This is a genomic window from Bacillus sp. SSR7 (assembly GCF_055902415.1).
Genome location: NZ_JBVVXV010000014.1, coordinates 1 through 57,671 on the forward strand (window position 1 = coordinate 1; position 57,671 = coordinate 57,671).

General features: G+C 31.6%; 54 protein-coding genes, 1 tRNA gene, 2 pseudogenes and 1 riboswitch. Of the genes and pseudogenes, 10 read left to right on the top strand and 47 right to left on the bottom strand.

Annotated features, from left to right (window positions below):
- From AC0NJG_RS21155 to AC0NJG_RS21175, 5 genes are all read right to left on the bottom strand, one after another.
- The coding region (locus tag AC0NJG_RS21155; RefSeq protein WP_474063375.1) for an S-layer homology domain-containing protein at nt 1-664 on the bottom strand (664 nt) is incomplete at its 3' end.
- Between the two features lie 743 nt (nt 665-1,407).
- On the bottom strand, nt 1,408-1,935 hold the full coding sequence (locus AC0NJG_RS21160) for a nuclear transport factor 2 family protein (protein ID WP_046955433.1): 528 nt from the start codon (nt 1,933-1,935) through the stop codon (nt 1,408-1,410).
- A gap of 154 nt (nt 1,936-2,089) precedes the next feature.
- On the bottom strand, nt 2,090-2,482 hold the full coding sequence (locus AC0NJG_RS21165) for a nuclear transport factor 2 family protein (protein WP_070806042.1): 393 nt from the start codon (nt 2,480-2,482) through the stop codon (nt 2,090-2,092).
- A 4-nt stretch (nt 2,483-2,486) separates the two neighbouring features.
- Complete coding sequence (locus AC0NJG_RS21170) at nt 2,487-3,308, bottom strand: MBL fold metallo-hydrolase (RefSeq protein WP_173601907.1); 822 nt, start codon at nt 3,306-3,308, stop codon at nt 2,487-2,489.
- A gap of 172 nt (nt 3,309-3,480) precedes the next feature.
- A complete protein-coding gene (locus tag AC0NJG_RS21175; RefSeq protein ID WP_474063376.1) occupies nt 3,481-4,101 on the bottom strand; it encodes a DsbA family protein in 621 nt (206 codons plus the stop codon).
- A 672-nt stretch (nt 4,102-4,773) separates the two neighbouring features.
- Between AC0NJG_RS21175 and bla the strand changes: the two genes are divergently transcribed.
- Nucleotides 4,774-5,709 carry a class A beta-lactamase gene (gene bla, locus AC0NJG_RS21180; protein ID WP_087953765.1) on the top strand — a complete coding sequence of 312 codons (936 nt, stop codon included), beginning with the start codon at nt 4,774-4,776 and terminating at the stop codon, nt 5,707-5,709.
- A 211-nt stretch (nt 5,710-5,920) separates the two neighbouring features.
- Here the strand turns inward: bla and AC0NJG_RS21185 are convergent, their stop codons facing one another.
- The 24 genes from AC0NJG_RS21185 to AC0NJG_RS21300 form a co-directional block, all read right to left on the bottom strand.
- Nucleotides 5,921-6,073, bottom strand: a complete 153-nt coding sequence (locus AC0NJG_RS21185) for a hypothetical protein (RefSeq protein ID WP_179192569.1) — start codon at nt 6,071-6,073, stop codon at nt 5,921-5,923.
- A gap of 71 nt (nt 6,074-6,144) precedes the next feature.
- A tRNA-Ile gene (locus AC0NJG_RS21190) sits at nt 6,145-6,218 on the bottom strand.
- A gap of 233 nt (nt 6,219-6,451) precedes the next feature.
- Entirely contained in the window at nt 6,452-7,447 is a 996-nt protein-coding gene (locus tag AC0NJG_RS21195) for a type II toxin-antitoxin system antitoxin SocA domain-containing protein (protein WP_087953764.1), read from the bottom strand.
- Nucleotides 7,448-7,487: 40 nt separating this feature from the next.
- The gene (locus tag AC0NJG_RS21200) at nt 7,488-7,919 is read right to left on the bottom strand and encodes a hypothetical protein (RefSeq protein ID WP_173601904.1); all 432 of its coding nucleotides are present in this window, start codon (nt 7,917-7,919) and stop codon (nt 7,488-7,490) included.
- A 192-nt stretch (nt 7,920-8,111) separates the two neighbouring features.
- Nucleotides 8,112-9,461: a Sau3AI family type II restriction endonuclease gene (locus AC0NJG_RS21205; protein ID WP_353811545.1), complete on the bottom strand. Its 1,350-nt coding sequence runs from the start codon at nt 9,459-9,461 to the stop codon at nt 8,112-8,114.
- 558 nt (nt 9,462-10,019) lie between these two features.
- Nucleotides 10,020-11,243 carry a clostripain-related cysteine peptidase gene (locus AC0NJG_RS21210; protein WP_474063377.1) on the bottom strand — a complete coding sequence of 408 codons (1,224 nt, stop codon included), beginning with the start codon at nt 11,241-11,243 and terminating at the stop codon, nt 10,020-10,022.
- A gap of 100 nt (nt 11,244-11,343) precedes the next feature.
- Nucleotides 11,344-13,152, bottom strand: coding sequence for an ABC transporter ATP-binding protein (locus AC0NJG_RS21215; protein ID WP_474063378.1), 1,809 nt, complete (start codon nt 13,150-13,152; stop codon nt 11,344-11,346).
- Nucleotides 13,136-14,950 carry an ABC transporter ATP-binding protein gene (locus AC0NJG_RS21220; RefSeq protein WP_474063379.1) on the bottom strand — a complete coding sequence of 605 codons (1,815 nt, stop codon included), beginning with the start codon at nt 14,948-14,950 and terminating at the stop codon, nt 13,136-13,138. The genes AC0NJG_RS21215 and AC0NJG_RS21220 overlap by 17 nt, the downstream gene beginning before the upstream one ends.
- A 39-nt stretch (nt 14,951-14,989) precedes the next feature.
- Nucleotides 14,990-17,002: an asparagine synthase-related protein gene (locus AC0NJG_RS21225; protein ID WP_474063380.1), complete on the bottom strand. Its 2,013-nt coding sequence runs from the start codon at nt 17,000-17,002 to the stop codon at nt 14,990-14,992.
- On the bottom strand, nt 16,974-17,450 hold the full coding sequence (locus tag AC0NJG_RS21230) for a lasso peptide biosynthesis B2 protein (RefSeq protein WP_016135747.1): 477 nt from the start codon (nt 17,448-17,450) through the stop codon (nt 16,974-16,976). The genes AC0NJG_RS21225 and AC0NJG_RS21230 overlap by 29 nt, the downstream gene beginning before the upstream one ends.
- Nucleotides 17,443-17,721 (bottom strand): PqqD family protein, encoded by a 279-nt coding sequence (locus AC0NJG_RS21235; protein WP_016135746.1) that lies wholly within the window; start codon nt 17,719-17,721, stop codon nt 17,443-17,445. Before AC0NJG_RS21235 ends, AC0NJG_RS21230 begins: the two co-directional genes overlap by 8 nt.
- Nucleotides 17,722-17,819: 98 nt before the next feature.
- Nucleotides 17,820-17,936 (bottom strand): lariocidin family lasso peptide, encoded by a 117-nt coding sequence (locus AC0NJG_RS21240; protein ID WP_423778875.1) that lies wholly within the window; start codon nt 17,934-17,936, stop codon nt 17,820-17,822.
- 35 nt (nt 17,937-17,971) lie between these two features.
- Complete coding sequence (locus AC0NJG_RS21245; RefSeq protein WP_016135744.1) at nt 17,972-18,091, bottom strand: lariocidin family lasso peptide; 120 nt, start codon at nt 18,089-18,091, stop codon at nt 17,972-17,974.
- Between the two features lie 36 nt (nt 18,092-18,127).
- Complete coding sequence (locus AC0NJG_RS21250; RefSeq protein ID WP_427321714.1) at nt 18,128-18,247, bottom strand: lariocidin family lasso peptide; 120 nt, start codon at nt 18,245-18,247, stop codon at nt 18,128-18,130.
- A 36-nt stretch (nt 18,248-18,283) separates the two neighbouring features.
- Nucleotides 18,284-18,403 carry a lariocidin family lasso peptide gene (locus AC0NJG_RS21255; RefSeq protein ID WP_427321714.1) on the bottom strand — a complete coding sequence of 40 codons (120 nt, stop codon included), beginning with the start codon at nt 18,401-18,403 and terminating at the stop codon, nt 18,284-18,286.
- A gap of 487 nt (nt 18,404-18,890) precedes the next feature.
- Nucleotides 18,891-19,358, bottom strand: coding sequence for a GNAT family N-acetyltransferase (locus AC0NJG_RS21260; protein WP_173601897.1), 468 nt, complete (start codon nt 19,356-19,358; stop codon nt 18,891-18,893).
- A 121-nt stretch (nt 19,359-19,479) separates the two neighbouring features.
- Nucleotides 19,480-19,809, bottom strand: a complete 330-nt coding sequence (locus AC0NJG_RS21265; protein WP_173601896.1) for a nucleotide pyrophosphohydrolase — start codon at nt 19,807-19,809, stop codon at nt 19,480-19,482.
- Nucleotides 19,810-19,877: 68 nt separating this feature from the next.
- On the bottom strand, nt 19,878-20,255 hold the full coding sequence (locus AC0NJG_RS21270; RefSeq protein WP_474063437.1) for a hypothetical protein: 378 nt from the start codon (nt 20,253-20,255) through the stop codon (nt 19,878-19,880).
- 102 nt (nt 20,256-20,357) lie between these two features.
- Nucleotides 20,358-21,437, bottom strand: coding sequence for an RNA-guided endonuclease InsQ/TnpB family protein (locus tag AC0NJG_RS21275; protein WP_087953753.1), 1,080 nt, complete (start codon nt 21,435-21,437; stop codon nt 20,358-20,360).
- Nucleotides 21,438-21,442: 5 nt separating this feature from the next.
- On the bottom strand, nt 21,443-21,844 hold the full coding sequence (tnpA, locus tag AC0NJG_RS21280) for an IS200/IS605 family transposase (protein WP_033666944.1): 402 nt from the start codon (nt 21,842-21,844) through the stop codon (nt 21,443-21,445).
- A 462-nt stretch (nt 21,845-22,306) separates the two neighbouring features.
- A complete protein-coding gene (locus tag AC0NJG_RS21285) occupies nt 22,307-22,912 on the bottom strand; it encodes a hypothetical protein (RefSeq protein WP_474063381.1) in 606 nt (201 codons plus the stop codon).
- A 34-nt stretch (nt 22,913-22,946) separates the two neighbouring features.
- Entirely contained in the window at nt 22,947-23,390 is a 444-nt protein-coding gene (locus tag AC0NJG_RS21290; protein ID WP_474063382.1) for a hypothetical protein, read from the bottom strand.
- Nucleotides 23,391-23,807: 417 nt separating this feature from the next.
- Complete coding sequence (locus AC0NJG_RS21295; protein WP_087953992.1) at nt 23,808-24,101, bottom strand: ArsR/SmtB family transcription factor; 294 nt, start codon at nt 24,099-24,101, stop codon at nt 23,808-23,810.
- 881 nt (nt 24,102-24,982) lie between these two features.
- A complete protein-coding gene (locus tag AC0NJG_RS21300) occupies nt 24,983-26,080 on the bottom strand; it encodes an S-layer homology domain-containing protein (protein ID WP_173601895.1) in 1,098 nt (365 codons plus the stop codon).
- Between the two features lie 739 nt (nt 26,081-26,819).
- On the opposite strand from AC0NJG_RS21300, the gene AC0NJG_RS21305 reads away from it, so the two are divergent.
- Entirely contained in the window at nt 26,820-27,233 is a 414-nt protein-coding gene (locus AC0NJG_RS21305; RefSeq protein WP_070169553.1) for a hypothetical protein, read from the top strand.
- A 75-nt stretch (nt 27,234-27,308) separates the two neighbouring features.
- Here the strand turns inward: AC0NJG_RS21305 and AC0NJG_RS21310 are convergent, their stop codons facing one another.
- The 7 genes from AC0NJG_RS21310 to AC0NJG_RS21340 form a co-directional block, all read right to left on the bottom strand.
- Complete coding sequence (locus AC0NJG_RS21310; protein ID WP_001167047.1) at nt 27,309-27,524, bottom strand: alpha/beta-type small acid-soluble spore protein; 216 nt, start codon at nt 27,522-27,524, stop codon at nt 27,309-27,311.
- Nucleotides 27,525-27,684: 160 nt separating this feature from the next.
- Nucleotides 27,685-29,442, bottom strand: a complete 1,758-nt coding sequence (locus tag AC0NJG_RS21315; protein ID WP_087953990.1) for a methyl-accepting chemotaxis protein — start codon at nt 29,440-29,442, stop codon at nt 27,685-27,687.
- Nucleotides 29,443-29,772: 330 nt separating this feature from the next.
- Nucleotides 29,773-29,940, bottom strand: coding sequence for a hypothetical protein (locus AC0NJG_RS21320; RefSeq protein ID WP_474063383.1), 168 nt, complete (start codon nt 29,938-29,940; stop codon nt 29,773-29,775).
- 553 nt (nt 29,941-30,493) lie between these two features.
- On the bottom strand, nt 30,494-30,904 hold the full coding sequence (locus AC0NJG_RS21325) for a hypothetical protein (protein ID WP_173601892.1): 411 nt from the start codon (nt 30,902-30,904) through the stop codon (nt 30,494-30,496).
- Between the two features lie 405 nt (nt 30,905-31,309).
- Nucleotides 31,310-31,723, bottom strand: a complete 414-nt coding sequence (gene hepT, locus AC0NJG_RS21330) for a type VII toxin-antitoxin system HepT family RNase toxin (protein ID WP_000787549.1) — start codon at nt 31,721-31,723, stop codon at nt 31,310-31,312.
- Nucleotides 31,713-32,120, bottom strand: a complete 408-nt coding sequence (gene mntA, locus AC0NJG_RS21335) for a type VII toxin-antitoxin system MntA family adenylyltransferase antitoxin (RefSeq protein WP_000577223.1) — start codon at nt 32,118-32,120, stop codon at nt 31,713-31,715. The genes hepT and mntA overlap by 11 nt, the downstream gene beginning before the upstream one ends.
- A gap of 233 nt (nt 32,121-32,353) precedes the next feature.
- A complete protein-coding gene (locus AC0NJG_RS21340) occupies nt 32,354-32,701 on the bottom strand; it encodes a YxeA family protein (protein ID WP_087953988.1) in 348 nt (115 codons plus the stop codon).
- Between the two features lie 383 nt (nt 32,702-33,084).
- Between AC0NJG_RS21340 and AC0NJG_RS21345 the strand changes: the two genes are divergently transcribed.
- A complete protein-coding gene (locus tag AC0NJG_RS21345) occupies nt 33,085-33,675 on the top strand; it encodes a TetR/AcrR family transcriptional regulator (RefSeq protein WP_474063384.1) in 591 nt (196 codons plus the stop codon).
- Between the two features lie 277 nt (nt 33,676-33,952).
- On the opposite strand, the gene mgtA is transcribed toward AC0NJG_RS21345, so the two are convergent.
- The 4 genes and pseudogenes from mgtA to mgtE all read right to left on the bottom strand — a co-directional run bounded on the left by mgtA (nt 33,953) and on the right by mgtE (nt 39,270).
- Nucleotides 33,953-36,643 (bottom strand): magnesium-translocating P-type ATPase, encoded by a 2,691-nt coding sequence (mgtA, locus tag AC0NJG_RS21350; RefSeq protein ID WP_173601890.1) that lies wholly within the window; start codon nt 36,641-36,643, stop codon nt 33,953-33,955.
- A gap of 229 nt (nt 36,644-36,872) precedes the next feature.
- Entirely contained in the window at nt 36,873-37,409 is a 537-nt protein-coding gene (locus AC0NJG_RS21355) for an undecaprenyl-diphosphatase (RefSeq protein ID WP_087953985.1), read from the bottom strand.
- A gap of 154 nt (nt 37,410-37,563) precedes the next feature.
- Nucleotides 37,564-37,852 (bottom strand): annotated as a pseudogene (locus AC0NJG_RS21360) (cell division protein FtsW); the annotation flags it as partial.
- A gap of 89 nt (nt 37,853-37,941) precedes the next feature.
- Nucleotides 37,942-39,270: a magnesium transporter gene (mgtE, locus tag AC0NJG_RS21365; protein ID WP_087953984.1), complete on the bottom strand. Its 1,329-nt coding sequence runs from the start codon at nt 39,268-39,270 to the stop codon at nt 37,942-37,944.
- A gap of 209 nt (nt 39,271-39,479) precedes the next feature.
- Nucleotides 39,480-39,659: riboswitch (M-box (ykoK) riboswitch) on the bottom strand.
- A gap of 297 nt (nt 39,660-39,956) precedes the next feature.
- Here mgtE and AC0NJG_RS21370 point away from each other — a divergent pair.
- The gene (locus AC0NJG_RS21370; protein WP_307842574.1) at nt 39,957-40,163 is read left to right on the top strand and encodes a hypothetical protein; all 207 of its coding nucleotides are present in this window, start codon (nt 39,957-39,959) and stop codon (nt 40,161-40,163) included.
- Nucleotides 40,164-40,551: 388 nt separating this feature from the next.
- Here the strand turns inward: AC0NJG_RS21370 and AC0NJG_RS21375 are convergent, their stop codons facing one another.
- The gene (locus AC0NJG_RS21375) at nt 40,552-42,192 is read right to left on the bottom strand and encodes a S8 family peptidase (protein ID WP_474063385.1); all 1,641 of its coding nucleotides are present in this window, start codon (nt 42,190-42,192) and stop codon (nt 40,552-40,554) included.
- 353 nt (nt 42,193-42,545) lie between these two features.
- On the opposite strand from AC0NJG_RS21375, the gene AC0NJG_RS21380 reads away from it, so the two are divergent.
- The gene (locus AC0NJG_RS21380) at nt 42,546-43,013 is read left to right on the top strand and encodes an RsfA family transcriptional regulator (RefSeq protein WP_087953982.1); all 468 of its coding nucleotides are present in this window, start codon (nt 42,546-42,548) and stop codon (nt 43,011-43,013) included.
- A 161-nt stretch (nt 43,014-43,174) separates the two neighbouring features.
- Here the strand turns inward: AC0NJG_RS21380 and AC0NJG_RS21385 are convergent, their stop codons facing one another.
- Nucleotides 43,175-44,872, bottom strand: coding sequence for a helix-turn-helix domain-containing protein (locus AC0NJG_RS21385; protein ID WP_087953981.1), 1,698 nt, complete (start codon nt 44,870-44,872; stop codon nt 43,175-43,177).
- Between the two features lie 1,646 nt (nt 44,873-46,518).
- Between AC0NJG_RS21385 and AC0NJG_RS21390 the strand changes: the two genes are divergently transcribed.
- The 3 genes and pseudogenes from AC0NJG_RS21390 to AC0NJG_RS21400 all read left to right on the top strand — a co-directional run bounded on the left by AC0NJG_RS21390 (nt 46,519) and on the right by AC0NJG_RS21400 (nt 50,419).
- Nucleotides 46,519-48,228, top strand: coding sequence for a hypothetical protein (locus AC0NJG_RS21390; RefSeq protein ID WP_474063386.1), 1,710 nt, complete (start codon nt 46,519-46,521; stop codon nt 48,226-48,228).
- Between the two features lie 941 nt (nt 48,229-49,169).
- Nucleotides 49,170-49,313, top strand: a complete 144-nt coding sequence (locus AC0NJG_RS21395) for a hypothetical protein (protein ID WP_173601887.1) — start codon at nt 49,170-49,172, stop codon at nt 49,311-49,313.
- 140 nt (nt 49,314-49,453) lie between these two features.
- Nucleotides 49,454-50,419, top strand: a pseudogene (locus tag AC0NJG_RS21400) (tyrosine-type recombinase/integrase).
- A 14-nt stretch (nt 50,420-50,433) separates the two neighbouring features.
- Here the strand turns inward: AC0NJG_RS21400 and AC0NJG_RS21405 are convergent.
- The 4 genes from AC0NJG_RS21405 to AC0NJG_RS21420 form a co-directional block, all read right to left on the bottom strand.
- Nucleotides 50,434-50,898, bottom strand: a complete 465-nt coding sequence (locus AC0NJG_RS21405; RefSeq protein ID WP_087953978.1) for a hypothetical protein — start codon at nt 50,896-50,898, stop codon at nt 50,434-50,436.
- Nucleotides 50,899-51,056: 158 nt separating this feature from the next.
- A complete protein-coding gene (locus AC0NJG_RS21410) occupies nt 51,057-51,968 on the bottom strand; it encodes a DMT family transporter (protein ID WP_000233488.1) in 912 nt (303 codons plus the stop codon).
- A 93-nt stretch (nt 51,969-52,061) separates the two neighbouring features.
- Nucleotides 52,062-52,952, bottom strand: coding sequence for an aspartyl/asparaginyl beta-hydroxylase domain-containing protein (locus AC0NJG_RS21415; RefSeq protein WP_474063387.1), 891 nt, complete (start codon nt 52,950-52,952; stop codon nt 52,062-52,064).
- A gap of 795 nt (nt 52,953-53,747) precedes the next feature.
- The gene (locus tag AC0NJG_RS21420; protein ID WP_087953976.1) at nt 53,748-54,068 is read right to left on the bottom strand and encodes a hypothetical protein; all 321 of its coding nucleotides are present in this window, start codon (nt 54,066-54,068) and stop codon (nt 53,748-53,750) included.
- 346 nt (nt 54,069-54,414) lie between these two features.
- Between AC0NJG_RS21420 and tnpA (AC0NJG_RS21425) the strand changes: the two genes are divergently transcribed.
- Both tnpA (AC0NJG_RS21425) and AC0NJG_RS21430 read left to right on the top strand, forming a co-directional pair.
- Entirely contained in the window at nt 54,415-54,813 is a 399-nt protein-coding gene (gene tnpA / locus AC0NJG_RS21425; RefSeq protein ID WP_000762752.1) for an IS200/IS605-like element ISBth16 family transposase, read from the top strand.
- Between the two features lie 11 nt (nt 54,814-54,824).
- The gene (locus AC0NJG_RS21430) at nt 54,825-55,937 is read left to right on the top strand and encodes an RNA-guided endonuclease TnpB family protein (protein WP_474063388.1); all 1,113 of its coding nucleotides are present in this window, start codon (nt 54,825-54,827) and stop codon (nt 55,935-55,937) included.
- A 220-nt stretch (nt 55,938-56,157) separates the two neighbouring features.
- On the opposite strand, the gene AC0NJG_RS21435 is transcribed toward AC0NJG_RS21430, so the two are convergent.
- A complete protein-coding gene (locus AC0NJG_RS21435) occupies nt 56,158-56,442 on the bottom strand; it encodes a hypothetical protein (protein WP_087953975.1) in 285 nt (94 codons plus the stop codon).
- Between the last annotated feature and the right edge of the window lie 1,229 nt (nt 56,443-57,671).

Sequence of the window (57,671 nt, forward strand, 5' to 3'; positions counted from 1 at the left end):
CTGGTTTTGTTTCTGGCTTTGTCTCTGGTTTTGTTTCTGGTTTTGTTTCTGGCTTGTTCACACTTTGAATTCCATTGTATAGAAACTGTGCATATTGCTCACGTGTTACAACTCTTTTTGGCTCGAATAAGTTACTTCCTGTACCAGCAGCAATTTTACTTTCCTGCACTGCACTGATTGCCTTCGTAGCCCAATAATTCTTGTCAACATCTTTGAAAGTTGTGACAGTTGTTGTTTTTAATTGAAATGCTTGTGTTAGAACAGCTGCCAATTGTTCCCGATTTAAGACCTCATTTGGTCCGAACTTTCCATCACCATATCCACTCATAATCCCTGCTTTTGTGATTGCTAAGATTTCTTTTTCGAACATAGAACCTTTTATATCCGTAAATGGATTTTGAAATTTAGCATCTACATCTACTGGTTTCAAGTATACATAAAGCAATCTAGCAACTTGACCACGTGTAATACTATCGCCGAAACCAAAAATGCCATTTCCATAACCAGCTACGATATTTTTCTCTTTTAGATCCATAATTGCTTTATATGACCAATGATCAGTAGGCACATCTTTAAATGTTGTATCTGCCTGTACATTTGTTAAAGATGTTAAAGTTGTTGCTGCAAGTACTGCACCTGTTAAAATCATTTTTTTCATTTTCATGCTATTTCCCCTTCTTCTCCTAATTATTTTTGCGAATAAAAATATACTTTATTTTCCAACATAAACATAATAACATAAATACATTATATTTATATATAATTATTTATTGTTATTGATTATAAAAATACTAATTCCCCCCCCAGCACGCTATAGACTCACCAAAAAACTCTTCTTGCCTATAGAAGCGTTTTTACTACAATGTGACTCATACATCAAGAGTATTATCATTTTTATTACGTTCAAATTAAACCTCATTAAAACAAATGTTGATTTGAAATAAAATATAATCAAAAATGCTCCACAAACCCATATGAAAAATAAGAAGACTCCATTTTGAAAAATGTTAATCAAAATAGAGTCTTCTGTTAGAAATTTGAATTTAATTTATCGTATTCCCCGAAAGAATTCTCCTTCCTCAAGCGTGTGAAGGGCGTAGCCCAACGATAGGTGGGAGATGAATTTCGGTTTGGCATAGCCAAAAACTTTTGATAAACTAGCTATATGAAGTTCTTTGATAACTTGATATAGAAGGTTGCAGGAAGAAAATAGAGTGCGAAAACCAAGCCATTCGGTTCCTGCGTAAAATATCAACCGTACCAAAAGAGCATCCATGCGTTGGACATCTAGGGGTGGAACACCCCGAAGTAACGCTCAGGGAGACGAAAGGTTACTTTCGTCACGGAACTGAGAAGCTCCCACTTCAAGCTTTGCTAAGTGGTGAGTAGTTCACATATATTTTCTACCTAAAACATCGTATTATTATTAGCTGTCTCATTTGGAATCTCTTGAATTACATCCCAGTGTTCGACAATCTTTCCATCCTTTATACGAAAAATATCCACTATAGCAACTCCCTTATCTTGAGAATTAGTACGTGAATGTACATGAAGAGCAACTGTATCTCCTTCAGCTACTACACGTTTAATCTCTGCAGAAGAGTTTGGATTTTTTACAAAGTCTTCCTTAAAGAAATCCATGAAGGCTTTTCGTCCATCAGCAACAAAAGGATTATGTTGCTTATAATCTTCACTTACATATTTAGGGATAATATCGATATTATGTTTGTTAAAAACTTCATTATAGAAATCGACTACCATCTTTTTATTCTTTTCTTTTTCTGTCACATTATCTTTAGATACTGTTGCAACATTCTCGCTCTTTGTTGAATGACCTTTGGTATTACCAGTTGAAGCTTGAAATATCAAAGTCGACACAATTCCTAAAATAAACACAGAAATAATTATTACTATTAAATTTTTCTCTAATTTCATATATACCTACCTCTTCTAATTTTATCATTCATATTCGATAACACACCCGATAAAGGATAAACCTTACCCAGAATGTGATGTAAGAGATATTGTTAGGAAAATCCATCTTTCCTAACAATACTCCCTATACGAGGAATGTTAGAAACGAGTAACTCTAACTTAATACCTCATTAACAGTTGCACTATCCACAATTTGAATAAACTTTTTAACCTTATCGTTCTCATCAAACTCATAAAGATGACAAAAATCTGCTATGAATGATTTCCCTGTTACTTTATATGTTCCACTATATTTTCCATACACAATAACAGTATTATTATTAAAAGCATAAATTTCATCTTTAGCGCTATAGTTATCCCATTCAGTTCCAAGACGTTCATGTACATTTTTCACTACTTCATCAGGACCTACATAAGTGCCCGCATATGGAAACCCAGCAGCTTCTGTCCAAGATACCTTTTCACTTAAATACGTTTTGAAAGCATCCATTTTTCCCTCGCCAGTTAACACATACGTTTCATGTAATAATTTTTGATATTTATTCATTGCATTAACCCCAAGGCATTTCTTTCGTTACAACTTTTGCACTTAACTCTAATACACCCTTATTAGCATAGCCTGGATATGCTGTTTCAAGTTTTGCTACAAAATCTTTTGAAGTTTTACTTTCCTCAGAAGCTTGAATTGCAGTTTTTAAATAATCCATAGTTGCAGTAATCGCTTGACTATCTAATGATTTTTCAATTGATCCATGGCTCGGTATAATTACGTCAGCATTTAAAGCCTGTAACACTTTCAAGTTCTCAATCCATGCCTCCATTGCTGCTTTTGAACTAGTATCTGCTAAGAATAGATGGATTTCGTTAAATACATCTATTCCCCCAATTAATAATCTCAGTTCTCTGTTAAATAAGCTAGTTCTGTATTCGTCTAAGCCTACTAGTTCAAATGTTAGCCCCTGAAAATCAATAGATTTTCCCTTAAACACTTGAGGTAATACCACATTACTTGGTGCATTCTCTCCAAGCGCATCTTTCCAAACTTTCAATTTCCCTAATACAGAATGAACAATATGTTCAACCGTAGACTCCGTAGCATACGCTATAGCTTCTGGGTATGCAGCTTTAATACTTTCTAACCCGAAATAGTAATCAGGATCCCCATGGATAATAAAGATTTTATCTAGAGATAAGTTATTGTTTTTCAAATAATCTACAATTTCTTTCGAATCAGATTGAGTAAATTTTGAGTTTATTAAAAATGCATGTCCTGCTTTTTCAACTAAGGTTGCAGTGACCATAAAACTTTTTTCATCCGAACTAAAAACTGTTAATTTCACATCTTTTTGATTTGTATCGATTGTTTTAAACATAGATGTTATTCTCCTTTTGTTATAGTTATTGAATAGATAACACACTTTTATTTTGTTTCGACAGAAGACTCCTCTTCAATTCTCTTGAAAGGTTCATCGCACCAGCAAATGGATGAGAGATGAATGTCGGATGGCGTAAGCTAACATATTTGCTACTATAGCCTAAGTTTTCTTAATATAAATTTTTAAAACGTGCTTCAATTTTATCTGGCGTCATTACCCCACCACCAATAGGAATAATTTGATCATCCTTTTGTAAAAGTAAAGAAGGATAACTATTAACCCCAAGCTGTCGAACCTTATTGAAATCATTTTGGACATCTACAATTGTTTCTTGCGCATTTAAACGCTCTAATACTTGTTCAGGGTCCAAACCATGCTCAATTGCAATCTTACGATATGTCTCAGGATCACTTAGGCTTTGTCCCTCATAATAAAACGCTTTTTGCATAGCAGACGTGAATTCTAACAAACGGTCTGGCGCTAATGAGCGTAAAGCTGAAAAGCCAATTGCAGCATCTTTCGAATTCATTTTAAAAGTCCCTTCTTCCACCAATTTTTGATAGGAAGGACCAAATTCTGCACCTGTAAGTTGATTAATTCTTTTATTTCCCTCTTCTATATATGAGAAATTTTTTATTGGTAGATTATCTAAAAATAATCCTCCACATAAAACTGTTAACGGCATTTCAGTGTGTTCTTTGTAAAATCCTTTAATACTTTCTGAAAAACCATAACACCATCCACAATATGCGTCCCATACGTATATAAGGTTATCTTGTTTTTTCTCCATTTAAATCTCCTACCTTTATTTTTATTAGCTAGTCCAGCTATCACTTAAAAATTCCTAGCTAGCTTTTGGGTTTGTAAAAGTGCATCTTTTTTAGCAACCTTATTATTTTCCCCAAAAACTAATCCTTCAAAAAAAAATCAACTAAAATTATTCATAAAAGATAACGCTGCACGTTATGGCTCTAAAACAGAAAATACTATCGTTCAGAATATGCATAGTTGTTAATATAGTAGTAATTTTCTGCACTGAACAACAACGTATAGATCGCTATCCTTAATTAAATATAGAAATCTTTTTTCTTAAAACAGGACATTGTTGTAACCAAATAAGTTACACCTTATGTAACTATATTAGTTACAACGGAATCGAAAGTCAATTCTTTTTTATAAAAAACATTAAATTTCTACTTTAACGTTTCCACAATTATGGAATTAAAATAAATTCCCTTTACCCTAAATGTCTATTGTTTAAGGTAATGAATTCTAATAACATCTTCTTATTTCTTTAAATGGAACAAACTTGCTACTTAGATTGTCTATTCATTATACGTATAAAACAGGTGTTTATGATAAGAGTGATGTAAAAAGAGTGTTACCCTATACACTCTTTAATTGTATTGATTTTTAGAACACCTAGACAAAAACCATATATTTTTGAAAGAGGTTGAAATTTATGATAATCTTAAACAAATTTTTTAACATGTTACCTTACAAAAAGATTGTACCTGTATTATTTCTTTCATGCGCAACGCTTATAGGCTGTTCCAATAGTAATACTCAATCTGAACCGCCTAAACAAACCAAACAAGAAAATACAGTTAATCACTCTTTTGCTAAGCTTGAAAAAGAATTTGAAGCTAAACTCGGTATTTATGCCTTGGACACTGATACGAATCAAACCGTTAAGTATCAATCAGATGAGCGGTTTGCGTACGCTTCTACCCACAAAGCTTTAGCCGTAGGAGTACTTTTACAAAAGAAATCAATAGAAGATCTAAATCAAAGAATTTTGTATACTCGTGAAGATCTTGTTAATTACAATCCAATTACAGAAAAGTATGTTGATACAGGTATGACTCTGAAAGAGCTTGCAGATGCTTCCCTTCGATATAGTGATAATACGGCACAAAATCTTATTCTTAAACAATTAGGTGGACCTAGTGAATTCAAAAAATCACTGAGAGAAATAGGAGATACCGTTACAAACCCTGAACGTTTTGAACCAGAATTAAACGAAGTGCATCCAGGAGACACTCATGATACTAGTACCCCAAAGGCATTAGCTACTAGTCTGCAGGCTTTCGCGCTAGGAGATATACTTTCAACTGAGAAACGGAATTTATTAATAGATTGGATGAAAAGGAACACTACAGGAGACAAATTAATTCGTGCTGGAGTTCCGGGAGATTGGGAAGTAGCTGATAAGACGGGATCGGGATCTTATGGAACCAGAAATGATATCGCAATTATTTGGCCACCAAATAAAAAGCCAATTGTTCTTGCAATACTTTCTAATCATGATAAAGAGGATGCTAAATACGATGATAAGCTTATTGCAGAAGCAACCAAAATAGTGTTACAGGCTTTAAAAACTCCAAATAAACAATAATAGTAGTAAGTCATCAGAATTTTTCTATTTTCCGTCACAATACTGTGACGGTCTTTTTATGTATTTTACAAGGAATATACCATTATCACTACAAATTCACCTCCATTTCCAACATAACTTTTAGTTTTTCCTTTTATTAGTATCCACGAGGTTTCCATATTTAGAAATCTCTCATTTAACAATCCTACAGCCTATAAGAAGTAAAAGTAGTTTAATTCTCAAACATGGATTGTGGAACAACTTTTTTTCCTACTACTTTAAATTCAATTTCCCCTTTTTCTCCATACATTAGTTTTATAATTGGAATAGTTACCATTAATTTTTCCTTCTTTTTTCTTTCTGTCTCTAAATCAATTATTTTCATGTCACAATCCCCTTTATTTATTATAAACAAGGAGAAAGCACTCAAATGAGTGCTTTCTCCTTGTTTATAAGTGGACCTTGTAGGACTCGAACCTACGACCGAACGGTTATGAGCCGTTTGCTCTAACCAGCTGAGCTAAAGGTCCAAAGCATAAAATTTACTTCATAAAGCGTATTCACATATATCATTTTACCATATAATGTATCAATTCATTTTACTTTTTATTTAATATGCATATTTGCATCGTGTTAAGAGTGTTTATATTCTGCACTCCTAATTTTTGTAATTAGTACTATCTTTTAGTACCTTTACAGAGGTTTGGTTAACAGTAAAAAAATCGATATGTCAATCATATTAAAAATAATATAACTACAACTATTAATTGTTTATATAATCAAATACTCTTATGCTATATTGTTTAATATCAGAAATAGTAACTAAATTATATGCCTGTTTCATTGTATTAAAACAATTAGCTATCTCCTCTTTTTCCATGATGGGTTTACCAGAATTATTATCTTCTAATTCTAGATTGGTTACTGCCCATGGTAAGTCAAATAGAATCATTTTCTTTAAACTCTTCCCACTATAACAGCCTAAAGTATTAACTACACAATCTAATAGTTCCTTTTCTATTTGAGTTAACTGATTTGTACTATCATAATTAACTTCAAGATTGTCGTACTGGTATCCTTTGTATTTATCAAAAATAACTCGATATACCGGGCCGTGACTTCCTACTTCACAATCATCTTCAAATAAATATGTTCCAGTAAACACCCTACAAAATCCCTGCGCATAGTATAAAAGCTTTTGAAGAGCTAAAGGAGTAATATCATCATTTTTATATAGCAAATAATTAGCAACTGCCTCAATTTTTGTAGTCTGTTTAGAAGTAACATTCTCATTTTCCTGCAGCTTTACAATCGCTTCTTTAGAAACCCTATATGCTTTTTGAGTAATTAAACCTTTATTTCTTTCCAGAATATCTAGCATAAAAGATCGATCCCTACTTAATCTTTGCAATATATCTGAGTACTGCTTTGTCGGAATATCCCCATTTACATATCTTGTTAAGGTAACTTCACCCCAACCTAGAAGTAAAGATAGTGGACGTTTTCCAATCTTATATTTTTCTAAAACCTCTTTTATTTCAGAAATAGTAACTAACTGCTCCTGTTTCCTATATGCATGATCTAATTGTTCTAAATTATAATCATGAATGTCAGGAACAAATATTTCAGATTTACACTCTTCGCATTTTGCTTCTTTACCCACGTAATGATATTGCTTCCCTCTAATGACTGTCATTTTGGAAACATCTTTAGTAGAATACTTTACCATATCTCGACAACACTCACATAAAACCAACATAAAAATCCTCCCTCATTATAAAACCATAAGTCACTTATCTTTATCTAAAAAGATAAGTGACTGGTTTATTCCTTTTATGAAAAGAAACAACAATCATGTATTTGTTCCTGTCCTTATTTTCAATTAAATTTGTTTTAACATATATGTCTACCGACTTCTTTTGTCCCCAATTATCTAGCTCATATTGTAGACAAAAGATATACAATTTTTCATAAGAAAAACTTAGATTTTTATTATCAACTGCATAACAAAAGTCATGTACTCCTATATTAAGAAGAATCTCTTTCACTTTACTAGCATTAATCTTATAAGCCTCTAGAAATTCAATATTCTCTTTCCTTTTTTCATTTCGAGAAATCGTAAATCGATTAGTTTTAATTAATTTTTTAAATTCAATTATGTACTGCTCAATCTCACCAATTGTAAAATTAGTGTGCTTTTTTGTCTCCTTATTTTGTAAGCTAATGCGCATTCAAGTTCTTTCCCCTTTCAAATCATACCTCATATTTACTAGAATAACAACAAAAAAACGTATCAATTGATACGTTTTTATTGATTTACAGTAGACTTCCATTCTCTCCGCTTATAATTAGAACGTTTATGTCGTCTACGAAACTTCTATATGATTGTTTTGCTGTATTTTATTCGTAAATCGATTACGTATCTACTTTAAAATCACAGCTTCATTAAACTTCTGATGAATAAAATCTTTATTTAACATAAAGCATGTTTCTCTTGTATCATCAAAAAATCTCTCATAGCCCCCTGTACCACTTCCTTTTGTTGAAACAACCAATTTAAGCTCCTTTCCTAAATCATGTGAAGCTTTTGGAAGTTTACGAATGTCCCCTGTTTCAATTGTCTCCTTTATCATGTTATAAGTTTTCTCAAACTCATCCACTTCTTCAGGAGTAAATGTAACCTTAAAAATTTTATCCAGAATCCTTTGGCCATTACCTAGCTTCTTACCATCTTTTTCACCTAGATAACCTACATATATGAAAGTTACTTCTTCAAAGAATGTTTTCCAGGAAGACTCTTCCCAAGAAGTTTCAAAATCTGCAAGTTGCAAGGTTCTGAACGTTGCTTTTTCTATAGGACTGTTATCTTCTCGAATTGGTATATTTTTAATTAGAAAATTAGATTTACTGAATACCTCATGCTTCTCTGGTAATTCCTTATCTGTACCTACTATCCTATTAGCTACCATTTTACTAATACTGTTAGGTATTTTTTTAGCTGAATCACGCTTCTCAAAAAGATTTAATATATCTAATTGATTCATCCCCTTATACGGTTTTAGTTGATTCCAAATGTATCCTTCAGGTGTGACAAATACATTAGATTTTTCACCTCTGTCCATTCTTTCTACATGGCTTCTCAAAACACCACGAAAGAAAGAATTTTTTAAGGAAAATGCTCTTGTAGGTGCAGAGATTTCCGAATTAGGCTGTTCTGCTTTTTGTCCTTTCTGTCCTTTTGTGGCCGCCCCTAGAATAACGGTATCGCCCTCAGACAATTTATGAGCAAGTCCTTCTAGCACTTTTTGCTTTATTGTATAAAAATCATTTCGGATTATTGCTTCATCTTGCGACATATCATAGAGTTGAAAATCTCGAATTATAAAATCTCCATACGGAACACCTTTCATATATTCGTACCAAATAATTAGCAACTTTTTGTTCTTAGAAACAACTTTGCTAAACTCATATTCTTCATGAATAATATTTTTATAGTTAATCATGCTTAAAGAAATTCTTTCCTTTGCCGACCATGATCCATTTCGAAGTTGATTAAAACCAGAAACTTTCAACTCAATTCCTAATTCTCCAAAGTCTGCCTCAGGACAATTATTTAATTCATAATCGTAAAATCCTGTCTCAACAACCTTACCTAGTATTCCTTTATCGTTACTATTTCCTTGTAAGATTCCTTTTGTATCAATTTCTTTAAAACTCTTCCCAATAATTCCTTCCGTAAATGCTAATAATTGTTCCTCTGTTTTAAATTTCATACTCATCCCCACCTATCTTTCATTATTATTTAATAAATAAAACTGTACAATGAACTATTTCATACATTAAAAAAACTATATCCCCCTCCTAATTCCCTCATATACAAATAAATTATTCGTAATGGTTCTCCCCTTATATAAATTTCCTTTTTTAATCTGTTATTGTAACAGAAATACATTTTCATACTTGTTTCACCCAAAACAAAAAGGGCTTCCTCAAGTCGATTAATTGTGCACAGCAAAATAAGCTATTTACACTAATCGGCTCAAAGAAGCCCTTTCAAAATTAAAGTAAGAACAAAACTTACTTTTACAACTCAACCACAACACATCAGGTGTGGGAATAAACGGAATCAAATAAACTAACAATATACCTATATATTACAAAAAAGATATAGGTATATCAAGATATTTTCAAAAACTAAACTACCACTTTTTCCATTTCTGTAATTTTATTACATTATTTATTAACTTTTTATTACTTAACTTCTTGGATCTGTGGCATCAAAATTTTTTTACTGTATTTGTATTTAAAGGTTCATCGCTCACGTTCATGAATTAATTATTTTTTAGATTCCCTATAAATGTTTCAAGGAAATCATAATAATCTTTGGAAAAATTATTGTTTTTATAAAGATTCAATTTCTCATCAAATCTCTCTCTATCACCTAAAGGAAAAAATAGACAAATTCCAGTAGCTTGTTTCCAAGGGCTTTTCACATTATAAACTACAGCCTGATCAACTGCACTCATAATTCTTCTTGAATAAAATGGATACTGAGAATACATTTGTTTTGCCAAATCGCCTAAGTCTACCATTTCTGAATCCTCTGGTCCATCCATTTTTCCGTACTCCTCTACATTACGTCTTGCAGTAAGGATAGATTGAAATTTATCATCATTTAATACATCTACTTTCAATAATCTTGCTACATCATCAAAAGCTTTTTTAATAGGTTTTACCTTAGACAAATCTATCACAGACATAGCTATATCATCTTCTTCTTCATTTTCTACAGCTTGCTTATAAAAACCATCTGCTATGATTCTTCCCAACTCTGCTCCATTCATATTTGGTTTATTTAATAATTTTTCAAATGTATATATATAATTTAAACCATGACCTGGAACCATATCTTCTGAACCAACAATATAATTAGCATACTGATTTATGTAACTAAGAGTTTCTAGATTTGTAACTAAACAAGCATCAAATGCTACAACCTCTAATTTTTTTCTTGTTTTTTTATAAGTATCTTTAAACGTTTTTTCAAGTTCTGGTAATGTAAGTGGATCCAGTCCGAATCGTTCATCATGACCATATCCATATACAGATCCCGATCCATGCCCCCATAAAATCACAGCATATTTTTCTGCTGGATACTTTTCCATACCCCAAATCATAAAATCGCTAAGTGTAGATGATTCTCCCATATTCTTAAGTCCAACATCCTCAATGAATTGTAGGGAATCTTTTTGAATTATCCATCTTTGATTAGTTTCTGGATTAATCGCAGGTGTATGCCATTTTTTTGCTCCACCTGTCTCCATAACTATATTAACTTCTTCTGAAGAGCCTATCTTCAGCATCTCCTTTAAATCTTCAGAAGCTAGCTCAAAATCACTCTCCAAACTAGAACCATCCAAATAAACCATCACAGTATATTTTGCTTTATTTAACTTATTTGTATCCGCTGAAACTTTAACTACATTATCCTCTACTAAACTAGGAAACCCTATTAAAAACATTATGATTAATAGTATCCTATACGTTTTTTTCATCTTTAAAGCCCCCTTTACTTGTAAATTGATTTATAAGTAAATTTCACATAAAACAATGTATAGAGTTTTATGCGACAAAATGAATGGTCACATTAAAATATTAGCTGTATTTCTTAGCTTGAATAGAATACAGCTCTGCATACTTCCCATCTTTAATTATTAATTCTTCATGGGTTCCTTGTTCTGCTACATGTCCTTTATCCAAATAAATGATATGGTTTGCTAATTTTGCAGTACTTAACCTATGCGTTACAATAATAACAGTCTTATTATCTGCCAGATTTGATAAAACTCTTAATATTTCATCTTCAGCATATGGATCAAGTGCTGAAGTTGGTTCATCAAATATTAATATTTCCGCTTCTTTATCACGCATAAATGCTCTTCCAATTGCAATTCTTTGCCATTGTCCACCTGATAATTCTTGTCCACCAAATAATTTCCCCAATTGAGTGTCATATCCATCAGTCAAAGTAGGAAGCAATTCCTTCACATTGCTTTTATCACTTGCTAGTTGAATTTCATGAATATTATTAATATTTCCCACATCACCAAGGCCTATGTTTTCCCTTAGTAACATTTCGTACCTTACAAAATCCTGTAAAACTGCAGTACACTTTTTTTTGTATTCAGTTGAATCATAATCGTTTAAGTTTTTATTATTATAGTAAATCGAACCTTGGCTCGGATTATATAGTCTTAATAATAATTTAATAAGCGTCGTTTTTCCTGCTCCATTTTCGCCAACTAATGCAGTAATTTTCCCTTGAGGTATGTGCAATTTCTTTATACTCAGAGAACTTTCTTCTGAATTTTGATATGAAAAATCCACTTGCGATAAATAGAAACCCGCATCCTTCTCGTGACTCTCTACTAAAGATGAATTTACTGTCTTAGGATTAGGAAGTTGAATAAAATTCAGTAAGTTCCTTAAGTGTCTTCCTTCCCTAGCCCCTATAGCAATTAATGCAAAATACTCATTAACGCCTTCACATAATTGGATGGTCATACCTAAAAATAAAACTACACTTCCAATTGATACTTCATTATTAATCGCACTATAAATAATAAAAATTATGCTGAAGGAAATTACACAAGATTGTATTAGCCCCCAAAGCAGACTATGAACAGCTAATTTTCTTTGATCTTTACTTAAAGTTGCTGACAGCTTTTGTACCGTCTTAACATATTTCTCTTTAAAAAAAGGTGTTAAGTGAAATAATTTTACCTCTTGCGCTAATTGTGGTAGCAAAGGAACTGACGTATAATATTCCGCTCTCCTCCTTAATTCCATTAATTCTGGCCTACCTTCAAATGTTGCTTGATTTAAATTTACCTCCTTAATAAGTTTTGGAATAGAAACTACTAAAAGAAGAAATGGGTACCACGGTAAGAGAGAAAATAGTAATGCAACACTAGCTATAATCTTTACAGTGCCTCCAAATGATTTCATGATTAAATCAATCCACATTGTAATCCAATACTCATTATTTCTAAAAGACCTTATTTTATTGTAAAGTTCCTTATCTTCAAAAGATTCAAGACTCTCCAATGTATTAGCTTTTTTCATAATTAATACATCGATATACATCTGTAGTTTCGCTACTAACAACCTTTTTTTCACTTCAAAAAAAGGATTAAACAAATCTGCAGTGATTGTGAGAATAATAAATGTAATGATTATCCAAAACGTGAAATTCGAATTTAATAATGCTGCAGGGTCTTTTGATAAATCATCAATTACCTTAGTACTTAACCAAATAAGCAATGGCTGAATAATTGATTCCAGTATTTTAATGAACATAATGTAGGTAAATCCCACTTTATCAGCCTTCCATAGCATCTTTAAAGAAGCCAATGTTTCCCTTGTAAATTTATAAGCATAATATACCTTATTGAGACTTTTCATTTTTCACAGTCCCCTCTAAAGAAAAACTAGATGCTTGCATTAAATACATTTTTGCATATTCTCCTTGCTTAGCCATTAATGCTTCATGTGAACCTTGTTCAATAACCTCTCCATCCTTAATTACAATAATGGAATCCACCATTTTTACAGTACTAAAACGATGCGAGATCAATAATACTGTTTTTTGTCTGGTTAATAAATAAAATTGATTGTACAATTGCTCTTCTGATTTAATATCTAAAGCGGCTGTAGGTTCATCCATTATTAGGGTAGAAGCGTTTCTAAAAAACGCCCTAGCTAATGCTATTTTTTGCCATTGTCCACCTGAAAATTCTATGCCATTCCATTCATTTCCTACCATTGTTTTATAGGAATCTGTATAACTATTAATTTTCTCGTGTATACCAACACATTTAGCTATTTCTTGAATTTGTTTCTTATTTTCTATACTTTCATAATCACCAATTCCAATGTTCTCATCTATTGCTAAACCATATTTTCCAAATGATTGAAAGATGGCAGAAATATGTTTACGAAGATGCTGAATATCTATTTCTTTTATGTTTATATTATTAATTAGAATTTCCCCTTCATTGGGATCATAAAATCGACAAAGTAATTTTACAATTGTACTTTTCCCTTCACCATTCATTCCTACAATGGCTGTACTTTGCCTTGCATTCAGTCTAAAACTAAGATTTCTTAGAATTTTATGTTCATTATTAGTTGGATAACTAAAACTTACATTTTTAAATTCAATATTCATTTCATGCAAATCTACAAATTTTGAATTTGGAGAGATTTGTACATCCGGCTTTAATTTAACAAAATCATGAAAATCTCCCCCCATTCTCCAAAGCTCAAGTGTTTCAACAAATTCATTGGAAACATTTCTTAATAATACATTTAATTGAAATAAAGCAGTTAAATATAAGGCGATATCTCCTATTGTCAAAGAAGCATTACTTATTTTATAAGTTATCCACAAATACCCTAATCCAGCTACTCCCCCAGATAATAAACCAGTTAAGGTAATTGGAATTAAAGATTTTGTTTGAATTTTTTTATATGCTGAAAATACTACATCAAATGTTTCTTTATATAGCTTCAAAAAAAATTCACCCAAATTAAACAATCTAACTTCCTGTACCGTATTTTTTATTAATAAATTATCCCTATAATATGACATCTTTCTTCGATTTGATGCAAATTCATTTTCATATACCCATTCCATTGCAGTAAATTTATTTGCATATATGACATACGGAATAGCGCTTACAATTAATATCACTGCTAAAAGAGGAGAAAGCGTACCAACTACTATGATGATACTAATTAAAGAAATTCCTCCTGTTATTACACTGCCCGTTGATTCAACTATTTGCATAGGTAACCAACTAGTACTGTCTCTTAAAGTCTCAAGTTTATCCCTATATTTCGTTTCTTCAAAAAAACGCATACCTGGCATTTTTTCTATAGCTTCTAAAAGTGTCGTATTAATTGTTAACATAGATTTTTCACCTAATAACTTTTGAATCCAACTGGTAATTGATACAGAGAAAATTCCTATAACAAAAGTTGAACAATATACAATTCCCCAAATAAACACGTATGTATCACCAGGATTTGCATTTTTAATTCCATTCAGAATCTCCCTTGTAGCAAATAACTGTATAGCAACAATTAAACCCTCAGCACTAAGTAAAACTAACAAAACTATGACCAAAATCGGACTAGATTTCCATATTATTTTCCCTAAAAAAAAAGCTATGCTCATCGTATTTTTAAAGTTGAGCATACGCTCTTTACAAAAATTAAACATTGCTCTCCTCTACTTTCAATAGAATGTTGCTTGTCTTAATTCTGAAGAAAAAATACACTTTCCTATATTACGAGGATCCACTGGTTTACTTCTTTCTAAAATATAATCTCTTCCCTTTTCAACTTCTTGTAACCAAATTTCTAACTCTAAAACAGAACGTAAATATTGAAAACTCATCCCTAAATCATTATTTGGATCATTAGATCTTATTAACATTGCAATTAAGTGGTCTCTATATTTCTCCTTATCAATAATCCCTAATTCCGCTACAAAATTCTTTTTATCTTTTGAGAACAATTGTAAAATATTATGTTTTTCATTTAATAAACATTTTCTAGCCATGTGTGCATAAGTCGTTTTTATTTTTCTATTCAATAAATAATCTGGTAAAACATCGTTAAACGCTTTTCTCATCAATTGTTTAGACCCTTTATAATATCCATTTTTATGCCCTTCTAGTAAATCATAATGTTCTTCAGGTGGAACACAAAAACTAAGTTCAATCATTTTTTTATCATAAAATGGGTACATATAATCTGTTGCTACCCTAGTCGTATCTAAACATCTTGCCCTTGGATATAAGTAATCATAGTGATATCGGTGTCCCCAAAGTTTAAAATCCTTACTTTTTTTATACTGTTCATACTCTCTTTGATTACCTTTATTTTCACGTTCAATATGTTCTGGGGTAAAAAATGGCATATTTGCTTCCACTTTTTCAGCCCAAACGGTCTTATAGTATAATCTCTCGTTTAAGCCTGGAATAAATGGTGCAATTCCATAAGTAAATGTTTTATCTAAGAATCCTCCTACCTTTTTATCAGACCAATTCCATAATTTTGATACTGCTTCTTTAAACTTTTTCTGTCTAAGTAAAGAATCAATGACTAATTCCTCTCCACTCGCTACATAATCTCCACCATCGCCAGATATGGAACGATTGGCACCAACTTCAATAGAGATTGCTGCTACAACTTCATCATACAAAGGATTTCCTCGTGGATCAGGTCCATCTATATACCACATCGGATCTCTTCCTATTTCTGCATTTAAAATCTTGTTAATATCATCCCCCATAATAATGGCATGCTCAATGTTTAAGTCTTGTAATAACTTAGTTACAAGTTCTTTATCATGGCTAAATGACATATCGTTAGATTCAAAAGATAGATTAACCCCAAAAATAGAGGAGCTTGAGCCATTGGCAATTGCAGCTCCTAAAATATTTCCTGAATCTAAGCCTCCACTTACATCTAAAATTGTTTTTTTATCTGATATACGAAGTTGAACAACATCAAGCATTGTCTGTCTGAACTCATCCACATAATCCGTAATATTCGTATGTTTTACTTTATTAAGTAGATTATTTAGTCCCCAATACGAACGAATACTTAATTTATCATTTTTATTCCATTGTAAAATTGAGGCTGGTGGTAATCGATAAATACCTTTAAAAAATGTCTCATTGCTATATTCCGCTTCACTAATTGCAAATTGTGTAGTTGGATAATTTAAGCATGCATTGTAATTAACTGTAAAAGGAATTTCATAATTTAATAGCAACGTTCTTAAATCATTTGATGCACAAAAGAAATCGTCATTTGGATGTTTATAATAATAGATTGGCCTCGTCGCATAAATGTCATTAGCTATTACAAGATTATCCATATTTCGATCAACATATGTAATTGTGAAATCACCATTAGCATTTTGTAATTGATAATCTATATTTGATGTTAAACCCTTATACAGATTTTCCCTAGCTTTTGATGTTAAACTTTCAACATAAGAATGCTTTAAGGAATCACTGAGTACACCATTCATAATTAATGGAGTAGCTAAAAAGGAAATTTGCTCATTGGTCTTTTTATGAGAATTTTTATAAGAGAAATCAACTTCACTTAAAAAAAATCCCTCTCTATCAAAATTAAGTTGGTTACTTATCTTCATTGAACTTAACCAATTTCTTAAATTCTTGCTCCATTGTTTTTTTATAGTATTATTTTCTCCCCACATAGCTATCCACATTCTCATTTTCCGTAACCCACCTTTCAACTCCATCTCTCATTTTAAATATATGCATTACTTGTAATTTCCCAAGATGATTTTGAGGATCAATAACTTCCCCATTCTCCAACTCAACCCAAGCATGAGAATGTAACTTTTCATCTATTTTTTTAAATCCAATTTTTAATTTTGCATCAATTCCATTTGAATATAGGACAATTTGATTTGTTAAAGAAATAGATACACATGAGGCGATTAAAGCGTCTTGTTCATCCATTTCATATAAATATTTACTAAATGTTATCAGTTCTTTTATATTTATCGGCATTGCTTTTCTCCTTTTAGCACTTTCATACATTGGAAAGAACTGAATGGAGACTTTATTAAACACAACATCAAATGAATCCTCAATTAACAATCCTCTTACTAAATTATGTAAAGCGACAAAATATTCTTTAGAGTTATTCATATTTATCAACAACCATTATTAATTTATAATTAATTAAATCCATTACACTTTCATCCACTAATTTTTGTATCTCCTCTTTAGAATTATCGAATTTAGATAAAAATTCTTCTACAATTGATTTTTTTTCAAATAAATTCTGATTAAAATTATCCCAAATTTCTTTATGAGCACCCTCTAGGCCATAGTATTCACCTTCACTAATATGCAACACAATTGTCTCTTCCTCATTAGCAATAGAAGTGACAGTATTAGAATTCTTTTTTAACAGCATAATTGTCTCCTCCTTCATTTTTTAAGAAGAATAGTAGAACTAGATTTCTACTATTCTTCTTAGATAGTTCATAAATCAAGTTTTCTATTTTACAATTTTTAACGCCTACGGACTCCTTTAGCTCTAGTGCCATCACCTGGCTTCTTTGTCTTAGCTAAGGTTACCGCCATAAACGATCCGTATCCCTTTACTTTCCCTACTTCTAATTTTTTCATTTTTCTTCCCTCCTATCCTCTTTATTTAAGAAGGTTTATAGTCCTTTACGAATTCCTTTTGTTCTTGTTCCGTCACCTGGTTTGTTTTTCTTTGCTAATGTTACTGCCATAAATGATCCATATGCCTTTACTTTCCCTGCTTCTAATTTTTTCATTTTTCTTCTCTCCCTTATTTTTTAATTTAATAACGTTTATAGTCCTTTACGGATTCCTTTTGTCCTTGTTCCATCACCTGGTTTGCTTTTCTTCGCTAATGTTACTGCCATAAATGATCCATATGCCTTTACTTTCCCTGCTTCTAATTTTTTCATTTTTCTTCTCTCCCTTATTTTTTAATTTAATAACGTTTATAGTCCTTTACGGATTCCTTTTGTCCTTGTTCCATCACCTGGTTTGCTTTTCTTCGCTAATGTTACTGCCATAAATGATCCATATGCCTTTACTTTCCCTGCCTCTAGTTTTTTCATTTTTCTTCTCCCCCTCCTTTCTATGGAATTAAGTTGAAGTTTATACACAAGAAATCAGAATGTAAACTACTCAAGAAACTACTTTTTTTTACATTTAACATCAAAATTCTACAAATTGATGTATTTTTATTCAAAAAATAACATTTTATAAACACATATAAACGAAATAATGTATTTTTATTACTTGTCTGAATTATTTGTTTACTATTGATAAAAATGTAAATATTTTCTAAACAAGGTCTGTTTAATCTATTTTTTCAACTTCATATACTTTTATGTAAATATAAGTAATTTATGTAATTCCACCCCTAAATCATAAGGTGTAAGTGCGCTTATTCCTCTGTCAGTAATTTGAATATTCTGTTAAATATTTCTAAATAATGACTTTCAATCTTTATTTTTTTTCCAAATAAAAATAGGATCACTATAGTAGCGCAATGCTATTATTATAGTGATCCTATCTTTATTTATACTTTCATTATATTGATTAACTATTAGATAAAAGAAAAAATTCTTTTTCAAATCCTGTATTCTCCCAAAAATTCAATGCCAATTTATTAGCTAAGTCAACATAGACATGAATCAAAGAGACATTTTCTTGATTCAACCAATTGCTTATATTTCCAACTAAATTTTGCGCAATTTGCTGTCTTCTATATTCTGATTTCACATAAACTTCCTCTATTTGACCATATAACATATCTGTAACCAAATCTTGCTTTATTGAGCCAATTCCATAACCAATTAGATTATTAGTTTCATCAGTTACTACAAAAACTGCGCCATATCTTGATTGAATCAATTCCACTAATTGCTCTTCAATCCCTTTTTTATGGCTTTCCTCTAATTCACAATCTGCAGTTTCTATTGCGTTTAGATTCCATAATTCTATTATTTTTTTAATACTCTCTCGATTTTCTATTTTTTTATCTAGTTTTTTAATACTAATTTCCATTTTAAAACCTCCTTTGTAAGTTTCTACTAATATAGTGTAATAAATTGTATCTGGCAAGTTAAACCAAGTTGATAAAATATAATCTTAATATTAAATAATATGTAAAAAAGTTATTCCTCTTCTAGAGTTCATTATACTTTTTATTTTTTCCAAATGCTTTTTCTACAGGATATTTTTCAGCATTTTTTATAAGCTTAGATTGTACTACCTCTTCTAAATTTATATTTAATTGATCACTTAGCAGAAGCAAGTAAATCATTACATCAGCTATTTCTTCTTTCATTTCCTCCATTTTAGTCTCCGTTGCTTCTTGACTGGATTTCCATTGAAAAGTCTCAAGCAATTCTGCAGCTTCTAAATTCAATGAAATGGCTAAATCCTTTGCATTATGAAATTGTCCCCAATTTCTCTCATCTCGAAATTTTATTACTGCCTTTTGTAAATCTTCCATCACTATTAGTCTCCTCTCTATTTCTTACTATCTTTTCAAACTAGAACACACTATAGGTTGATTCCCTACTAATTAACCTTAACCCAGATATAATCATCCTCATATTTGACATTTAATTTTGAGCGAAGCCCCTTCATATATGTTTTTAAATGTTTTGTAAAATTCTCATCACCGACTTGATCATATCTTTCTACATCTAAATACAACTTGAATATATTTCCTTTAGTTAACTCAAATCCCCATTTTAGAAAGTTATGTAGCATACTTTCCTTACTCAAGTATTCATTAACTTCCATATATTCTAGTAGCTCATATAAATTATAGTACAATAAGTTACTCGGCCTAGGCATTTCACATTTCGGGCAATATTCTCTATATCTATCTTGCAGTTGCTTGACACTCCCACGGCTAAAGCAGCAAGTCCTACACCTTACGGTGTAACGGATGGGATTCTTGAATGACTAAGCATTCGCAGTCCATTTCTGTTTTGAACAGCCTTCAAGATGAGGGTGTGCCATCACCCCTCCTAAGACAGACCATATAGGTTCTTAGGCTGATTGACTATTACCGCCAACCACAGTTGCGTAGCGAATATTCATCGCCCCAACGATATCACGATGTTTCTCAAATCCACATTGGCACTTGTATTTTCTGTCTTGCGCCTTGTTCTTTTCAGAACATTTCGGACATGTTTGACTTGTATAAGAAGGGTCCACATATTCGACCTTTATGCCAACTAATGTCGCTTTGTACTCGATGAATTGTGCTAAACGATGGAATGACCAAGTGTGTAGATTTTTTTCGTTTTTACGGCTTGTTCGTGCCGTCTGTCTAATGTTCGTTAGTTGCTCTAATCGAATGACAGAAATATTATTATCCGTTGCAAAATCAACGATTACACGACTTACTTTGTGGTCTTGGTCTTGCATCCATCTTTGTTCTTTGTCATCAAGTTGACGAAGGGCATTCAGTTTCTTAGCTTTTCCTAACTTCTTGCGAACACTGCGAAACTTACGTTTCATAAATTTATTTTGCCTACCGTTCCCGAAGAAACGAACTTTATCATCATCTGTGATGGCTACCGCAGGAACTTTAAGACCTAAGTCTACTCCTAAAATCTTTGTTCCCGTTTTTTCGTTTGTAGGAATCGTGACAGATATTTGAGCAATCCATTTAGCAGATTTCTTCGTGATACGAAGTGTACCTAATTTGTGCTTCAACAATTCGAAATTGCGATTATATTTGTCCATTAATAAAGCGCGAACCTTTAAACGAGTTGACTTTCCGTTTACCATAAACGGAATTGAAATGTGCGTGAAGTCAAATGAATAGTTTTGGTTATTCCATACACAAACAGGTCTTTTTAGAATCGGAACGATTTTGTATTTACTCTTTTTCACCTTTGTAGAAAACACACTTTTCGCATCTTTAATTGCTTGATTTTTCACCGCACTTGGGATATTGGCCTCAATATCCTTTGTACTTTTCTTCGTGCTTTTCTTTGCTTCAACCATTTCAGATACAAGGGCATTAATGACTTTTATATACTCGTGGCTACTTTGTTCCAATAGCATGATTTGTTGTTTTGTTGGAAGCAATTTAACTTTAACTGTGATGGTTTGTGGCACAAGTTTCACCCCCTCGTTTTTTGATTTTCAACATAATGTTTTATTGTCTCACTTGATACATTTCCAGCAGTAGAAACAAAATAAGAACGCGTCCATAGGCTCGGCAAGTGTTGAAGATGAGGAAACTCTTCTCTCAAACGTTTTGATGTCACTCCTTTAATTTTTGCCATTGTATCAGCAGGACTAAGTGTTGGTGGTGTATTTAAGAACAAGTGAACGTGGTCTTTGTCGCATTCCATTGCAACAATAGAAATATCCAATTCTCCGCATATTTCTTGAACCAACTCTTTGAAACGTTCTTCTACTTTTGTATTAAGAAAAATCTTTCTTCTGTATCGTGGGCAAAACACAAAATGATAGTTAATTAATGACACGGTTGTTTTGGTTCTTCTATAATCATTCATCATGTGTGCATTGTATCAGTTAGATTATAAAACTGCAACACGAAAGATAAAAAATAAAAGATACCAACATTTTGGATACTTAGAGTGCCACAAACCTTGCGGTTTTTAGTAGTACTCCTTATCCAACCTCACTTTCATCCCATGTCTAAAGACGAGGGGCTTTCTCGTTCGGGAAGGGCTGTAATTATTTCTGTTCCACATTGATTACAATTATACATGTAGCAATCTCCTTTAATGGATAACTCAATTGGTCTCTCCTATATTTTTTACTCTCCTAAAATTATATATTATACTATCAGGTTTTTACATATTATTCCCATCCCACTTAAATTTAGCATTAAAAAACCTTCCATTAGGGAAGGTTTTTTAATCTATATATCTATTTGACAGTAACCAAATAATTAATATTGTTTAATGAAAGTTTCTTAAACTTATTAATCATAATGAAAGCTATCATTCTAATTACTAATCTATAGATTCAAATTCAGAGAATAAACAATTAAATAAAGTGAGCTTATTACAAGAAATATATTCTGTTTCTATACCTTCTAGTGTAGTATTTAATAACTCTTTAGAGATATAACTAAATCCTTTTTTATCCATAAAAATTTTAGTCTCTTCTAGAAGTTTAACGTATTGTCCACTATCACTTATATTATTGAAATTCCATTCGTCTGTTTCTTTAATATAACTAGTTTCCTCTAACATACAGTAATAATAATTTCCCAGTAAACTAATAAAGATCCTTAAATCCACTCTTTTTCCGCCTAATAATTTAATTAACTCAATATCATCATCTAAAATTTTCTGATTACTGTGAGCTAAAACCTTATACTCTAAACACTGACTATTAGGTAAATCTGTCCAATTAACAACTGCATTATTAGAGTATAATTTTTGAAACTCGGTATACCAAATTTTATCTATATTATCTTCTTGACTATTTTGCTTTAAAGAAAGTAACCTCTCATTTGGCTTTAAAATTTTTACTGATGATTTATCCGTAGGTCTTTCATATGAAAAAAATGAATCTACTGTATTTAAAATATCACTTTTAGTAATTATACTCATTTTCTATTATCACCCTTGTTAAATCTCTTATCTGTTAGTAATTTTTTGCCTTTTTTGCATCTTTATTTCCTTTTTTAGCTAAATCTTCAATCTCCTTCACCGTTTTATTTTTCATTGAGCCTGGAAATTCCTTATTAATAGCACCTTTTTTATATTTACCAATGACATCTTGTGCTTTCATTCCAGAAATACCAACAGCAGATCCAATTGTAACTAATTTACCTGCTTTCCATACCTTATGAACTACTTGTGCGCCTCTAGCTCCCCAAATAATCACAGGAATGGCTAATGGGAATGCAAATCGTTCTACTTGGCTAAATTCTGCCACTTCAATTTTACTATCTTCTACTGTTTCTACATTATACACCGGTACATTATCTAATTCATGAGTCGCTGCTTTCGTACTCATAGAAAATGATGTAGTTAATAGAGAAAATGCTGAAATACCTAATAATGATTTTGCTAATAACCTTTTCATAACAACCTCCAAATATCCCTATTTTTACCTTTCATGTAAATTTTACGATTTAATAGGAATTGACTTCAAGTCTGTTTATTACTAAAATAATTTGTTATAATTCTTATAAGAAAACTCAGTTAATACAGTAGGTTTATTATTTATAAAGAAAATAATAAACCTACTCTACATCTTCCTATGAATTAGCTACATTCCATCAATATAGGCACCCAAAAAAATATTTAATAACATAAACATAATTATAAGCTCTATTGAAAACAAATTAGTAGATCTTATTTCTTTACTCTCCTTTGAGAGGTACAGAAATTCTATGGACAATATTTACTTATTTACACAGTAATCCTCACAAAATAAAATTATTATATATATATAAAGTTACCTACTTAATAATAGGAATCTTTTTTGCTTTTTATTAACCTACAAGCCTAAAATTCCAACAATCTGACGAGCCTTAACATTATCTATATAATAATGCATCTCTAATCCCTTTCTTTCTGCACGAAGTACGGTTCCCCTTAATTTTGATAGATGCTGTGAAACAGTAGATTGTGGGAGTCTTAATATTTCCGTTAATTGCGTAACATTACACATTTTATGATGCATTAATTCATTTACAATTTGTAATCGTACCGGATGTGCCATTACTTTTAAAACATCTACGTCTTCTTCGCAGATTTCAGCTAGATCTCTATCAGTTACTACTGTTTTCATTTCGCATTCTCCTTTATTATTAATTTCTATTTTTCTTATTATCCTTATAAATAGTACTTATAGATGATTAAGATTTGTCCTGTTGAGAAAATTTATTCTCCTCTTAAAACAAAAAGGACACCTATTCTGAAAACAGTATTTTTACATAACCTTGAACTATGATTCACACTCTTTACTAAGTAAAAGTACTTCTTCTAGCCCTTATTAAAGCAAATAAAAAATTCTGGTTTTGCCTTCCCGTCCTGAAAAATTGATAAGCAGTATCCCCCATCTCACACTCTATAAAATAATCATTTTATTTCTCAACATGGATACCTGGAATTAAAATACCAAAAATGGTAATATAAAGTCACCTTCAGTTGTCAATTGTGTCCCTTTTTTGAAAGGCCCTGTCTATAATGACAAGGCCTTTTAAATTTTCCTAACCTAAAATATCCTTTATATTTCGTTTTTTAGTTAACCCTAATAATATGTATGCCTCTTTTAATGTAATTAAATCTCTTTTACACTCCCCCATTTAAATATCTTTTATCGTAAAAATTGATCTTATGCACAATCTAATTAATAAACTGTGGTATAACGGGTATAGAAATTAAGTTTAATTTTAAATAAAAAGAAGAGTTAACTTTTTGATTAACTCTTCTTTTTGCAATTTCCCGCTCATTACTAGTAATTAATTTACGAAAATGCTCTTCTCTATTTTCTCTTATAAACTTCATCATTTCTATTAGCCCTACCCAAATTAGCTCCTAGATGTAATTTTTTCATGATTTATTAAAGTTCTACGCTACATGGTCAATATTGGTTTCTAACCAATTACTTACGTCTTCAATCACAAATAATAAATTCTTCTGTCAGTGTAAATCCTCGAAAAGGGTTAATTATTCACCAATATAAATGCGCCAGCCCTTATAATTAGCTGTTTGTCCCATTTTTATTTTATGTCGGCCTTTTTCAAACACATATTCCATATTTATATTTTTGACCAATTTATCAATCTCTTTATCTAAATTTAAATCTGGGTATATCATAGTAATCCATCTTTTCGTCAATTCAATAGATGGTTTATGATTTTCGAAGCTAATAGCAAAATTATTACCGCCCTTTTCATCTATACTCAATGGTCCATACCAATCTTTATTTTCTTTTGCCATTTTAGATGAAGCTAAATGTAGTACAGCACTTGTCTCCCAATACTTTATATCTAAATCATATTTCAAATTTATCTCATTAATGAGATCCTGCGCCTCTTTAGATATAGATTTACTATACACAGGAACAATATCAACCAACGATTTATCAAAAGTGAAATCATCTGTCACCATCGATCTCGGTATCCCCAACGGCATTACTTCAGGTTGTCCCGGCTTCTCTAACTTACGCATTGCATTATATAGAAACTGTGCATACTGCTCACGAGTTACTACTTTTTTAGGCTCAAATAAATTGTCACCAGTGCCCACAGCAATTTTGTTCTCTTGTAGGGCACTAATCGCCCCAGTAGCCCAATAATTTTTTTCCACATCATTAAAAGTAGTAATAGATTGTTGCTTTAAATTAAATGTTTTTTGTAAAATTGCCGCTAATTGTTCACGAGTTAATACATCATTTGGTCCAAATTCATTATCCCCATATCCATTCATAAGACCAGAACTGACAACAGCATGAATTTCTTTTTCAAACATAGTACCTTTTACATCTTTAAATTGATCTTCAAACCTATCACCTACAAGTAATGGCTGTAGATACACATATAGCAGACGAGCTGCTTGTCCCCGCGTAATATTATCGCCTAATCCAAACATTCCATTTCCATAGCCAGCTATCATTTTTTTATCTTTTAGATGCATAATTGCATCATAAGACCAGTGATTTGCAGGAACATCATTAAATGCTGTATCTGCTTGTACATTCGCTAACGATGTTAATGTCGTCGTAGCAAGTGTAGCTCCTATTATAAGCATTTTTGTTAGTTTCATACTGTAATCCCCTTATTTCTATAATTTATTATTACAAATAATTTCATTCGCCTTATATAATTCCTTTCCTAGCATATTAATATTAATATAAAAATACAATAATTATTATATATAAATATATGAAATTAATCATTTCCCTCATGTATTAATAACCTCTGTTCTACTTTCGGAATACCTCTAAAAATAGATTCCGTTGAGCATGTATGTAAAAGATTTGTTGATAGTAAATAAAAAAATTTGATAATAATCCATCATCTGTAATCCCCTCCATACAAAAAATAAGAAGCCTCTTTTTGAGAGACTTCTTATTTCTAATACAAACGACATACATAGGCTAAATATACACAATAAAATTAGGATGCTGAACCTTATTGCAGCTTAATTATAACATATACCTCCTTATTTTGTTTAATAATTCCAAATTATACAGCTTTATAAACATTTAAATGTTTATTTACATACAATGCACAAAAATAAAGCCAACTAAATATTTACTTATAGTACCAACGCATGCAAAAAACAGTTACCGTCCCATTCATAGTTTTGAAGATTTGTCCTCTCCTTCTTTAAGAACACTTTAAACTTCGGATAAATTACCTTATATCTTTATCTTATGTATGCAGAATTACATATCAAATTCCATTGAAAATCATTCTCATTGTAACTATAATGGTTTCAAGAAGTGATATTTTCACTTCTTTTTCAAATCTCACAATTTATTAAAGGAGGAACTAGCATTATGAAAAAAGTTATTTTAGCAGGGGCATTAGGAATTGCAGTACTATCAGGTATGAATTTACCAGGAGCAGAGGCACCAAAAGCAAGTGCGGCAACTACGAACTTAGACATTCAAGAAGTTACAAAATATTACTCTATGAGTTCCTATGAAGTTTCTCAAAAAGAATCATTTAATCTTAGTAAAGGGGAAGAACTTACGGTCTTTGTACAAAATTCCGGGTTCCCAATTTCTTATACAGTCTTTGATGCGGATGATCAAGTAATTGGCACATACAATGCTAATTCACCATACGGTCGCGTATTCAAAGCACAAAAAGACGGTAATATTTCTGTTCAATTTCAAGCAGGAGTAAATTCTTCTTACATGAAGAAGATGAATTTCACAGCCAAATTTGCAGTGTCTAAATTTAACTAGCAGTAAAGATTTTCACTATCCTCTTTAAAGGCAAATTAAAAAGGTATATCCCTTCCATGGGATATACCTTTAACTTTAGTGAATTTTATATTGACCAGATAACTGTTCTTGCGCCATACGAACTAATCGTTTTGTAATTTCTCCACCTACTGAACCATTTGCTCTTGCTGTTGAATCTGGTCCAAGTGTAACACCAAACTCCTGAGCAATTTCATATTTCATTTGTTCAATTGCACTTGCTGCAGCTGCTATTAAGATTTCGTTTGAATTATTATTTTCGCGAATTTGCATTTTTTAAACACCTCCGTTGGATTTGGTAATATCATGCTCTATTTCCAACAAAATATGCAAAAAAAATTATTTGTTTAGCCATTTTACATATATACCTAAGCTTTCATCCCTTATGTGGGAATAAATAAAGGTATAGGTCATACCTACACCTTCTCCTATCCTACTTACTTTTGAATTCCCCTATTAACTCCTGTAACTCTTGGGAGAGCCAATTTAAAGAATTCGCTAACTCTGCAATATCTTGTACATACAGTTCTTGCTCTTTCATACTTGTCTCTACATTACCACTGCTATTCACATATGTATTTGCAATGTGTGATAATTCATTTACAACCTTAACAATAGTTTGAGAATCTTTTAAAATGTCACTTGAATTATTCGAAATCGCTTTAATTTGATTTGTAACAGATTGTGCAGATCCTGAAATCTTTTCAAAGAAAGCACCACTACTTTGAACAAGCGTTATTCCTGATTCCACTTCCTTTGAACACTTCAGTATGGATCTTACAGCCTCCTCTGATTCAGCTTGGGTTTCACCAATTAAATTCGTTATATCCCTTGCAGATGCCTCGGTTCTTTCCGCTAATATACGTACCTCATCCGCAACAACTGAAAATCCTTTTCCCATCTCTCCAACACATGAAGCTTCAGTAGAAGCATTTAAAGCTAATAAATTTGTTTGATTTGAAATGGTTGTAATTATAGTAAGAATTTCATTAATTTCCTTAGATCGTGCTTCTAATACATAAATACTAAAAGATACATCTTGAACTGTATCTTGGATTCTTTTCATTTGATTCACAATTTGCTTAATCAAATCTTTTCCTTCTCCAGAATGCTGTTCCATGTCTTCCGAAGCAGTCGCAACTTGTTTGGCAGCTCCTTTCATTTCTTTCATCTTACTTTCCATTTCTTGAACAATTCCTAAACATTTTTGCACTACATGTTCATGAGAATGTGCTCTTAAATTTAATCCTGTAATAGCACTCGCAATTCCTTTAAAGGATATGCTATTCTCTTTTGTACCTACCGACAATTCTTGTGAAGATGTCGAAACCTGTTCAGCAGTCTGCCTTACTTTATCTATAATTTTATTAAACTTTTTAATAGTGTTATTAAAATAGCTATTAGTTATCCCTATATCATCAGACCTTTCATTCAATTTAATACTTAAATCACCTTCACCAACTTTACGTAACCCTTCTTGTAAATCCTTTAAAGGCGATAGAGATTTTCGTGAGATGAATATTTGAATTGTAATTGCGATGGTTAATGAAATTATTATAAATAGTAAACCGTGCACTATAAATTGTTTCTTTGTAAGAGGAATAATAGAAGCATCCAAATCTGCTGCAACAATTGCTATTATATTTTTATTTTCATCTGTAATTGGCTCTAAAATTGTTACCCATGTACCTAGTGCATCTCCATACACTTCGGTCATTTGTGCCTGCTTCGTTTTCATTACTTTGTCGTATGCCTTCTTCCAATGAGTAGGATGCTCATAATAGTCACCTGTTTTTACAGAACCTAGTTTTACAGAAACCGTATCTGCTAATTCTGTATCCAAAGCTACTAATTGTAATTCAGCTTTATCATTTAGCTTGGCCCCTGTAACATATGTTTGTCCGACACTTTTCATATTTTTTATAGCTTTATCTAATTGCTCTGTCAATTTTTCTTTCTTCACTCTTTGTGCTGTGGGGTCTTTTGCTACATCTCTTACTACTTCTAGATCTAATTGATTTATTATTATATCGCCTGTTTCAAAAGACTGCCTTTCAAACATAGACATCATACTATTTTGAAACATATTAAAACTTAACGCCCCCATACTTCCCACAAGCGTTAGAATTACTAATACCGTTAGTAATATATTTTTCTGAAGCAACGATAGCTTATGCCAATATTTTTTCATTGATTTCACCTTTCTTATTTTCAACAATACAAAAACAAAGTAATAACATATAAAAAGGTTCTCTTTCTGTTATTAATTTAAATATTTGAAATAGCATACTAGTCATTCAACCAAACGTTCCAATTTTTTTCGTTTGATAGAGTTTTTTTCCTTGTATACTGATAGCTTCACTATATTTAAAGTAATAATTTAACGAATCTAAGCATTTATGTATTTAAATCTCAAAGCATCCTGCCATTGTAATGAGCATTAAAATACAGCTAATTTACAACAATCTCTTATATATCTCCACTAAAGAAATAATAGTTATGAAACCTATAATTAATAATGCTAAAGTTTATTTTGAACCCCATTACAATCTATTCTACAAATATCAGTTTTCCCATTTGCAATCTCATCTTTTATATATCCAGCTGATTTGGGAAATCTATTAGTAGAAAGACGTTTACCTTCTACTACTTCACCTTTTCCATTTGTACTGATACCTTCTAGATCCATTATGTTAAGTGTTAGTTTTAGACGAAGAAAAGAATTCTTAAGCTCTCATCTTTGGCCATCTTTATCTCGCACAACAAAAACAAACTGGAAAGTTCCTTCCAGTTTCCTATTTTATAACTATTTTCCTTATTTTTCTATAACATTTTAATTTCTACTTGTACAAAGTAAACCTAAACCCTTTTAGCCTAATCCAATTTATTTCTTCAATTATCTTAAAGTCGTATGAAATAGCACAATCAGTAAATTCTTATTACGAAACTTTTGTATTAAAAAATACTAAAGGACATACTCCTACAATATAAGCCATGGATGTAATTGTAGTACGATTTTCATCAGTAATAAACGTACACATGTTAAATAAAAAAAGACTCAATTATTTATACCTCATACATTCTTTTAGTATACATCCAATACTTTTTTCTTATATTCTACATCGTCAGTGACTCTAATTTTACCCATAGAAAAATCCCCTCCATAATAAATAGGTTAATGTGTTTTCTTTTTCCTATCTACTATGAGGGGAGTATGGCATAGCTTCTTTTGTGTAAAAGATCTAAGATTCTAGCGCAGTAATTAATTGCTGACGTTCTTTATCTCTAAAAATTTTAATTTCATGTTTAAATTCATAATTTCCTTCTTCAAATCTAACCCATTCCTTACTTGTCCAATATACAACATCTACATTTGCATCTAAAATTACCGAACATATGTCTACTAATTCTTCTTGGTAAAATGGCGCTTCTTTTGCTAGTTCAAAAGCTAGTACTTTTGGATCCTTACTTTTAATTTGCAGTTCCCTTGAAGTTTGCCCTAAATACTGCCATGGAGAGTGTAGGGATTGCACATGAACATTTTGAATTTCTTTAAAATGTGATGGAGAATGTATTGTAGCAGCAAATGTAGGTTTGCTCACTCCTATTGTTGTGCCTAAAGCAATAGAACCAATAATAAGTTTTTTAATCATTTTTTCAGCCCCTTTAATTATTTTAGATATGCTTCCTTTTTATACTACGTTCATGTTCGTGTAAATGAAGATGATTTGACATGATTCATCATTTTTCTCAAAAACTGTATATTAATTAATCGCTGTAAATTCACCAAAAACAAAAAAGTTTCCTCAAGGAAACTTTTTTGTTTTTGGTATACATTATATGTATAAAAATTAGTTTTGAAAATATTTACTTATTTGTTGATAAAATTGTATATGGCTATTGTTCCTACTATTATCTACATACATTTCATGCAAAGATTCACATCTACATGAACAAATTCATCTTATGACCGCTTTTCTTTTTACGAAATTAAGTAATTGTTTCAATAGCTGGTATAAATTACTTTCTTTCTCAGCTCTATTATTTTGTTCTTTCGCCTAAAATTCCAAAATCCCCATTACTTCTTTCGTAAATAGTTTAAAATCAGTTAAATGTTTTTCAATAATTTGACGAACAATATCTAAATTTACACTTTGATAATCATGAACAGCAATATTACGAAATCCAACCATTGCCTTTAACTTATTTGCTAGATCAGCGCTAAGTAATCCTGCTGTAACCAATAAATCAAAAGCCTCTCGACTAGATTGGGGTAGTCCTAATTTTTTCCCTGCAACAATATGCATTGCTAAATCAATACTCGCTTCACAAGCTCTTTGTATGTTCAATATTATTGAATCTTGTTTTGTAAAATCTTCTAAATTTTCAGGGTTATTTCCATACACATCTTGGATTCTTTTTATACAACGCTCTATTGTAGAAATTTTATTTAAAATAACCTCATTCTTCATATATAGAACCTCTTTTCTTTATATCATCAAATACTATCTGTCGTTCTTCATTCAATTTTGAATACATTTTTAATGTTTTCATTTCAAAAATAACCTTACGTTTTTCATCCGAACAAAATATTGTCTTTCCTGTATGTATAATCTGAGCTTGAAAAACTGTAGAAGCTTCGGATAAATCAACTAAATCAACATCTCTATGAACAATGTTAGCTAACTCCTGTGCTAATAAAAAACGTTCATAGTTCCCTAAAGTTGTGTCACTTAAATAAGCTATATCAATATCACTATCTTCTCGTTCTCTGTTCTCAGCCGTTGATCCAAACACAATTATCCAATAGGGATTCACCGTCTCTTGTAATTTTTCTATTATAGCTGTTATCATGCTTTGAAAAATCATTTAATTAATCCCCCTTATTATATTTGAATTTTATTATATCATAACCATTACAAAATCCATTAAGCTACAACAAATACATAAACAAAATTAAAGCTTCTTAGTACTTAAAGCACCTCAAAATTGCGTGATTATCCCTTTAAAAGCAAAAGACTGACAGTAATTGTCAGTCTTTTACTTTTGAAACTCTAAAAAAATAGGAGCTATATTTCTCTAATAATTGCGTTTTTTATATGTTAATTCACCTTTAATTTTTCTTTTACTTTTGTAGGGAGTTCGTCTTTCTTAACTTCTTCCCAAGATTTCACACCTTTTTCCTCAGTGTAATATATAAGTAAAAATGCTTCTTTACGAAGATTTTTTAATGCTGTAAACTCCATTTCCTTTTCCTTACCGTCCTTATCAAATCCAGATATTTTATATTGGTAAGTCGTATCACCATTAACATTTTTCTCTTTTAATTGTTCGCCATCCTTAGTAATTTGAACATAATATTTATCTGTACCAAGTCGGTTTAAGTTACAACCCGATAAAATCACAGTAAATATCACAAAAACACTAAACATAAGCATTATTCGTTTCATATTATTCACCTCATATTTCTTCTCAAAAAAATTATATCCCAATCTTCTTACTGCCAAAATCCATTAACATTACGCTAACATTACATTTTTGTAAGATAGTCAATATATATTCAAACTAAGCACCCGATGGACTTCAAGCCTTAGGATAAACTGTTTATTTTCAGATATCAACTATACTATGTAACATGAATGACTACATATATTATAATATGAAAGCATCATTTAATTTTTGCAGCATGAGGGAAGCAAGAAATTCATGATTTACTATATATTTATCATTTTGGAATAAACATATTTAGCAGCAAATGATACAAAAAAATTCCAGGATTCAGAAGTCAACAATTACAAATTCTGAATTTTCAATTTTAGGAAGGAAATAAATTATGACTAAAGTTGATAAAGTAAAAGAAAAAATAATTGAAACAGCTTTGTATCTATTCAATACGCAAGGAATTTCCCGCACATCCATTCAAGATATTATGGATGCAGCTTCTCTTCCTAAAGGTGCTATTTATCGCCGATTTAAAAGTAAAGAAGACATTGCATTGGCTGCATTTCATAAAGGTGGAGAAATCATATGGAAACATTTTTATGCGGCTATAGAAAATAAAGAGAATGTTATAGATAAAATCATCGCCATCTTCCTTGTATACCAAGATGCGGCTAACAATCCTCCAATAGCTGGTGGGTGTCCTTTACTTAATGTTGCTATTGAAAGTACAGATGTTTTCCCTGTATTACATGCTGCAGCCGCAAAAGGATATGACAATACAGTAGTTCTAATGGAATCTCTTATTAAAGAAGGAATCGAAAAAAAAGAAATTAAAGATGATATAGATGTTATGTCACTCGCTTCTTTCCTTTCTTCTTCCATGGAAGGAGCTATTATGGCTAGTCGAGTATCAAAAAATAATATACACCATCATTATTTTATAGATCAAATAAGATATCTTCTTAATTCATACTCTAATTAAAAAAGAGATATAATACATATCTCTTTATAAAACATATTTAAAAATAAAAAACAAAGGACAACAAACATATCTCTTTTGTTGTCCTTTGTTTTTATCGTTGCCTATTCCATATTGTACTGAATTTTTTATTTTACTCTATTATAGGATGAGAATAAGGTTTGATTAAAACATCAATCTTACTTAATTTTTTCCTACCAAACTAAATTCTGCTGTAATTTCTTTATCCATTTAGAATGTAGTATTTAGTAATACTTGTTCTGGACTGAATTTTTTAGTATTATAGCCATCGATTAAACTTCCTAATGTATATTCTCTTTATAAATTGAGTAACTAGAGCATACATTGTTAAAATTCCCAATAACCACAGAAAATAATAAAATGGAAGTGGAGTTAAACCAATTTGAGTACCTAAACCGGTAAATGGAAGGGAAATCCCTATAAACATAACTAAACCTGTAAGCATCAAAACTGGCCTAGCAGCCGTACTTTGTAGGAAAGGGATATGTTGAGTACGAATCATATGCACAATTAATAATTGTGTTAATAACCCTACTACGAACCAACCCGTTTGAAATAAGGATTGCATTTCAGGAATATTTGCACCAAATACATTCCACATTACGATAAAAATGATTATATCAAAAACACTACTTACCGGCCCAATAAAAATAATAAAACGAGATAAATCTTTTGTATCCCAGCTTCTTGGTTTTACTAAAAATTCATTGTCTACTTTATCCCACGGAATTGAAAGTTGGGATAGATTATATAGTAAATTTTGACATAATATTTGAATTGGTAGCATTGGAAGAAAAGGAAGGAATGCACTCGCAATTAATAAACTTAATACATTTCCAAAATTTGAACTTGCTGTCATCTTAATATACTTCAGTATATTTCCAAACGTTGTTCGTCCTTCCACTATAGCATCTTCTAAAACATGTAAGTCTTTTTCTATAAGTATAATATCTGAACTCTCTTTAACAATATCATCTGCTGTATGGATAGATACACCAACGTCAGACTGTTTTAAGGCAAACACATCGTTTATTCCATCCCCCATAAACCCAACTGTATGACCATTCATTTGAAGTGCCTTTATAATACGAAATTTTTGACTAGGATTTAATTTTGCAAACACACTTGTTTTACTTGCCAGTTTTCCTAATACCTTATCAGGAAGACTATCAATTTCATAACCCAGTACTGGTTCTCCTATATACAAGCCCATTTTCCTACATACATTTCTTGTCACGGACTCGTTATCGCCTGTTAAAATCTTCACTTGTACTCCTTTCTTTTGTAGAGTATGAAGTGCAGCGATAGCCGATTGTTTGGGTGGATTTAAAAAACCTACATATCCAACGAGTATCATATCTGATTCATCATTTATAGAATAACTTCCCACTTTATCACTATTTAATTGCTTATATGCAACTGCAACAACTCGTATTCCCTGCTCTTGCCAGAGTTCAATTATGTGTTTATTTCTACGCTGGATTTCATCTGTAATAGGAATTATCTTATTATTTTCTTTTATAAAACTACAAATTGAAGTAACTTCTCTAACTGCACCTTTACAAAGCATTATTCGTTCGTTAGCATTTTTTTCTATAACAACTGAAACTCTTCTTCTATCAAAATCAAATAGACATTCATCTATTTTGGAGTATTGAGACAAATCATATTTACTACTATTCTTTACATAACGTATAACTGATAAATCAATTTCATTTTTATAATTTGTATGAAAGTAACTATTTATATACGCTAATTTTAAAACCTCATCCGACTGCTCTCCATTTGTATCTGTATGGCGTACCAGGTCCATCTTATTTTCTGTCAACGTGCCTGTTTTGTCGGTACAGAGAATATCCATAGCTCCAAGATTATGAATAGAAGATAGTTGTTTTACAAGTACCTTTTTTTTACTCATATTAATAGAGCCTTTAGCTAAATTAGCTGTTACAATCATTGGAAGCATTTCTGGAGTGAGTCCAATTGCTACAGCAATTGCAAACAAAAAAGCCTCATACCAATTCCCATTAATCCCCCCATGGATTATCATGACAATAGGAGTCATGATGATCATAAATTTAATTAATAGCCAGCTAACTTTGCTTACCCCTTTATCGAATTTAGAATCAATTTTTTTGTTCAGCTTAACCTGATTCTTTGCTATTGAACCAAAGTAAGTATCTGTTCCAGTACCTACAACTATTACTTTTGCTGTACCACTTATAATATGAGTTCCCATAAAACAAAGATTTTCTAATTCAATTAGATTTTGAATTTTTCTAATTTTACGTTTTTTGTACATATGGAAATGCTGATTTGATTTTTCAACGGGTAATGCTTCTCCTGTTAGGGATGATTGATTTACCAGTAAATTTTCTGATGAGATAATCCGTACATCTGCAGGCACAATATTCCCAGCAGATAATTCTATAATATCCCCTGGCACAAGATTCTCAAGACCTATTTGTACCTTTCCACTTTCCTCCAATAAAGTTCTCTTATTTTCTTTATAAGAAATATTTCCCTTCCTGAGAACAGTTACCTTTTCATATACAAGATTTTTTAATCTTTCTACAGACCTCTGAGAACGAATTTCTTGTATGAACCGAATGAACACGCTTAACGCCACCATGATTCCCACAATAATAGTACCTTTTATATCATTGGTAAAAAAAGATAACATCCCTAATATAATTAGAAGAGAAATAAACGGATTTCTAAAAGAATTAAATAATGTTATATACCATTTTATTTTTTTTTGAGAAACTACTTTATTTTCTCCATACACTTCAAGCCTCTTAGTAGCTTCCTCATGAGACAGTCCTTGAGACGTTGTTTTAAAAAATTCTAACGTCGATTCAACATCACTTTTTGCAATTTCACTTAGCATTTTATAATTTTTGCTTAATACTTCCTGATTATAAAAATATTTTTTATTAGATCTCAACAAATTTACCTCCTATCCAATAAATAGAATTCCCCTGTTTTAAAAAAATAATTTTATAACTACATTTTTATAATTACCCTGAATTTCCAATCAGATTTAGAAGTGCAATAGCACTTAAATAGTATTATTCTCACCATAAATAGTAATTTTTATTTATAAACTCCCTCTTATTAGCAACAAAAATTTTGAATATAATATGGCCTTTCTCTAGTATAGTAGTGTAGATGCTTCATTAATTATTATTGAAATACGTTTTAACTATATAATGGATTACGAATGCCCACACTGATCCTAAAATAGCTCCTATTAATACATCCAGCGGATAATGAACTCCTACCCAGACTCTTGAAAAAGCAATTAAAAAAGCTAACAATACAAATCCTTTCCCTAAACGTTTTTTATATAAGCATAAAGTTATAGCTAGTGCGAAGGCACTTGTAGCATGGTCACTAGGAAAAGAGGCATTAGCGGTATGCTCAACAAGTTGATTTATATTCAAATGAGAAACAAATGGTCGATCTCTATAAAAAAACAATCCAATGATTCTATTCAATACAAAAGCAAAACAGCATGCTACAATGGCTTGAATTACACAAGTTCTATTTTTATATTTTTTGTTTAACCAAAGAATCATAAATAATAGTATGAACATATACTGAGCATATTCAGCAAAAAAAATCATTAAATAATTGATGTATATATTTTCTCCCACGTACTCATTTATATAGCGAAATCCATTATAATCAAGATTGTTTATTAAATTTAACATTTCTCCTCCATAAACAAATATATTACCTGTTAATTTTATTGAAAATTTAGTTACTTACCAGTGTTCCCATTGCCATTAAAGAACTTCCATTAAACCTAATAAGCGGAAGAGTGGTGCCTGTAAGGGGAAAAATTCCTGTGACACCTCCTAAATTAACAATAATCACACTCAGTTTATTAAACTCTGCAGGCTGTACTCCAAATATCCAAGGTTGTGCATTATTAACAACTTTTCCTTTCCATAAAACTAAAAATAGTAATACAAATTATTAATTTTAAATAAAGTTTATTTAATTGAGAGCGAAAACAGAGTTCACTACTATAGCCATAATTTTTAACTGCAACAATTGAGCTAGTACTATACTTCATCAAAATTCTAAATACAATTGTAATGATAAGTAAAAAAAACAACAGATAATCCAGTAACTTAAATACTTTTTGTATTTCTAATCTCTCTTTCTCCATACTTCCAACAAGCTTTTCTACAAACTTTGCAGGAACGAACATAGGTATAAAAAATTAACATAAATTTCTTATAGGCCTAGTAACATTTTTGCAATGGTAAAGTACAGAATTAACCCCGTTCCATCGACTAATGTCGTAATGAACGGACCTGAGATAACAGCTGGATCCAGCTTTAACTTATTTAATATCAAGGGTAATACAGATGAAACAATAGACGACCAAATAACAATGAACAATCCAGTAATAGCTACAACCTGTGCGACTTCTGTACCTACGCCTAAAGTGTACGCACGAATTAATGCCGCCACAGCTAATGTAATCCCCAGCAAAATACCCACTAATGCTTCTTTTTTTATAACCCGAAATATATCTTTAAATTTCACCTCATTTAGAGCTACAGCTCGAACCAATGTAGTTACGACCTGTGTACCTGTATTTCCTCCGGTTCCAATTAACAAGGGAATAAAAAAAGCCAGTGCAACTACATGAGTCAAAGTTTCTTCATAATGTCGCAGTACTGAACCAGTATATGCTTCTGCTACAAATAGAAGTAATAACCAACCTATACGTTTACGGTATATTTGCCAAATCGAGGTTTCAAAATACGGCTTATCTAAAGGGGTGCTTCCTCCTAATTTTTGAATATCTTCAGTTGCTTCTTCTTCGAAAACATCCATTGCATCATCGAAGGTTATGATACCTATCATCCGATTATCCATCGTTGTTACAGGTATAGCGGATAAATCATAATCCATTAGTTTTTGTACAGCTTCCTGTTGGTCTAAGTCCACTGAAACTGAAATAACATTCGATGCCATGATTGATGATAAAGTTTTATCATCTGTAGCTAGCAATAATTCACGAATTGAAACAATTCCATTTAGCTGACCACGTGTATCAAGAACATAAATATACGAAATTGATTCTACCCCTGCGCCAATTTTCCTAATATGCGACAGCGTATCTTTCACTTTCCAATTTTCCCTGGCAGCAATATAGTCAATGGTCATTAAACTGCCCGCTGTTCCAGATTGAAAAACCAACAGACTTCTAATTCTATTTTGAGATTCTTTAGATAAAAGTTGTATCAGTTTTTCAGCCTGAAGTCGATGAATTGAAAGAATTACATCAACAAGGTCATCAATAGATTGCCTAGCTAATAGCTCTTCTCCTTTATCCATAGGCACGTTGGTGTAAATATTATATTGCTCCTCTGGAGTAAGGTAACTAAGAATTTTCGCACCTTTTTCAGCAGGAAAATATTTCATTAAAGATATCTGATCTTTATGATGAAGTTCTTTCATTTCCATTGCAATATCATAGGATTGAGTTTTTATAAGCTCTTGCACTAAGTGTGTATCTTTTGTTGCTAATAATTGTTGTAAGCATTTTTTCATCGTAATTCCTCCTTAAGGACAGTGGTACTTGGTATCATTTTCCCACTTCTAGGAAAACTAATTTCTTAATAAATATGGGATCAATATCATCAATCATTAGTCTTCCCCCCTTTTATAAAAGATTTATTACAAATAAAATTTTGCATATAAAAAACCTCCCTTAGTAATTCAACTAAAGGAGGTTGCTAAAAAAGACATAGCTAAATAAAGCTCATTCCCCCTAGTTGAGTTTTGGCACTATACAACGTAAAGGATGAATTATTATTCATCACTTAGCTATCTTAAGAAGAGCCTTAATCCGACAATTCCTGTTCTACCCATTGGCATCTTTCGATATTTTTGGGCAATAGCCTGTGTTTGTATAGGAGCCTCACCTAACAGGTCATAAATATTTCAAATTTTTTGTTCGTTTCGTGTTAAAGCATATCTACTATTTTTGAACTTGTCAAGTAATAACAGAACTTATTTTTTCAATTTTTTATATTATAATATTCCCAAACCATAGATATAAATTTCTGTATACAGTTTTATATTTATACAAAAAACCTCACAATTCACGCATTAAATTCTATGAAATATTAAATTAATTTCCTTTTTTATTACACCTGTCCTGGCTCTTTATTATTGGAAATCAATATATAATAATAATTATGAAACAAGAGAAGGAGGATATAACTATAAATTTGTTGAGTATTCCACGTGAAACTCAAGTATATCTAACAATAAAAGCAATAGAAGATAAAATTTCACATGCATTTGGTAGTATAGACAGTACATTAGATACCGTTGAAAAGTTTTTGGATATTCCCACCACATTTACAGAACAGGATTACCAAGACCAAGCTGATGCTATTCATTTGGAAAATAGATTGAATATACAATTCACAACCTAATAAAGAAAGCGTTCAACGAATTTTGAACGCTTTAAAACAGAAATTACAAAGAAATAAGAATTTTTTAATATATTTTATTTCAAATGGCGAAGATTAAAAATCAAATGAAAATTAATTGTATATGCAGTTGATTGGACTGCGTCATTACCAAAAATTCCCTTTATGTCTGCAATTGAAGGAGTGTCCTAGTTCTAAATTTAGAATGTGGCTACACTGATAGTTGTTTAATTCTTGATATAAGACACATCTCTACACTAAAAATATCCACTGGAGTACTTTCCTTATCTTATGATTAAAAGTACAACTGAAAGGCACTTATGCTAATACGCATAAGTGCCTTTCTCACTAGTATTATATACAACTAGTTATATAAGAATCCTTTATACCATTATTCTGGGAAAATAAAGTTAGAGTTCCCTTCACTATTATTGGAATCCTCTTTCGGGAACGTAATAGTAGAACCTTGATTCCCTTTATTTATTTCTTGCTCTTCAGGAAATACAATGGAAGAATTATTACCTAAGTTTGGTGAAAAACCAAGTTTAGATAATATGGCTTTTAAGTCAGGTAAAACACCAATTTTATCAGAGGTTGGATCGTTAGATTTCGTTCCAGTACTAGAATCACTTAAAATATCCCTAAGCTGGCTTGGTGTAAATACTTTTCCCTGATTATTTTTTGCAATTCCTTGAATTGATGCAGCAGCACCAGCAATAATAGGTGATGCGCTAGATGTTCCACTAAAGCTAGAAGTATATAGATTTGTTGTAAATTCACTTGGTTTAGCATCTGTTGTATCTACTGCATTCCCCCATCCATACACATCCACCCTACTACCATAATTAGAGAAATATGAACGTTTATGAGGAACCCTTGCAGAAGCTGCCCCAACCATAATTGCCCCTGAATCTTTAAAATCAGGACTATTACGATTTAGAACTTGTTTACCATTACGGTCTCTAAATTGATCTAAATCGTTTCCGCCGTTTGCACCTGCTTCAATAATAATAATACCCTTATTTGTTCCCAGACGAATTGCATCAAATATATCCGGTTTTACTTCTACAGGAAGATAGTTCTTATCTCCATATCCATCATAAGTAGCCTGGGCTTCTAATAAAAGGATATCTCCAGCTTGCATATTGTTAACTGCACTTAAGATAGCATCAGCTGTATTATAATTTCCGTTATCCCTAATCTGAGATACAACCTTTACTTTAGCTTTCGGTGCAATCCCAATTCCACCTATGTTATTATCCTCTGCCGAAACAATCCCTAAGACTGAGGTACCATGATCATGGTGTTCACTCTTATTCTGTCCGGATATCAATTCAATCTTTTGATTCACTAAATCCTCATGACTAAATAACCAGCCATACTCCATGTCTACAAAAGTAGTTCCTTTTCCATCCCCACCTTTTATGCTCCAGGCATAAGGTGCATTAATTCCTAATGGTGCTGGTTCAAGGTAACCTTGTCTTGTAAGTCTAGGCTCATCATATGGATTAACAGATAAATTTGGTAAACGCTCTTCTGGTGGCGCCTCTTCTTCCTGTAAATACGCCGTTTCAACAAGAGATGATTTTTCAATTTTTGTAAGTAATGCTTGTACATCAATATCATCTTGCATTTCTACAATATAGTAGTTTAGCAAATTAGAAGAAATATGATTGGAATCTTTTATTTCTTTACCTAGATTTTTAATTTCTTTAGGATTTAAAGAATTAAAAAGTCGATTTATAGTTACATTTGGATATTCAGCTAAAATTCCAATGAATTCAGGATCTTGTTTTTCTTCTTTAATGAATTTTTCTATTCCATCCTGATATGGTAAATTCGCTTCATTTTTAAATTTTAAAATTAATTGTTTAGTAGCTTGCTTATGTACAGTAGAATTCAATTGCTTATTTGAATAATTGTAAGTAGCTGCGTAGGCAACTTCTGATTTTTCACTTGGAAGTATACCGCCTATTCCATTAAATGCTGTTAATGCAATTGAAGAAACTAGAATTCCCTTAAAAATTTTCAAAACGTGCACCTCTTCTTATCAATATATAATTATAAAAAAATGTATATTACCTAACTTCTTTTTATCAAACCGTTTTATATGTAGGACTGTATTTTCAACTCCATTCATTATTTAATACTTGTTTATACACCGTTAATACAACTAATTCATACCGACAATTTTATTCATTCAGTCGCACAACTGTAACCATTATAGTTACACCTTTATAAAATAGTCAACCTTAAATGCAATTTTGCATGTAAAATCATACATACTTCTATTAACTTGCCTCCAATTATTTCAAAAGAAGTTGAACTTCTATCATTTTGAGTAATTGCATATATGTAATATAAAACATATAAGGAGGTTAAAATGTGGTAATCTCAAGACAAGATTCCTGGACTGATGATAACGATTTACTTCTCGCATCAACAGTACTTCAGAATATTCGTAACGGTGGAACACAGTTAGCTGCATTCAAAGAAGTCTCAAAACTACTAGCTAGAACACCCGCAGCCTGTGGATTTCGTTGGAATTCATATGTGAGAAAACAATATCAAGAAGAAATACAACAAGCAAAACAAGAGCGAAAAGCGGGAAACAACATTCCCTTCTCTCCACCAGAAAAAGAAACAAACTCTTTGCCTATTACATTAGATGACATTATTCTCTTTCTACAAAATTATAAAGATGTGAATGAATTGACAAAGTTACAAAATCAAATTGAAGATTTAGAAGCTGAGAATCAATCCCTTTTACAACGTTTAACTATGTATGAAGAAGAGTATCGTATGTTACTGAACCATATCGATAAGACAAGAAATTTAATTGTAGTTGATTAAACAGCATAACTATATCGAGTTTCAAGTAGGACCTTTACCCTTCAAAACCACTAATTATAAAGAGAATTCAGACTATTGTAATTGGTAATAAGTAAAATACACATACATAATGTATGTGTATTTTTAATTTGACTATTATTAAGAGAAATACTTAGTCTATGTTACATCTTTTCTAATATTTCTTGTCTTTCACACCATTTTGTTAGCTTTTCTAATGCTTTTTTAGATAAACGTTTTGTTTTATGATTACAAAATCTCGATAATGTAGACGGAGAAATACTAATTTCATCTGCTATTTCACGAATGCTTACCTTTTTTTCATTGTGTACTTTCAGTATTTGGTCACGAATCTTTTTCTCTATTTGCTCGACCGATTCTACAGTCTTCTTTATCTCTTTAACAACTGTTACTTCAGGTAATTGTTCTTGAGGCTCTTCTATGCTCTTCTTTCCAATTACCCTATCCATTGATTGCAGCATTTCCTCAGGAGGTAAAATAGTTATTCCTAAGTTAGCGTAATAATTTTTAAACCAGTTACGTTTCCCAATTTGTTGTTCATCCAGCGGATCACTATACTCCCAATGAGAGATTACTTTCTCATTTTCCAAATCCATTAGAACATTTTCTAGCTGTTCCTTAATACGATTCGGCTTCCAATCTTTTGGAATGTCCATTACTGCTAGTAATCCTTTGTCCCCTCCTATAGAATAAGGCTTTTTCAATGATGAATACATTTGCCTAATTCTCCATTGCCACGTTAAATATCGAATTAACCTTTTATGATATTTATGTCTATAACTATTATATTCAAGTGCTTTTTTAGACAATAAGGCCGTTGTATTATTTGATCCGTATAAGTAATTAGTTAAAAAGCTGCCGGGCTTAATACGACAAGACTCAATACCCATATACTCATTTGTAACACTATGTCTCCACAATACAACCGAATCTAATACGAATAATCTCTTAACAACCTCACGCTTTAATTCTAGTCGTTCTCCTTCATCATCGCGGTCATTTAATACTACAACCTCATTTTCATCATTTAAATAGATAAAAATACTCGCTAAAGCAGCAATTCTCTTTGCTATTTTAATTTTATCTTCAGCTCGATAATATTCTTTATTTTTAACGACTGTCTTTGGAATGTTGCACATTTCTAAAACTTGCTCATATGAAAAATCAATAAACTCATCTGGAGATTTTGCTTCGTTGATCCACTGTATTGTAATTGCATCTAAACAATCTGCCGTTAAATCATCCATATTACTCATTACATCATCAACAAGGGTATTCCATCGGGCAGCTTCTTCAATATTTGTAAGTCTTAAATCCTCGTCTTTATGTGAAGAAAGTTGGGCCATCCCATTAGAAGACTTCGTTTCAATAGGATATTGTAAAACTTTGGTATTGTCATCCTCTTCAAATTGATTCTTTGCAATTCCATCTCTTAATTTATAATAAACAGCAGAGTTATTTACCTCATAATAATCCTCGTGGTTTACTATGTTGGTCTCTTCTATATTTTGATCATTTTCTAATATTATGGAACTTGAAGATGCTACATTTTGAAATTCTTTGTCTATAAATCCTTCAATTTCTTTATATATTTCTTCCTTATAGGAATCAATTTTGGCATAAATTTGTACTAATGTAGTACCGGATTCTTGCTTTTTTTCTAACCAAGACACTAATGCAGTAAATGATGGGGAAGCATGAGGTGAGGTTAATACTTTATTATTATTGTTTTCAACATCTTGAAAGTATGCATTCCACTTATTCCATACTAGCTCATTTGTTTTATAAATTGGCTCAGAGATTAGCAATGCATCTCGAAACATTTGTAATAAGTTATCCACTTTATATTCCTCCCTAAACCATGGATCACAACAAAGTAGTTTTCATTATAAAATTTCTTACTACCATTATATTTAATTTATTGTAACAGATATTTACAAGATTTTGCGTCTTTCTTTCCTGAACTCTTCAATTTGCAACATGTTTGCTCTTTCTCTTACCTATTTCTTTCAACTTGCAACACCTTTGCCCTTGTTTTTACATACTCTTCTCTACTTGCATCCCTTTGCGCTTTGCTACCCCTTATTTCTCTACTTGCAACACCTTTACTCTTGCTTCTACCTATTCTTTTTTACTTGCATTCCTTTTGCGCTTTGCTTTCCTTAACTCTTCAACTTGCAACATCGTTGCTCTTTTTCTTCCCTATTCCACTTTACTTGCATTCCTTTTGCGCTTTGTTTTCCTTAAATTCCTCAACTTGCAACAGATTGCTCTTTCTCTTACCTATCTCTCCTTACTTACATTCCTTTGCGCTTTGCTTTCCTTATTTTTCTCAACTTGCAACACGTTTGCTCCTTCTCTTACCTATCTCTCCTTACTTACATTCCTTTTGCGCTTTGTTTTCCTTAAATTCCTCAACTTGCAACAGTTTGCTCTTTCTCTTACCTATCTCTCCTTACTTGCATTCCTTTTGCGCTTTGTTTTCCTTAATTTTCTCAACTTGCAACACGTTTGCTCTTTCTCTTACCTATCTCTCCTTACTTACATTCCTTTTGCGCTTTGTTTTCCTTAAATTCCTCAACTTGCAACAGTTTGCTCTTTCTCTTACCTATCTCTCCTTACTTGCATTCCTTTTGCGCTTTGTTTTCCTTAATTTTCTCAACTTGCAACACGTTTGCTCTTTCTCTTACCTATCTCTCCTTACTTACATTCCTTTTGCGCTTTGTTTTCCTTAAATCCCTCAACTTGCAACACGTTTGCGGTATCCTTTCCCTATTTCTTTCAACTTGCAACAGTATAATTTATTTCTCAACCAAGTAATTTTAAAAAAAACATGTCATTTTAAAGTTTTTAAGCTATTTTTCTCATATTTTGAATAAGTTACATACATAAAATGCAACATGTTTGCGGTATCCTTTCCCTAACTTTCCTACCATTTTCACTCTAATCCTTTATATACCAAGGGTTTAAGTGCTTTTTCACTTACCTTTATACATATCACACAACTTGCAACACGTTTGCGGTATGCATACCCTTGTTTTTCTCACAAGATGCAACACTGTTTGCGGTATCCTTTCCCTACTTTTAATCTATAAATGCAGAAAAGTCCTTTTATATCAAGGTTAATCATTATAATTCATTTTTAATGATTGCGTTCCTCAACTTGCAACATGTTTGCGGTATCCTCTCCCTAACTCCCCTACCATTTTCACTCTAATCCTTTATATACCAAGGGTTTAGATGCCTTTATACTTACTTTTATACATATCACACAACTTGCAACACGTTTGCGGTATCCTTAACACAAAAAAAAATCATGAAATTCTCTTATCCCTTGATACAACTAGCTTCATAAGCTGTTGCAAGTTGCTAATTTTCTTCTTAAAGGAGCACATTTCAGCAATTTTCATTTTGCTATAATCAAAATTGGTATATTTTATAGTATTTTGACATATATTTCTGAATTTGTAGAACGGAGGTGAAAAAGATGGGGAAATCATTTGTGATACGTAATCAACGTAGCTTAAATGGGAAAACAACAAACGCAGTTTTAGTAACACTAAAGTCTTGGCAAAAGTTTGTGGAAACATTTGAGGAGAAATACTACAGCTATAAAGATACATATTTAGAAGATATTCTGCAACACATGACATACGAAGACCGTATTGCTGACGTAGAAGGCTTTGTCGAAAAAGCCAAGCCATCTTTTTCACGTCGCGCAATGTCTGCAATTGCAGAAAAAACCGGAAGAAAACATAAATTATACGGTATTACGAATGCAGATCTTGAAGTATTCTTGTACCTACATAAAAAATGCTATACAAACGGCGTCATTCCAAATGTAACAATACATATGATGTGGGAGGATTACAAGCAATATAAAGAAGAATTTGCTTATATCCAACACTCTCAATTCTATATCGCATTAAAGAAATTAAACTTACATAACATAATCTCTATTGAAAATGGAGTAGATGGCCGTTATACAATCAAACTCACTCATTTTATAAATGAGGAAACAGAAAAAGCAAATCCATACGTTTATATAAGTCCTGTTGTATTTACAAAGGCTTTCTTTAAGCTATCTGTAGCGTCTAAGAAACTATTCTTAGACATCGCTATGCAACAACATACTGAAACAACTTTAAAACGTTCTTTGGACAAACAGGACGAACGAGGCAATAAAACTCACTTTGGCGGGATGTATCGTTTCTTACATAAAAAATATCCGCATCAAATTCGTGCAGTTATCGAAGAATTAACAACTGCATTACCATGTACGGGGAATCCCTTATTCAAAATTTGTAAAATGCAAAAAGGTGTTAAGCATACAAAACGATATACGACATTATATCTGTCTATCCATTCGGACTTCTTATGTACGAAAGAATCTGGTGAAGAACAACATAGGGATCCATTTACACCAAAAGCTACATATGCTCGAAAAGCGAAATTTATCGAAGCAGTCCTACAAGAGATGAACATAGGTGAACTGTCTGCAGAAATGAATAAGTTCATTCATGTCTTAAAGCATACTTGTCATCGTCAAATTCGCAGTGTCATTCGTGGGCTTCGTGACATGATTGATCGAAAAGAAGGGTATCCAACGAAAATTGTATACACATTGAAAAAACTATTGCATCAAACATCTCAATATCAAATTCTTGATACAGCGGCAAAAGAAGGTATCTACCCTCTTATTGCGCAACATATACCAAAAGAGAGAAATAGTGACCGTGAGCAAGCTGTCTTTAATTTTGGTCTACATTATTCTATGTACTCTCTTCATAACATTAAGAAGATGTTTAAAAATGTGCATGCACTACTGAAGCAGAAGTTTGCGGTGCCAGTGACGGAAGAGTCTTATCACCGTAATTATCTAAAATACCAAGAAGAAACGTTATTTAGAAAATATGCATATGATCAAGGTGTTAATCTCCATGCATATATCGCTTTAGAAATTGAAATGCGTGAAAAACTAAAAGCTCGTGGTCATAAAGAACGTATAATTCCAAGTGATATACGTGAATGGTTTATCGAAGCCATTGATAAGCTACCACAAGAAAAACTTCGTGTTATTGAGCTACCAAAGCAATTTAATTTACTAGAGTTTATGCGTACCTTCGAACGTTTAGTACGTACTGGTGTAACGATAACAAATCCGGATCAGGTGCTAACCGCGATGGAAATAAAATAACAAGCTACAAGCTCTCTATTTTTGAAAAAATCGAAAGTGGAGGGCTATTCGTGTTTGTTTCATTAATACCTCTTTCCCACTACTCTATTTATACATATCAAATTAGAAGGACTTCATAAAAAATGGGGTCTTTTTTTATGCAATTCTATACAAATCTTCTTCTAGCTATACAAAAATCTCCACACTAAACATTAGGTATTCTTCACATGTAGTAAAATATTCGATCTTACATCTACAAAAAATCAGAAGGATATTTATAAAAATAGTGGATATGAGGACAATTATGATCAAATGTGAATAATACTTCCTCAATACCCTTGATAATACTAGTGTCGTTCATTTTACCTAATAAAAATCATCAATAATAATGTGAGTTATGTGTAAATACTGAGTTATGTTAACAAGTTGAGACTAAATCTGAATAAATTGTGGATAATAGCACACTAAATATCATCCCATTTACTAAAATAAAGAAAATACCTTCTATTTACACGGTTGAATAAATATACTGTGATTTGTATTAATTTCTTTCCGATTTCATGTAGAAACACATAATTTTCTTTCTGCTTTTTTGTAGAATTGAAGGTCTAATAATCATTAAATCTACGAATACATTTTCTACTATTTATGATTTTTTATGTTCTAACATCAAATTTTCCCTTGTGGGAGTAAGTCTTCCCCCTATTTTTGATAACCTATAATAGTTTTATCTTTATTTCTTTTTAATATATAAGATATATATTTATAATAGATTTTATTATTACTAGTATGATTGTTAATAAGATGTCAGACCTAATTGATAATATTTGTTAATTCAGTTATAATAATGGTAATTAAAGATATCATTACCCTCATACAAAAGGACAAACCTACGTATCCCTAACAGGGCGAGGTTTGTCCTTTTTTCATTTTAATAAACAATTGATATTGGAGGATTAAACATGACTGCACTAAAAGATACAACATACATAGAAATGAATACTTATAACGAGATTGGATTTTTTAAAGGTATTATTTGGGGATTAGTTTTTGTAGTACCTTTTTGGAGTATTATGATAACCCTATTTATCTGGCTCTTTAATTAATAAACAACATATACAAAAAGCAAAGAGTTGTTTGTCCGTTTGCTTTTTGTATATGCCAGCAACCGTGCGTAGCAAAGGGCGGTAGCAGGTCTTTCACTTGTTTTCTGTTATAATATATCCAAAGAAATTAGGTGATTATATTGAACAAGACAATTAGCTTAGAGAAAACTTTAGAAGATTTCTCTACATATTTAAGTGTAAAAGGCCGAAAACATTCTACAATTCAACGCTATGCATACGATATTAAAGATTTTTATAGATGGTTGAATGAAAATGAGTTGCTTTTACATATCAAATCATGGAATGAAATATCCGTAGATGATTATCAAGCTTATTTCTAAGTGTTAGAAAATAAACGAGAATATTCGCTTAAAACAAGGCACAGGATATGGGTGGTTTTAAAGAAATTACACATGTTTTTAGGTATAGTTAGTCCATTAGATGATATTCATCTCTCTTTAATTCCGGATCAATCACTAAATGACAATGATTTTATTACCGAATCGGAAGAAGCACTTTTAAAACAAACCGTTCTATCAACTAAGGGATTAACAGAGAGACAAGCTAAATACCGTCCTCTAATCATGGATAGAAACGCTTGTATAATTAATTTAATAGTAAACTATGGTTTGTCTTTGCAAGAACTTGTATCGCTTAATATGAACCATATACAGTTTGCTAGGAACACTTTAATTGTTCCAGGAGAAAACGGAGTTACTAGATCCGTCTTCTTAACAGCCGAAGATACAAAACAGCTTTACAAATATTATTCGACTATCCCTAAATCTGTAAGACCTCGACAGCACACAGATAATCCCCTATTTGTGGCATTTGATTTTAATTGAGGTACTTATCGATGGGTTTACGAAAATGATGCACCAAAGGCTTTATCTGAGGTTGCTATACAAAAGATGATTCGACTGGAAGTGAAACGAGCAGAATTAGGTAGACGTATTTCTGCACAACAGATGAGGAATACGTTTATTCTTCGTCTTATTAAGCAAGGAATAAATGAAGATGAATTAGTAAATAAAATAGGTTTTAAAACAAAAATATCTTTAAAAAGATACTATCAATACTTGACGTTATCTAAAAAAACTCGATGAAAAAAACGTAACTCCTATTTCACAGAAAAAGACTTTTGAACTGTACAAAGTTCATCTTTTGTTAATTGTTTCTTATTTTCATTAGATGAATAAATTTGATAATGTACGTCATTTTCATTCCAGTATACATAATGTGATTCATTTTTTTGCTGATTGATTGCTTGACGAGTTTTATCAAATGCATTGATCTTTTGTAAAGATTTTTGTGGGAAAACATCCTTTCCTCTTGTTATTTCAACAATTAAGTTTTGATTGTCTTTACTTGAATAAACGATGGTAACATGTTCTGCATTCTCATTTGTAACTGTTATTGAATCTACTTCGAAAGGTAATTTAGTAGGATAGGATATTGGAAATGGGAGTTCTTTTGGTGTAGTGGCCATGACCTCTTGTGATATCGGGTACCAATTTACATCTTTTACAGAACAACCTGTAAGCATGGTGATAAAAAACAAAATGACAAACCAAAGTCTTTTCATTCCGTTCCCTCCTTTTTTATAACGTATGTAGCTTTTTTACATACATTCTGAAAAAGAATGGAAGAAAACTCAAAAAAATGCCCAAGATAACTTCAGTCGAAATTACCAAGAGCATTCACTACGTATTTAGTTGAATTTAGCGGTCAAATATTTCAAATTTAAATAGAATTATGTTTTTCACTTCTTGTTTTTGACCGTAGTAAGTCTTTAATATTCATGGTTCCTGAGATTAACAAACCACCAATTACTAAAATTGCACCAAACAGATGGTATATTGTAATACTTTCTTTAAGTATTAACCAAGCTAGTAAATAACCAAAAATCGGTGTTAAGAATAGATAGTTGTTTGCTTTTATTGGATCTTTTTTTAATAAATAAAACCATAGTAACATGGATACTATCGAAGTCATAACAACCTGCCAAAATAGACCAATAGCAAAATTCATGTCTAAATTAATATATGGATTTGTATCTAATAAGAAACTTAAAGGAACTGCAAATAAACTACCAAAGATGATTTGCCAAGTATTAATGACTAGACGATCAATCTTCATATCGTATTTTGTGAAACATACACTCCCAATTCCCATAGACAACATGCCAATTGCAAGAATAATGATGCCTGATACAGTGGCTTGCGTATCCTTTAAATACGGATATACGGCAATAAATAAGCCAAACGCGGCAATACACATACCAGCCCATTCTTGTTTTGTTACTTTTCTACTTAAGAACATAGAAGACAACAAAGCAACAACAAATGGGTTTACTGTGATAAATAAGTTAAATAAACTAGATGATACCAACTTTAGTGACAAGAAACAGCAACCTACATACAAAGTGGTATTCAATATACCTAGTACAACTAACTGTTTCCACTCTACTCCTTTAGGCCATCTGTTAGATTTGATAAAATATGTAAAGATAAACATGATAAGACCGGCACTAATTAACCTTGTTGTTGCAAACATTAAAGGGGATGAAGATAAAAGACCAATTTTTGTGGCGATAGCACCTGATGCCCATAAAATACTAAACAATATACCAATTAAAATCTCCATATGAACCATTTTCCTTTCCTACATTACAAATAGTAAAACAACCGATTTTATTAAAATAAAATCGGTTGTTTATGTAAAGAACTTACTTTACTAGTTCTAAAATCAAACAGTAACTTCTTCTTTCCAGTTATCCATACTGAAGCGTTCACCTAAATTACGATGTTCAATAATATACTCACGTAAATGTTTTGCTTTCTGAATAATTGCCTGATCACCGCTTTTTTCTGCAATTTGATCTAGCCAATCATAGCATTTTGCAACAGGGATATCTTTTTCAAAATGAATTTTCGATAAGAAGAATACAACATCTCTAAAATTAATTCTTGAAATTACTTTAGATAGTGAAGTAATTAACTCCTCTTCAAATGTTTCATCTAATTTATCTCGTTTAACAATAAATCTTTCTAAATCACGATTATATGTCTTTTTATCTTTGAAGATATCAGATGGATCAAAGTCACAATCAAATACATAGTCCAAGCAAAGGAAAACGCGGCTATCCTTAGAGAAATTAGCAGCTGCATGTCCAATTGCTGCATCAAGGAACCAAATTTCGCCTTTTCTGATACGGAATACTGCTTCTTCATCTGAATGGAAAGCCTTTTCATTATCTTCTAAAGCTAAGAAGACACGGAAACGTTGCTTTGTACTATGAGAGAATTCAACGAAATCTCTATGTGGGATAACCATTGCATCCACTAAATTACGTGTACGAACCATTTTTAAATTATCAAAAGTGAAGTATTCTTCAAGAAGTGAGTTAATGTAAGGTAACTGCTTACCATACTCTGTTTGTTGTGCTGCATGATTAAAATCACGATACATTGTATCATTTTTATCATTTGAAGCATTCCATAAAGAGTTGTTCATCCAATAACCCGAACTGAATTCATCATACTCTTCTGGAATAACTGGAAAATTCGCTATAGTATCTAAATCTTTCTTTAATAATTCCTCGTTTAAATTTAATTTACCAATGATATAAGATGCCATATTAACTATTCTCCCCTTTAATTATAATGTGAACATTACTAAATCGCAATATAAGTGACGAAATAATCTGATTATGTATTCTTTTCAGAATCTAGACCAAAAGATTATTTGTATAGACTAATAATCTATATAGTATTTTTGAAAAATAACATAACCTATTGGGTACTGAACATTCTTAGTCTTTTTGAGATATTCCTGAAATCAAATATATACAATTCATATTGAGAAGCATGGTCACAATACCTACATTTTATATTTTTGTCTGTTTCACAAATATGCGGTACATTTAGATTTTGAATCACTTTTAATACATGTTCTTTGCAAACAAACAAAAGACCACCTTATTTCCATAAAATGATAATTAATTTTTGTAGTTTTTATTTTACCTAGTAAAAGATATTTTAAAACAATTCCTGGTTCGCGCGAATTTACAGAAAATTGAATATTGAAACTACAGATTGATTATAGGAAAAAAATAACAACAGGTCTATACGCGTTTTGTTGAAAATTCCGAATATAAAGAATTGAATTAACATTAAACTTCTATAGAATGCTATAGTGATGCGGTTTCGCAAGAAAAAACTGAAAATTTTGTAAAAAAATGAGAAATATTTGTATTATTTATATAACTAATTATTTGGTGTAATACTCTAATTTTGTATCTTAGAAGTGGTATTCTGCCTTCCTTTCTACAAGTTCGAATTATAGTTTCAATTCATTACAGAAAAATAAAAGCCCAATTATATATAAAATATAATTGGGCTTTTAAAAGGTACTAAAAAATATATGATTTCTTTACAATGAATTAATGACTACTTTTACGATATCTATAAATTGTCCTGACCCTAATATAAAGCCAATTGCAAGTAACCCGCAAAGTGTCTTTAGAGAGAACTCCACAGCATCTACATTAGGCTTAGTTAAATTAATAAGTCCGCCTATTCCCATAAACAGTGTAATCAACCCAAGTATAAACTTTGTAATAGGATTTACTCCAGGTATTCCATTTCCTACAAATAGCTGAAAGCAGTAGTACATGCTCCAAATAAAAAATACTATTGTTGGAATTGTGGCTAGAATTTGAATACATCTGTCTTTTAAACTAATTTCAGTCATAAGTATCCTCCTTGAATCCTATATTTATACGTTTCTAATAGTTCTTCGGTAAATATCATAACTATTTTTAAAAATCTGCTTTCTTCTCGTTTTTTTTATCGCTTTCTTTAATTGCGTTTTCATTTTTTTTAATTAATTCATCAAAGTGTTCTTCCTTATTCTCTTCTATATACTTCATAAGTTTTTTAACGAATTTCCCGAAAGAATTCTCCTTCCTCAAGCGTGTGAAGGGCGTAGCCCAATGTTAGGTGGGAGATGAATTTCGGTTTGGCGTAGCCAAAAGGTTTTTCTTTTTATTTTGCCTCGGATATAATCAGTCTTATAAATTATAAAGGCTGGTATATAAATGAAATTAGATAGTAATAACCATTCAGTATTCTTGTTGTATTATCACCTTGTGTTGGTCGTGAAATACAGAAGAAATGTGTTTGATGATGATATGTCAGACTATGCAAAAGATATGTTTGTTCGACTATCTGAAAACTATAACATCACATTAGTTGAATGGAATCATGATGTAGACCATGTTCATATTTTGTTCAAGGCACACCCTAATACAGAAATGACAAAATTCATCAATGCTTATAAAAGTGCAAGTTCTCGACTTATTAAAAGAGACTTTCCACAAGTGAAAAAGAAACTTTGGAAAGAGATGTTTTGGTCAAGAAGTTTTTGCTTGCTAACTACTGGTGGTTCGCCAATAGACGTAGTAAAAACATATATTGAAAATCAAAGTGAAAAGTGAGGTGAAATGATATGACAAAGCAGAATAAAGCATATAAATTCCGTTTGTATCCAACAGAAGACCAAGCACATCTTATGCGTAAAACCTTCGGTTGTGTACGTTTCGTGTATAACAGAATGTTAGCTGAACGGAAAGAAGCGTTTGAAAAACATAAAGATGATAAGGATCAACTAAAGAAACAAAAGCTTCCCACTCCTGCGAAATACAAAGCAGAATTTGAGTGGTTAAAAGAAGTGGATTCATTAGCACTGGCAAATGCTCAACTAAACTTGCAAACTGCCTATAAGAATTTCTTTCGTGGTCAAAATGACTTCCCAACATTCAAAAGCAAAAAAGACAGAAAGTCTTATACAACGAATGTAGTGAACGGAAATATTATGTTGCTTAACGGTCATATTAAATTGCCAAAACTGAAAATGGTACGTATCAAGCTGCATAGAGAAATACCACAAGACCATGTAATCAAGTCATGTACAATTTCTATGACACCTACTGGTAAATACTATGTGTCCATTTTGACTGAATACGAAAAAGAGATCGTACAAAAAGAAGTAGAAACAGTTGTTGGATTAGACTTTGCGATGGATCAATTATACGTCAGTTCTGAGGATGAGAGAGCCAATTATCCTAAGTTCTATCGTGAAATGTTAGACCGATTAGCAAAGGCTCAACGAGTATTATCAAGACGTACAAAAGGTTCAGGGCGTTGGAATAAACAACGTATCCGTGTAGCTAAGCTGCATGAAAAAGTAGCAAACCAACGTAAGAACTTCCTTCATCATAAGTCTAAAGAGTTAGCTACGCATTTTGATGTTGTAGCTATTGAAGATCTAAATATGAAGGGAATATCGCAAGCACTTCATTTTGGAAAAAGCATCGCTGATAATGCTTGGGGTATGTTCACTTCTTTTTTAGCTTATAAACTAAATGAGCAAGGCAAACAGCTTGTGAAAATAGACAAATGGTTTCCTTCCACAAAAACATGTAGCAGTTGTGGAAATGTGAAAAATATGTCATTGTCTGAGCGAGTCTATTCTTGTATATGCGGTGTAAATCTCGATAGAGATTATAACGCAGCTATCAATATCAAAAATGAAGCAATACGCCTATTGGCGTTAGCATAGATAGCAATAAAATAACCCTTGGAACGAGGGAGTTAGCTCGGCTGTCTTAGGACGAATTCGTTAGCTACCAAAAGTAACGACTAACCGAGAAGCCCCCACTTCAAACAGTCCGTTAGGACGTTAAGTGGCGGGTAGTTCACTTACATAGTTCATCCTTTATACTCATCTGCAGTTTAATAAAAAAGACATTGAACCAATTAGTTCAATGTCTTTTCGCTTCTTACATATTTGTATATTCAAAGTACAATTTTTCCGGTTTTCCATACATGTTAATATCACCTCGATATACAACAGCCAATTGTTGAGACATTTCAATGTTTTCCATGTAAGATAATGAATTAGCTGCCTCTATTTTTTCTTTAATTTCATTAGGAATAACTGTGTAAGATAAACTCCGCATCTTACTGCCTAACTTAGTATCGGTAGCAGTTTCATAATAAATTTCGGTAATTAAGACCTCATTATCATCTGGATCATACATATATCCTCGGTTAACTGTAATCATATTATAGTGCTCCTCTCATTTTTCGTTTTCTAATTCTTTGTGCTTTTAGCATTGCAACGAGTACCTTATTTTTATATAGATTCTCTAGTTTCTAATTTTTATATGCCATTCTTTCTCTAATCTCCTGTAAATTGGTATTTAATATCTTTTTTCAGTTTTGAATTCAAAATGTCTTAACAATACTAATGATTTAGGCTACGAATTCATTCTTCACATTCTTTATTTTACTATTCTTAGAAGAGTGTAAGGACTGCCAGTAGTTTAAGCTTATTACAGATATCCTGTAATAAGCTTAATGTTTCCTATCCATTATGGATGAATTTAGTTTGTTCGATTGTACTTAATTTTGATAGTTCAATTATTCCAAACAATCGCAAGCATGTACGTTTTCTTTAAATAAAAACCTACTGTTTCATAAGAAATATGAGCATAAATTACTCTCACGTTTTCATATTATCCCTCCTCTAAATTAAACAAAAAAGCACAATATATGTGCTTTTTTGTTTAGCATATTATTAGCCCAAAAGGTCTATTTATAAGTGATTCCTAACTTAAAGACAACATAAAAAGGGCTTCTTTAAGTCGATTGAAAATGTGCATAGCAAAATAAGCTATATACATTAATCGGCTCAAAGAAGCCCTCTCACAATTGAAACAAGAACACAACTTGCTTCTACAACTCAACCACAACTCATAAGGCGTGGGAATAAACAGAATCAATTAAACAATAAATATACGTTTATATTAAACTATTTTTATATTGTATTCAATTGTTTTAATTAAACGAATATAAGAAGAGGTTTTATATGCAGTTGTTATATGTATTAAATAATAATGCCCCTGTTTCTCCTGCTATAAATCCCCTCTTATTTTCGGTTCTTGGTATTACAGATTTTCCGAACGGGAAAGCTCACTATGGTGCGATATTACCCCTTTTAAGGGTGGGATGAGAGTGAGGTCAAATGCGATGTACAGATAAAATACCGAAGGTACGTTCTGTACATCAAGCATTTGAAATGGTATGATTTTCATAATAGGCAAGTAAAAGTCTCTAAAACAATCTTGTTCTCTAAAAACAGAATACATATGAGGTTGGAGTAACAAATTCTTCTACTCCGTAAAATGTATGGAGTCGTCAAGCACAAGACGCTAAAACACATTTGAGAACTCACAATCTGACTCTTTTGGTAATAGAACGAGTGCCGTATCTGCTAGATGCACTGGATACG

What these genes read in the sequence shown, in the direction of transcription:
- AC0NJG_RS21210 (WP_474063377.1), bottom strand. Translation starts at nt 11,243, where the DNA reads ATGAAAAAAACGTATAGGATACTATTAATCATAATGTTTTTAATAGGG.
- AC0NJG_RS21325 (WP_173601892.1), bottom strand. Translation starts at nt 30,904, where the DNA reads ATGATTAAAAAACTTATTATTGGTTCTATTGCTTTAGGCACAACAATA.
- AC0NJG_RS21260 (WP_173601897.1), bottom strand. Translation starts at nt 19,358, where the DNA reads ATGGAAATTAGTATTAAAAAACTAGATAAAAAAATAGAAAATCGAGAG.
- AC0NJG_RS21250 (WP_427321714.1), bottom strand. Translation starts at nt 18,247, where the DNA reads ATGAAAAAATTAGAAGCAGGGAAAGTAAAGGCATATGGATCATTTATG.
- AC0NJG_RS21245 (WP_016135744.1), bottom strand. Translation starts at nt 18,091, where the DNA reads ATGAAAAAATTAGAAGCAGGGAAAGTAAAGGCATATGGATCATTTATG.
- AC0NJG_RS21255 (WP_427321714.1), bottom strand. Translation starts at nt 18,403, where the DNA reads ATGAAAAAACTAGAGGCAGGGAAAGTAAAGGCATATGGATCATTTATG.
- AC0NJG_RS21165 (WP_070806042.1), bottom strand. Translation starts at nt 2,482, where the DNA reads ATGAATAAATATCAAAAATTATTACATGAAACGTATGTGTTAACTGGC.
- AC0NJG_RS21320 (WP_474063383.1), bottom strand. Translation starts at nt 29,940, where the DNA reads ATGGATCTAGAAGGTATCAGTACAAATGGAAAAGGTGAAGTAGTAGAA.
- AC0NJG_RS21340 (WP_087953988.1), bottom strand. Translation starts at nt 32,701, where the DNA reads ATGAAACGAATAATGCTTATGTTTAGTGTTTTTGTGATATTTACTGTG.
- AC0NJG_RS21215 (WP_474063378.1), bottom strand. Translation starts at nt 13,152, where the DNA reads ATGAAAAGTCTCAATAAGGTATATTATGCTTATAAATTTACAAGGGAA.
- AC0NJG_RS21435 (WP_087953975.1), bottom strand. Translation starts at nt 56,442, where the DNA reads ATGATTACAGTTAACCGAGGATATATGTATGATCCAGATGATAATGAG.
- AC0NJG_RS21285 (WP_474063381.1), bottom strand. Translation starts at nt 22,912, where the DNA reads ATGAGTATAATTACTAAAAGTGATATTTTAAATACAGTAGATTCATTT.
- AC0NJG_RS21315 (WP_087953990.1), bottom strand. Translation starts at nt 29,442, where the DNA reads ATGAAAAAATATTGGCATAAGCTATCGTTGCTTCAGAAAAATATATTA.
- AC0NJG_RS21305 (WP_070169553.1), top strand. Translation starts at nt 26,820, where the DNA reads ATGAAAAAAGTTATTTTAGCAGGGGCATTAGGAATTGCAGTACTATCA.
- tnpA (WP_033666944.1), bottom strand. Translation starts at nt 21,844, where the DNA reads ATGATGAATGATTATAGAAGAACCAAAACAACCGTGTCATTAATTAAC.
- AC0NJG_RS21295 (WP_087953992.1), bottom strand. Translation starts at nt 24,101, where the DNA reads ATGAAAACAGTAGTAACTGATAGAGATCTAGCTGAAATCTGCGAAGAA.
- AC0NJG_RS21170 (WP_173601907.1), bottom strand. Translation starts at nt 3,308, where the DNA reads ATGTTTAAAACAATCGATACAAATCAAAAAGATGTGAAATTAACAGTT.
- AC0NJG_RS21185 (WP_179192569.1), bottom strand. Translation starts at nt 6,073, where the DNA reads ATGAAAATAATTGATTTAGAGACAGAAAGAAAAAAGAAGGAAAAATTA.
- AC0NJG_RS21205 (WP_353811545.1), bottom strand. Translation starts at nt 9,461, where the DNA reads ATGAAATTTAAAACAGAGGAACAATTATTAGCATTTACGGAAGGAATT.
- AC0NJG_RS21345 (WP_474063384.1), top strand. Translation starts at nt 33,085, where the DNA reads ATGACTAAAGTTGATAAAGTAAAAGAAAAAATAATTGAAACAGCTTTG.
- AC0NJG_RS21405 (WP_087953978.1), bottom strand. Translation starts at nt 50,898, where the DNA reads ATGAAAAGACTTTGGTTTGTCATTTTGTTTTTTATCACCATGCTTACA.
- AC0NJG_RS21175 (WP_474063376.1), bottom strand. Translation starts at nt 4,101, where the DNA reads ATGGAGAAAAAACAAGATAACCTTATATACGTATGGGACGCATATTGT.
- AC0NJG_RS21300 (WP_173601895.1), bottom strand. Translation starts at nt 26,080, where the DNA reads ATGAAACTAACAAAAATGCTTATAATAGGAGCTACACTTGCTACGACG.
- AC0NJG_RS21310 (WP_001167047.1), bottom strand. Translation starts at nt 27,524, where the DNA reads ATGCAAATTCGCGAAAATAATAATTCAAACGAAATCTTAATAGCAGCT.
- AC0NJG_RS21195 (WP_087953764.1), bottom strand. Translation starts at nt 7,447, where the DNA reads ATGTTGGTTTTATGTGAGTGTTGTCGAGATATGGTAAAGTATTCTACT.
- AC0NJG_RS21265 (WP_173601896.1), bottom strand. Translation starts at nt 19,809, where the DNA reads ATGGAAGATTTACAAAAGGCAGTAATAAAATTTCGAGATGAGAGAAAT.
- AC0NJG_RS21420 (WP_087953976.1), bottom strand. Translation starts at nt 54,068, where the DNA reads ATGACTGAAATTAGTTTAAAAGACAGATGTATTCAAATTCTAGCCACA.
- tnpA (WP_000762752.1), top strand. Translation starts at nt 54,415, where the DNA reads ATGAAATTAGATAGTAATAACCATTCAGTATTCTTGTTGTATTATCAC.
- AC0NJG_RS21235 (WP_016135746.1), bottom strand. Translation starts at nt 17,721, where the DNA reads ATGCTGTTAAAAAAGAATTCTAATACTGTCACTTCTATTGCTAATGAG.
- AC0NJG_RS21355 (WP_087953985.1), bottom strand. Translation starts at nt 37,409, where the DNA reads ATGTTAAATTTAATAAACAATCTTGATTATAATGGATTTCGCTATATA.
- AC0NJG_RS21225 (WP_474063380.1), bottom strand. Translation starts at nt 17,002, where the DNA reads ATGTGGATAGCTATGTGGGGAGAAAATAATACTATAAAAAAACAATGG.
- AC0NJG_RS21230 (WP_016135747.1), bottom strand. Translation starts at nt 17,450, where the DNA reads ATGAATAACTCTAAAGAATATTTTGTCGCTTTACATAATTTAGTAAGA.
- AC0NJG_RS21160 (WP_046955433.1), bottom strand. Translation starts at nt 1,935, where the DNA reads ATGAAATTAGAGAAAAATTTAATAGTAATAATTATTTCTGTGTTTATT.
- AC0NJG_RS21410 (WP_000233488.1), bottom strand. Translation starts at nt 51,968, where the DNA reads ATGGTTCATATGGAGATTTTAATTGGTATATTGTTTAGTATTTTATGG.
- bla (WP_087953765.1), top strand. Translation starts at nt 4,774, where the DNA reads ATGATAATCTTAAACAAATTTTTTAACATGTTACCTTACAAAAAGATT.
- AC0NJG_RS21390 (WP_474063386.1), top strand. Translation starts at nt 46,519, where the DNA reads ATGGGGAAATCATTTGTGATACGTAATCAACGTAGCTTAAATGGGAAA.
- hepT (WP_000787549.1), bottom strand. Translation starts at nt 31,723, where the DNA reads ATGAAGAATGAGGTTATTTTAAATAAAATTTCTACAATAGAGCGTTGT.
- AC0NJG_RS21220 (WP_474063379.1), bottom strand. Translation starts at nt 14,950, where the DNA reads ATGCTCAACTTTAAAAATACGATGAGCATAGCTTTTTTTTTAGGGAAA.
- AC0NJG_RS21200 (WP_173601904.1), bottom strand. Translation starts at nt 7,919, where the DNA reads ATGCGCATTAGCTTACAAAATAAGGAGACAAAAAAGCACACTAATTTT.
- AC0NJG_RS21415 (WP_474063387.1), bottom strand. Translation starts at nt 52,952, where the DNA reads ATGGCATCTTATATCATTGGTAAATTAAATTTAAACGAGGAATTATTA.
- AC0NJG_RS21430 (WP_474063388.1), top strand. Translation starts at nt 54,825, where the DNA reads ATGACAAAGCAGAATAAAGCATATAAATTCCGTTTGTATCCAACAGAA.
- mntA (WP_000577223.1), bottom strand. Translation starts at nt 32,120, where the DNA reads ATGATTTTTCAAAGCATGATAACAGCTATAATAGAAAAATTACAAGAG.
- AC0NJG_RS21395 (WP_173601887.1), top strand. Translation starts at nt 49,170, where the DNA reads ATGACTGCACTAAAAGATACAACATACATAGAAATGAATACTTATAAC.
- AC0NJG_RS21240 (WP_423778875.1), bottom strand. Translation starts at nt 17,936, where the DNA reads ATGAAAAAATTAGAAGTAGGGAAAGTAAAGGGATACGGATCGTTTATG.
- AC0NJG_RS21290 (WP_474063382.1), bottom strand. Translation starts at nt 23,390, where the DNA reads ATGAAAAGGTTATTAGCAAAATCATTATTAGGTATTTCAGCATTTTCT.
- mgtE (WP_087953984.1), bottom strand. Translation starts at nt 39,270, where the DNA reads ATGAAAAAATGCTTACAACAATTATTAGCAACAAAAGATACACACTTA.